52 protein-coding genes and 1 tRNA gene (1 of these 53 cut by a window edge) are annotated in these 56,146 nt (G+C 73.2%); 14 read left to right on the top strand and 39 right to left on the bottom strand.

Going from position 1 to position 56,146, the window contains the following annotated elements; genetic code table 11:
* The 18 genes from AC067J_RS16260 to arc form a co-directional block, all read right to left on the bottom strand.
* Window positions 1-456, bottom strand: the start of a protein-coding gene (locus AC067J_RS16260; RefSeq protein WP_478299645.1) for an FAD/NAD(P)-dependent oxidoreductase. Its footprint begins 1,071 nt before the window's first position; only the first 456 of its 1,527 coding nucleotides appear in the window; it begins with the start codon at window positions 454-456; its stop codon lies off the left edge, out of view.
* Window positions 437-751 carry a (2Fe-2S)-binding protein gene (locus AC067J_RS16255; protein ID WP_478299643.1) on the bottom strand — a complete coding sequence of 105 codons (315 nt, stop codon included), beginning with the start codon at window positions 749-751 and terminating at the stop codon, window positions 437-439. The genes AC067J_RS16260 and AC067J_RS16255 overlap by 20 nt, the downstream gene beginning before the upstream one ends.
* Before the next feature lie 143 nt (window positions 752-894).
* Complete coding sequence (locus tag AC067J_RS16250) at window positions 895-2,067, bottom strand: NAD(P)/FAD-dependent oxidoreductase (RefSeq protein WP_478299641.1); 1,173 nt, start codon at window positions 2,065-2,067, stop codon at window positions 895-897.
* Window positions 2,068-2,206: 139 nt separating this feature from the next.
* Entirely contained in the window at window positions 2,207-3,097 is an 891-nt protein-coding gene (tatC, locus tag AC067J_RS16245; RefSeq protein WP_478300079.1) for a twin-arginine translocase subunit TatC, read from the bottom strand.
* A 143-nt stretch (window positions 3,098-3,240) separates the two neighbouring features.
* Window positions 3,241-3,552, bottom strand: coding sequence for a Sec-independent protein translocase subunit TatA (gene tatA, locus AC067J_RS16240; protein WP_478299639.1), 312 nt, complete (start codon window positions 3,550-3,552; stop codon window positions 3,241-3,243).
* 294 nt (window positions 3,553-3,846) lie between these two features.
* Complete coding sequence (locus tag AC067J_RS16235) at window positions 3,847-4,026, bottom strand: hypothetical protein (RefSeq protein ID WP_478299637.1); 180 nt, start codon at window positions 4,024-4,026, stop codon at window positions 3,847-3,849.
* Between the two features lie 80 nt (window positions 4,027-4,106).
* Window positions 4,107-4,337: a hypothetical protein gene (locus tag AC067J_RS16230; protein ID WP_478299635.1), complete on the bottom strand. Its 231-nt coding sequence runs from the start codon at window positions 4,335-4,337 to the stop codon at window positions 4,107-4,109.
* Between the two features lie 3 nt (window positions 4,338-4,340).
* Window positions 4,341-5,297: a helix-turn-helix transcriptional regulator gene (locus AC067J_RS16225; protein ID WP_478299633.1), complete on the bottom strand. Its 957-nt coding sequence runs from the start codon at window positions 5,295-5,297 to the stop codon at window positions 4,341-4,343.
* Complete coding sequence (locus AC067J_RS16220) at window positions 5,294-6,274, bottom strand: helix-turn-helix transcriptional regulator (RefSeq protein ID WP_478299631.1); 981 nt, start codon at window positions 6,272-6,274, stop codon at window positions 5,294-5,296. The genes AC067J_RS16225 and AC067J_RS16220 overlap by 4 nt, the downstream gene beginning before the upstream one ends.
* Before the next feature lie 169 nt (window positions 6,275-6,443).
* Entirely contained in the window at window positions 6,444-6,824 is a 381-nt protein-coding gene (locus tag AC067J_RS16215) for an FKBP-type peptidyl-prolyl cis-trans isomerase (protein WP_478299629.1), read from the bottom strand.
* A 147-nt stretch (window positions 6,825-6,971) separates the two neighbouring features.
* A complete protein-coding gene (locus AC067J_RS16210) occupies window positions 6,972-8,282 on the bottom strand; it encodes an FKBP-type peptidyl-prolyl cis-trans isomerase (protein ID WP_478299627.1) in 1,311 nt (436 codons plus the stop codon).
* A 218-nt stretch (window positions 8,283-8,500) separates the two neighbouring features.
* The gene (locus AC067J_RS16205) at window positions 8,501-9,490 is read right to left on the bottom strand and encodes an FKBP-type peptidyl-prolyl cis-trans isomerase (protein ID WP_478299625.1); all 990 of its coding nucleotides are present in this window, start codon (window positions 9,488-9,490) and stop codon (window positions 8,501-8,503) included.
* Between the two features lie 135 nt (window positions 9,491-9,625).
* On the bottom strand, window positions 9,626-10,987 hold the full coding sequence (pafA, locus tag AC067J_RS16200; RefSeq protein ID WP_478299623.1) for a Pup--protein ligase: 1,362 nt from the start codon (window positions 10,985-10,987) through the stop codon (window positions 9,626-9,628).
* 125 nt (window positions 10,988-11,112) lie between these two features.
* A complete protein-coding gene (gene prcA, locus AC067J_RS16195) occupies window positions 11,113-11,880 on the bottom strand; it encodes a proteasome subunit alpha (protein ID WP_478299622.1) in 768 nt (255 codons plus the stop codon).
* Window positions 11,881-11,917: 37 nt separating this feature from the next.
* Entirely contained in the window at window positions 11,918-12,757 is an 840-nt protein-coding gene (gene prcB, locus AC067J_RS16190) for a proteasome subunit beta (RefSeq protein ID WP_478299620.1), read from the bottom strand.
* A gap of 173 nt (window positions 12,758-12,930) precedes the next feature.
* Complete coding sequence (locus AC067J_RS16185) at window positions 12,931-13,149, bottom strand: ubiquitin-like protein Pup (RefSeq protein ID WP_030299936.1); 219 nt, start codon at window positions 13,147-13,149, stop codon at window positions 12,931-12,933.
* Window positions 13,150-13,322: 173 nt separating this feature from the next.
* The gene (dop, locus tag AC067J_RS16180) at window positions 13,323-14,834 is read right to left on the bottom strand and encodes a depupylase/deamidase Dop (protein WP_478299617.1); all 1,512 of its coding nucleotides are present in this window, start codon (window positions 14,832-14,834) and stop codon (window positions 13,323-13,325) included.
* A gap of 228 nt (window positions 14,835-15,062) precedes the next feature.
* Entirely contained in the window at window positions 15,063-16,829 is a 1,767-nt protein-coding gene (gene arc, locus AC067J_RS16175; RefSeq protein WP_478299616.1) for a proteasome ATPase, read from the bottom strand.
* A gap of 283 nt (window positions 16,830-17,112) precedes the next feature.
* Here arc and AC067J_RS16170 point away from each other — a divergent pair, with 283 nt between their 5' ends.
* The gene (locus AC067J_RS16170; RefSeq protein ID WP_478299615.1) at window positions 17,113-17,415 is read left to right on the top strand and encodes a ferredoxin; all 303 of its coding nucleotides are present in this window, start codon (window positions 17,113-17,115) and stop codon (window positions 17,413-17,415) included.
* Window positions 17,416-17,600: 185 nt separating this feature from the next.
* Here AC067J_RS16170 and AC067J_RS16165 read toward each other — a convergent pair whose 3' ends face one another.
* From AC067J_RS16165 to AC067J_RS16155, 3 genes are all read right to left on the bottom strand, one after another.
* Entirely contained in the window at window positions 17,601-18,224 is a 624-nt protein-coding gene (locus tag AC067J_RS16165; protein ID WP_478299613.1) for a hypothetical protein, read from the bottom strand.
* A 133-nt stretch (window positions 18,225-18,357) separates the two neighbouring features.
* Entirely contained in the window at window positions 18,358-19,317 is a 960-nt protein-coding gene (locus AC067J_RS16160; protein WP_478299611.1) for a tRNA (adenine-N1)-methyltransferase, read from the bottom strand.
* A gap of 67 nt (window positions 19,318-19,384) precedes the next feature.
* Window positions 19,385-20,608, bottom strand: a complete 1,224-nt coding sequence (locus tag AC067J_RS16155; protein WP_478299609.1) for a site-2 protease family protein — start codon at window positions 20,606-20,608, stop codon at window positions 19,385-19,387.
* Between the two features lie 176 nt (window positions 20,609-20,784).
* Here AC067J_RS16155 and AC067J_RS16150 point away from each other — a divergent pair, with 176 nt between their 5' ends.
* Both AC067J_RS16150 and AC067J_RS16145 read left to right on the top strand, forming a co-directional pair.
* The gene (locus tag AC067J_RS16150) at window positions 20,785-21,693 is read left to right on the top strand and encodes a RecB family exonuclease (RefSeq protein WP_478299607.1); all 909 of its coding nucleotides are present in this window, start codon (window positions 20,785-20,787) and stop codon (window positions 21,691-21,693) included.
* Window positions 21,694-22,365: a response regulator gene (locus AC067J_RS16145; protein ID WP_030242805.1), complete on the top strand. Its 672-nt coding sequence runs from the start codon at window positions 21,694-21,696 to the stop codon at window positions 22,363-22,365.
* A gap of 69 nt (window positions 22,366-22,434) precedes the next feature.
* Here the strand turns inward: AC067J_RS16145 and AC067J_RS16140 are convergent, their stop codons facing one another.
* From AC067J_RS16140 to metH, 3 genes are all read right to left on the bottom strand, one after another.
* The gene (locus AC067J_RS16140; RefSeq protein WP_478299605.1) at window positions 22,435-24,039 is read right to left on the bottom strand and encodes an ABC transporter substrate-binding protein; all 1,605 of its coding nucleotides are present in this window, start codon (window positions 24,037-24,039) and stop codon (window positions 22,435-22,437) included.
* Window positions 24,040-24,395: 356 nt separating this feature from the next.
* A complete protein-coding gene (locus AC067J_RS16135) occupies window positions 24,396-25,100 on the bottom strand; it encodes an HAD family hydrolase (protein WP_478299603.1) in 705 nt (234 codons plus the stop codon).
* A 142-nt stretch (window positions 25,101-25,242) separates the two neighbouring features.
* Complete coding sequence (gene metH, locus AC067J_RS16130; protein ID WP_478299601.1) at window positions 25,243-28,752, bottom strand: methionine synthase; 3,510 nt, start codon at window positions 28,750-28,752, stop codon at window positions 25,243-25,245.
* A gap of 144 nt (window positions 28,753-28,896) precedes the next feature.
* On the opposite strand from metH, the gene AC067J_RS16125 reads away from it, so the two are divergent.
* Complete coding sequence (locus AC067J_RS16125; protein WP_478299599.1) at window positions 28,897-29,985, top strand: hypothetical protein; 1,089 nt, start codon at window positions 28,897-28,899, stop codon at window positions 29,983-29,985.
* Window positions 29,986-29,995: 10 nt separating this feature from the next.
* On the opposite strand, the gene AC067J_RS16120 is transcribed toward AC067J_RS16125, so the two are convergent.
* A complete protein-coding gene (locus AC067J_RS16120; RefSeq protein WP_478299597.1) occupies window positions 29,996-30,529 on the bottom strand; it encodes an SRPBCC family protein in 534 nt (177 codons plus the stop codon).
* 317 nt (window positions 30,530-30,846) lie between these two features.
* Here AC067J_RS16120 and AC067J_RS16115 point away from each other — a divergent pair, with 317 nt between their 5' ends.
* The gene (locus tag AC067J_RS16115) at window positions 30,847-31,797 is read left to right on the top strand and encodes a PAC2 family protein (protein ID WP_478299596.1); all 951 of its coding nucleotides are present in this window, start codon (window positions 30,847-30,849) and stop codon (window positions 31,795-31,797) included.
* 218 nt (window positions 31,798-32,015) lie between these two features.
* Here AC067J_RS16115 and mshC read toward each other — a convergent pair whose 3' ends face one another.
* The 6 genes from mshC to AC067J_RS16085 all read right to left on the bottom strand — a co-directional run bounded on the left by mshC (window position 32,016) and on the right by AC067J_RS16085 (window position 38,165).
* The gene (gene mshC / locus AC067J_RS16110) at window positions 32,016-33,245 is read right to left on the bottom strand and encodes a cysteine--1-D-myo-inosityl 2-amino-2-deoxy-alpha-D-glucopyranoside ligase (protein ID WP_478299594.1); all 1,230 of its coding nucleotides are present in this window, start codon (window positions 33,243-33,245) and stop codon (window positions 32,016-32,018) included.
* Between the two features lie 214 nt (window positions 33,246-33,459).
* Window positions 33,460-34,338 (bottom strand): dioxygenase family protein, encoded by an 879-nt coding sequence (locus AC067J_RS16105; RefSeq protein WP_478299592.1) that lies wholly within the window; start codon window positions 34,336-34,338, stop codon window positions 33,460-33,462.
* Between the two features lie 275 nt (window positions 34,339-34,613).
* The gene (locus AC067J_RS16100) at window positions 34,614-35,531 is read right to left on the bottom strand and encodes a helix-turn-helix domain-containing protein (protein ID WP_478299590.1); all 918 of its coding nucleotides are present in this window, start codon (window positions 35,529-35,531) and stop codon (window positions 34,614-34,616) included.
* A 144-nt stretch (window positions 35,532-35,675) separates the two neighbouring features.
* Window positions 35,676-36,473: an SCO1664 family protein gene (locus tag AC067J_RS16095; protein ID WP_478300077.1), complete on the bottom strand. Its 798-nt coding sequence runs from the start codon at window positions 36,471-36,473 to the stop codon at window positions 35,676-35,678.
* A 137-nt stretch (window positions 36,474-36,610) separates the two neighbouring features.
* Entirely contained in the window at window positions 36,611-37,174 is a 564-nt protein-coding gene (locus tag AC067J_RS16090; RefSeq protein WP_478299588.1) for a DUF3090 domain-containing protein, read from the bottom strand.
* A 211-nt stretch (window positions 37,175-37,385) separates the two neighbouring features.
* On the bottom strand, window positions 37,386-38,165 hold the full coding sequence (locus tag AC067J_RS16085) for a histidine phosphatase family protein (RefSeq protein ID WP_478299586.1): 780 nt from the start codon (window positions 38,163-38,165) through the stop codon (window positions 37,386-37,388).
* A 118-nt stretch (window positions 38,166-38,283) separates the two neighbouring features.
* Here AC067J_RS16085 and AC067J_RS16080 point away from each other — a divergent pair, with 118 nt between their 5' ends.
* Window positions 38,284-39,276 carry a magnesium and cobalt transport protein CorA gene (locus AC067J_RS16080; protein ID WP_478299584.1) on the top strand — a complete coding sequence of 331 codons (993 nt, stop codon included), beginning with the start codon at window positions 38,284-38,286 and terminating at the stop codon, window positions 39,274-39,276.
* A gap of 117 nt (window positions 39,277-39,393) precedes the next feature.
* Here the strand turns inward: AC067J_RS16080 and AC067J_RS16075 are convergent, their stop codons facing one another.
* A complete protein-coding gene (locus AC067J_RS16075; RefSeq protein WP_478299582.1) occupies window positions 39,394-40,440 on the bottom strand; it encodes an LLM class F420-dependent oxidoreductase in 1,047 nt (348 codons plus the stop codon).
* Between the two features lie 255 nt (window positions 40,441-40,695).
* Between AC067J_RS16075 and AC067J_RS16070 the strand changes: the two genes are divergently transcribed.
* The 4 genes from AC067J_RS16070 (at window position 40,696) to AC067J_RS16055 (ending at window position 46,063) form a co-directional block, all read left to right on the top strand.
* Window positions 40,696-41,676, top strand: coding sequence for an aldo/keto reductase (locus AC067J_RS16070; RefSeq protein ID WP_478299580.1), 981 nt, complete (start codon window positions 40,696-40,698; stop codon window positions 41,674-41,676).
* Between the two features lie 247 nt (window positions 41,677-41,923).
* Window positions 41,924-44,299, top strand: a complete 2,376-nt coding sequence (locus AC067J_RS16065) for a helix-hairpin-helix domain-containing protein (protein WP_478299578.1) — start codon at window positions 41,924-41,926, stop codon at window positions 44,297-44,299.
* A gap of 274 nt (window positions 44,300-44,573) precedes the next feature.
* Window positions 44,574-45,356: an SDR family NAD(P)-dependent oxidoreductase gene (locus tag AC067J_RS16060; RefSeq protein WP_478299576.1), complete on the top strand. Its 783-nt coding sequence runs from the start codon at window positions 44,574-44,576 to the stop codon at window positions 45,354-45,356.
* Window positions 45,357-45,412: 56 nt separating this feature from the next.
* On the top strand, window positions 45,413-46,063 hold the full coding sequence (locus AC067J_RS16055) for an ester cyclase (protein WP_478299574.1): 651 nt from the start codon (window positions 45,413-45,415) through the stop codon (window positions 46,061-46,063).
* 173 nt (window positions 46,064-46,236) lie between these two features.
* Here the strand turns inward: AC067J_RS16055 and AC067J_RS16050 are convergent, their stop codons facing one another.
* Window positions 46,237-46,845: a hypothetical protein gene (locus tag AC067J_RS16050; protein ID WP_478299572.1), complete on the bottom strand. Its 609-nt coding sequence runs from the start codon at window positions 46,843-46,845 to the stop codon at window positions 46,237-46,239.
* Between the two features lie 354 nt (window positions 46,846-47,199).
* On the opposite strand from AC067J_RS16050, the gene AC067J_RS16045 reads away from it, so the two are divergent.
* Window positions 47,200-47,409, top strand: coding sequence for a DUF5703 family protein (locus AC067J_RS16045; RefSeq protein ID WP_037846781.1), 210 nt, complete (start codon window positions 47,200-47,202; stop codon window positions 47,407-47,409).
* Between the two features lie 353 nt (window positions 47,410-47,762).
* On the opposite strand, the gene AC067J_RS16040 is transcribed toward AC067J_RS16045, so the two are convergent.
* From AC067J_RS16040 to AC067J_RS16030, 3 genes are all read right to left on the bottom strand, one after another.
* Window positions 47,763-48,635, bottom strand: coding sequence for a chaplin (locus AC067J_RS16040; protein WP_478299570.1), 873 nt, complete (start codon window positions 48,633-48,635; stop codon window positions 47,763-47,765).
* A gap of 243 nt (window positions 48,636-48,878) precedes the next feature.
* Window positions 48,879-49,121, bottom strand: a complete 243-nt coding sequence (locus AC067J_RS16035) for a chaplin (RefSeq protein ID WP_478300075.1) — start codon at window positions 49,119-49,121, stop codon at window positions 48,879-48,881.
* A gap of 329 nt (window positions 49,122-49,450) precedes the next feature.
* Window positions 49,451-50,836, bottom strand: a complete 1,386-nt coding sequence (locus AC067J_RS16030; RefSeq protein WP_478299569.1) for a M20/M25/M40 family metallo-hydrolase — start codon at window positions 50,834-50,836, stop codon at window positions 49,451-49,453.
* Between the two features lie 210 nt (window positions 50,837-51,046).
* Here AC067J_RS16030 and AC067J_RS16025 point away from each other — a divergent pair.
* From AC067J_RS16025 to AC067J_RS16015, 3 genes are all read left to right on the top strand, one after another.
* Window positions 51,047-51,131: transfer RNA gene (locus tag AC067J_RS16025), tRNA-Leu, on the top strand.
* Between the two features lie 183 nt (window positions 51,132-51,314).
* Window positions 51,315-51,674: a zinc ribbon domain-containing protein YjdM gene (locus tag AC067J_RS16020; RefSeq protein WP_478299567.1), complete on the top strand. Its 360-nt coding sequence runs from the start codon at window positions 51,315-51,317 to the stop codon at window positions 51,672-51,674.
* 580 nt (window positions 51,675-52,254) lie between these two features.
* Window positions 52,255-52,767 carry a MarR family winged helix-turn-helix transcriptional regulator gene (locus AC067J_RS16015; protein WP_478299565.1) on the top strand — a complete coding sequence of 171 codons (513 nt, stop codon included), beginning with the start codon at window positions 52,255-52,257 and terminating at the stop codon, window positions 52,765-52,767.
* Between the two features lie 60 nt (window positions 52,768-52,827).
* Here the strand turns inward: AC067J_RS16015 and AC067J_RS16010 are convergent, their stop codons facing one another.
* The 3 genes from AC067J_RS16010 to AC067J_RS16000 form a co-directional block, all read right to left on the bottom strand.
* Window positions 52,828-54,201: a chloride channel protein gene (locus AC067J_RS16010; protein ID WP_478299564.1), complete on the bottom strand. Its 1,374-nt coding sequence runs from the start codon at window positions 54,199-54,201 to the stop codon at window positions 52,828-52,830.
* 280 nt (window positions 54,202-54,481) lie between these two features.
* Window positions 54,482-55,243, bottom strand: coding sequence for a TetR family transcriptional regulator (locus AC067J_RS16005; protein WP_478300073.1), 762 nt, complete (start codon window positions 55,241-55,243; stop codon window positions 54,482-54,484).
* A 147-nt stretch (window positions 55,244-55,390) separates the two neighbouring features.
* Window positions 55,391-56,146 (bottom strand): acyl-CoA dehydrogenase family protein (locus AC067J_RS16000; RefSeq protein ID WP_478299562.1); only part of this gene is annotated, 756 nt, incomplete at its 5' end.

The raw sequence follows: 56,146 nt of genomic DNA, 5'->3' as shown, positions 1-56,146 counted from the left end.
GTAGGCGCCGGTGGCCAGCAGCACGGCCGCGGACCGGACGGTGGCCCGGTCGTCGGCGGCGGGGCCGGTGGTGGCGTGCAGCCGCCAGTCCCGCTCCCCCGCGCGCTCCAGCGCCCAGACCTGGTGGCCGGCCAGCAGCTCGACCCGCCCGGACGCCCGGTGGGCGTCGAGCCGCTGGGCGAGGCCGGTGTAGACGGACCAGCCGTGGTGCAGCCGGTCCGGCCGGGTGGCGCCGAGGCCGGGCGCGGGGTGGCGGTAGTACTGGCCTCCGGTGCGCTGTCCCGCGTCGAGCAGGGCGCAGCGCAGCCCGAGGTCGGCGGCGGTCACGGCGGCGGCCAGGCCGGCCGGGCCGGCCCCGATCACCGCGAGGTCGTACGGCGCCCCCGCGGCTTCGGCGGAACGCGCGCCCGCGGGGGATCCCGAGGCGTCGACGGGGTCAGACGGCGAGGTCGGCACGGCCGTGGCCCTCCTGGGTGGTGACGGTGGTGCCGGGCTCGGCCGGCAGCAGGCAGGTGCGCTGGTTGGGCTGCCCGTCGACGGTGGCCAGGCAGTCGAAGCAGGCGCCGATCCCGCAGAACGCCCCGCGCGGCTTCCCGCCGACCCGGGTGGTGCGCCAGGCGAGCACGCCGTCGGCCCAGAGTGCGGCGGCGATCGTCTGCCCGGGCAGCGCGGGCACGGGCCGCCCGTCGAACTCGATGGTGTGCGCGGGCCCGGGTTCGGCCCGGACCAGGTCGGCGGGGGTACGGCGCATGGGTGGGGTTCTCCGTTCAGCTCATCCTGGGGCGCGCGAGCGCCGTCGTCCCGGTGCGGGTGCGCGGTGTGCGGGGGCGCGCGGGCACCGCGGCCCCGGCGCGCACGGGCGCCGTGCGGAGCGCGGTCCGCGCTCCGCACGGGTCACGAGGGGCCATCGGCGACCGGGAAGCGGTCGGCGCGGAACGGCGTGAGGTCCAGTTCGGGGTCCTTGCCGGTGAGCTGCTGGGCGATCAGCAGCCCGGTGGCCGGGGCGAGCCCGATGCCCGCCCCCTCGTGGCCGCAGGCGTGGAAGAGCCCCGGCACCCGCGGGTCGGCGCCGATCGCCGGCAGGTGGTCCGGCAGGTACGGCCGGAACCCCCGGTAGGCGCGCATCACGTTCACCCCGGCCAGGACCGGGAAGAGCGCCGCCGCCTGCGCGGCCAGCCGGTGCAGCACCTCCACCGAGAGCGTGCGGTCGAAGCCGACCCGTTCGCGGCTGGCGCCGATCAGCACCGGCCCGCCCGGGGTCCCCTCGACCACCGCGGAGGTCTGCAGGGCGGCCGATCCGCTGGCCACGTCGGCGACGTAGTCGGCGGCGTACACCTTGCGCCGGACGATCCGCGGCAGCGGCTCGGTCACCAGCACGAAGCCCCGCCGCGGCAGCACCGGGAGGTGGACGCCGGCCAGCGCGGCCAGCTCACCGCCCCAGGTGCCGGCGGCGTTGATCACCGCGGGCGCGTCCAGCCGCCGCCGGTCGGTCTCGACGCCGAGCACCTCTCCGCCGGCCCCCAGCCGGACCGCCCGGACGGTCTCGCCGGTGTACAGCCGGGCGCCGGCCTCACGGGCGGCGCGCAGCAGGTGGGCGGCGGCCAGCGCGGGCTGGACCTGGGCGTCCTGCGGGTAGTGGAACCCGCCGGCCAGTCCGGGGGCGAGGTGCGGCTCCAGCTCGCGCAGCCGCTCGCCGGGGATCTCCTCGGAGTCGACGCCGACCGCGGTCTGCGCGGCGGCGAAGGCGCGCAGGGCGTCCTGCCGGGCCGGCGTGGCGGCGACCACGAGGCCGCCCTTGGGCTCGTACTCGACGGCGGTGCCGAGCTCGTCGGCGATCTCGCGCCAGAGCCGGGTGGAGTACAGCGCGAGGTCGAGCTCGGGGCCGGGCTCCTTGTCGGAGACCAGCAGGTTGCCCTCGCCGGCGCCGGTGGTTCCGCCCGCGACCGGGCCGCGGTCGACGACGGTGACGGCGAGGCCGGCCCGCGCGGCGTAGTACGCGCAGGCGGCGCCGACGACACCGGCACCGACCACCACGACGTCGGGGAGGAGTCTCTGGGAGTGGGACACGGCAGTAATATGTCACATGCCATGGACGGTGCCAAGACCGCCCCTCCCGCCGCGCCGAGGAAGGCGGTCCACCCGTGAAAAACCCCGACCCGCCGCGAAACGGCAGGTCGGGGCTTTCCGGAGCGATCCGCTCGACCGGTCAGGTGATGTCGTCCATCTGCTCGTGCCGGGCGGCCGGCACGGCGGCGGAGGCACTCGGCGCGCCGGACGCCTCGATCGCCTCGGCCCCGGCCACCGGCGCGACCGACAGGTCGAGGTTCGACGCCTCCTCGTCGTCCAGGGCGAGGTCCGGGTTGCGGCGCGCCTTGCGCCGGTCGTTCAGCATCGCGATGCCCACCGCGATGAAGTACAGCCCCCAGATCGGCGCGGCCAGCGCCAGCATGCTCAGCGGGTCGGCACTCGGGGTGGCGAAGGCGGCGAAGACGGTGATGCCCATCACCATGCCGCGCCACCAGCCGAGCAGCCGCTTGCCGGTGACGACGCCCACCATGTTGAGCATCACCAGCAGCAGCGGGAACTCGAAGGCCAGACCGAAGACCAGCACCAGCCTGGTGGCGATGTCGAAGTAGTCCCCGGGCGGGAGGATCGGCGTGGTGTCGTTCGGGGTGAACGAGATCAGCACCTCGACGGTCATCGGCAGCAGCAGCACCGCCAGGCCGACACCCGCCAGGAACAGCGGCGCGCCGCACGTCATGAAGATGACCGTGTACTTGCGCTCGTGCTTGTGCAGACCGGGCGCCACGAAGGCCCAGAGCTGGTACAGCCAGACCGGCACGGTGGCGACCACACCCGCCGTCAGCGCGACCTTGAGCATCCAGTTGAAGCCCGCGGTCAGACCGATGGTCGAGACCTGGGCGCAGCGGCCCTCGGTCTCCTTGATGACGTCGGGGGTGCACTGGGGCAGCGGCTTGAGCAGGAACGACTCGATCTGCTTGTGGAAGATCAGCGCGACGATCGTGAACACCACGATCGCCAGGACCGACTTGACCACGCGGTTCCGCAGTTCCCGCAGATGGTCGGCGAGGGCCATCCGCCCCTCGGGATCCTTGGGCGCCTTCTGCGCCTTGGTGAGCTTGCTCAACCCCGGTCCTCAACTCGTGCGTCGAGGCCCGCCGGTCGGCGGGCCTCCAGTGGTCGTGTGCGCTGCGTGCGGGACGTCACGGCCGGACGCGCTCAGTGCGCCCGGCCGCCGTCGGGCGCGGACGCGCCCGCGGACCGACCGGAGGTCTGCTCGCTCGCCGGCCGGGCGGTCGCGGACGCCCCCGGCGCGGCCTGGATGGTCTTCGCCGTGCCGCCGTCGACCACCGCCGGCTCGGGCTGGGCCGGGGCGTCGGCCGTGCCGTCCGAGCGCATCGCCTTGGTCTCGCTCTTCAGGATCCGCATCGACTGGCCGAGCGAGCGCGCCAGATCGGGCAGTCGCTTGGCGCCGAAGAGCAGAATGGCAATGACCACGACCACCAGAATCGCGATCGGCGAGATCCGCATGCTCGACCACCTTCAGTCATGGCGGCACCGGCGGGCCGCCGCTGCGGGGATGGTAACCGCTGCGGATGACACCGTGACGACGGCCGCCCGAACAGGACAGCGGCCCCCGTCGCACTCAAGGGCCTGCTGAGAGCGTAACGCGCCCCTACCCCCGCGCAGCAGCCCCCCGGCGTCCCCTTCCGACGGTCCCGGCAGGTCGGCCCCGCCGGGACGGGCACGGGAGGGCCGCGAAGCGGGACCGGACAGGAGCCGGACGGAGCGCGGACCGGACGGGGCCGCCCCGGTGGACCGGCGTCAGGAACGCCCCGGCGCCGAGGCCGCGAGCTCCCCGGCCGCCTCGGCCAGGGCCCGGGAGGCGGCGTCCACTCCCTTGGCCAGCGACCGCACGTCCAGCCAGAGCCGGACCGCGAGGACGCCGAGCACCAGCAGACCGGCGGTGGCGGCGAGGACGGCGGCGACGAGCATCCAGGACATGGCCCCACCCTATCGGCCGCCGGGAACCGCCCGCCCCGCCCGGGCCTCCCCCGCCGGCCGGGCCCGGCCGGCGGACGCGCTCAGCTCTCGGCCGGCACCAGCCGCATGGTGCGCACCCCGGCCACGGTCAGCGCCGCGACGATCTTCTCCCCGGCGGGCTTGCGCACGGCCGCCCCGCACAGCGGGCAGCCGAAGCTGTAGTGCGCCTGGGCCGGCGTCCGGCCGAACGTCAGGCGGAACTCCTCGGCCGGGAGCTCCACCTTCTCCCGGCACTCCGAGCAGTAGACCTTGAATCTGGTCCCGGGCTCCACGGCTCAGACCAGCCCCTCCCCGTAGTGGGCCAGCGCCTCCAGCGCCGCCGCGCGCGCCTGCCCGGCGAGCTCCGGCGGGGAGACGATCCGCCCGTCCCGGCCCAGCCGGAGCGCCAGCGGGCGCAGCTGCGAGGGGTCGGCGCTGCGCAGGGTGATCCGCAGCCCGCCGTCGGGCAGTTCCTCGGCCCGGTCGTGGGTGTAGTACTCGGCGACCCAGCGGCCGCCGGAGGAGACCTCGACCACCACCTCGGGGTCGTCGGCGGAGGGGTTGACCAGCCCGCCCGAGAGGTCGCGCGGCTCGCGCTTGGGCGGGTCGGCGGGGACGTCCAGCACCCGGATCTCGGCGACCCGGTCGAGCCGGAACATCCGGTGGTCCTCGGAGGTCCGGCACCAGGCCTCCAGGTAGGTGTGCCCCTCGGTGAGCAGCCGGATCGGGTCGACCTCGCGCTCGGTCATGCCGCCGCGCCCGTGCGAGTAGTAGCGCAGCCAGAGCCGCCTGCCCTCGCTGAGCGCGCGGTCGATGTCGGCGAAGACGTGGCTCTCGGCCTCGAAGGTGACGCCGACCCGGGCGCTGCCCTCGGCGCTCTCGCCGGCCGCGTTCTCGATCTTGGCGACGGCCCGGGTGAGCGCCTCCCGGTCACCGGCCCGGAGACCGGGCAGCCCGGCCACCGCGCGGGCGGCGACCAGCAGGGCGGTCGCCTCGTCGGCGGCCAGCCGCAGCGGCTGGGCGACGTCGTCGACGTTGTGCCACCAGATCCGCTCGCCGTCGGTGTCGATGTCGAGCAGGTCGCCGCCGCGGAAGCTGGTGCCGCACATCGGCAGCACGTTGAGGTCGCCGATCAGCTCGCGCTCGGTGATGCCGAACGCGCGGGCGACCTCGGCCACCTCGGCCCCGGGGCGCTCCCGCAGGTAGGTGACCAGCGAGAGCATCCGCCGGGTCTGGTCGATCGCGTTGCTCATGCCCGCACATCCTCCACCACAGTGCCGGCCACCGCGCGCAGCCGGTCGATCACGTCGGCCCGCAGCTCCTCCGGTCCGACCACCAGCACGTCCGGCCCGAACTCCGCCAGGTCGGCGCCGAGGCCGTTGCCGTACGGGATCTCCAGCTCGTCCCAGCCCTCGTCGGAGCGCCGGGTGGAGAGCGCCTTGGTGCGCAGCGGGAACCCCGCGCCGCGGCGGACCTTCACCACGGCCGTGGCGGTGGCCCCTTCGCCGGCGAACTTGGCGACGGTGGCCCGGACGTCCACGTGCTCCGGCACGGTGCCCAGGAAGGCGCCGGAGCGGGCCCGGACCTTGCCGGTGATCCGGCTGAGCCGGAACACCCGGGCGTCCTCGCGGTCGCGGTCCCAGCCCGCCAGGTACCAGTGGCCGCGCCAGCACTCCAGGGCCCACGGCTCCACGCTGCGCTGCTCGACGGCGGCGGCGCCGGCCTTGCGGTACTCGAAGGTGACCGGGCGGCGGTCGCGGGCGGCGGTGAGCAGCGGCTCGAACGCGGCCTCCCGGGCCGGGATCCGCGGCTCCAGGGCGGGCCGGCCCTCGGTCTCGGTGAACGGGACGCCGGCCGCGCGGAGCTTCTGCAGCGCGCCGCTGGCGGCGCCGGACATCTTGGCCTGCTGCCAGACCCGGGCGGCGAGGGTGAGCGCGGCGGCCTCCTCGGCGTCGAGGGCGATCTCCGGCAGCCGGTTGCGGTCGGCGCGGGCGAGGTAGCCGAGTTCGCCGTCGAGGGCGTTCTCGTCCACGTCGATGACCAGCCCGAGTTCGCGCAGGTCGTCCTTGTCCCGCTCGAACATCCGGTTGAAGGCCTCTTCGCTGCTGTTCTGCCAGGCCTCGCGATACGCCTCGATGGATTCCCGCAGCTCCTTCTTGGAGAGCGGACGTCTGGTGTTCATCAGGCACAGGGCGAGATTCATCAGCCGCTCTGCCTTGGCGATCGCCATCGCTGACCCTTCCGGTGTGCCGCGCCGCGCGCGGGGTGCGCCCGCCGGGCCGTCGTGGGACCCGGCGGGACCGACCGTACCGGTAGCGGTACGCAGTGCAAAAGCCGAGTCCGGAAACGCGTGGGGCCGCACCCCGTTCCCGGGGTGCGGCCCAGCGTCACGACCGGTTTCAGACGCCGATCAGGTCGACCACGAAGATCAGGGTCGAGCCGGCCGGGATGGCCGGGGTCGGCGACTGGTTGCCGTAGCCCAGGTGCGGCGGGATGACCAGCTCGCGGCGGCCGCCGACCTTCATGCCGGCGACGCCCTGGTCCCAGCCCTTGATGACGCGGCCGCCACCGAGCGGGAACTTGAACGTCGAGCCGCGGTTCCAGCTGGCGTCGAACTCCTCGCCGGTCGCGTAGGTCACGCCGACGTAGTGGACCTCGACGACCTGGCCGGGCTTGGCCTCCTCGCCGGTGCCGACGACGATGTCGCGGATCTTGAGCTCGGCCGGCGGGTCGCCGACCGGGAAGTCGATCTCAGGCTTGCTCACTGTGCCTCTTCTCACGGTTGGTTCGGTCCATGACCAAGCGGCGGGCGCCCGCACCCCCGGTCCGTTACCGGACCACGGTACGGGCGCCCGCCGCCCGTCCGGGCACGGGCCACGCGGCCCGGCCCGAAGGTCACACGCACACCATTGTCACCCGAAAGTGGATCAGCCCTGACCGGCGTCGAGGATGTCGACGACGAAGACCAGCGTGGAGTTGGCCGGGATGTCGCCCTGGGCCTGGTCCTTGTAGCCCAGCGAGGCCGGGATGACCAGCTCGACCCGGCTGCCGATGGTCTGGCCCTCCAGGCCCTGGTCCCAGCCGGCGATGACCTGGCCGCCGCCGAGCGGGAACGAGAACGCCTGGCCCTTGCTCAGCGAGGAGTCGAAGACCTTGCCGTCCTTGAACAGCGCGCCGGTGTACTGGACGAGGATCTTCTCGCCCTTCTCGACCTTGCGGCCCTCGCCCTTGATCAGGACGTGGGACTTCAGCTCGGTCGGGTCCGCGGCGCCGGGCACCGGGACGATCTCGGCCGGCTTCTTGCCGTTGTCCTTGACCTGCGGGAAGTCCGCGGGGGGCGGGGTCACGGTGCCGCCGACCACGGCGTCCGGGGCGTTGCTGTTCCGGATGTCGATCACGAAGATCAGGTTGTCGGCCGCCCCGATCGACATGCTCGGGTTGCCCTGGGCGCCGAAGGCGGCGGCCGGCGGGGCCACCACCAGCAGCCGGCTGCCGGCCTTCTTGCCGATCACGGCCTGGTCGAGCGCCGGGATCAGCGCGTCGGTGCCGGCCTGGAAGATCTGCGGCTTGCCCTTCTCGTCGTACGAGGAGGGGATGTCCTTGCCGGTGTTCCAGTCCTTGCCGGTGTAGTCGACCGAGGTCCAGGAGTTCTTCTCGACCTTGGGACCGGTGCCCTCGGTGAGGACCTTCACCACGAAGCTGCCGTCCGCCTGGTCCGCGGGGACCTCGATGGCGGCCTTCTTGCCGAACTCGCCGGTGACCGTCGGCAGCACCTTGGCGGTGTCCTTGATCGGCGGGACCGGCTCGGCGGTCGGCGTGGCCGGCGCGCTCTTGGCCGCGTCCGGCTTGGCGGCGGCGGTGTCCGACGAGTCGTCCTTGTTCACCAGGTACAGCGTCACGGCACTGCCGATCAGCAGCACGGACAGCACCGTGCCGAGGATCACACCCAGCTTGCCGACGTTCCCCGGGTTCTCGTCGTACCCGGCCTCGGAGGTGTCCTGGCGGCGCACGGTCGACGCGAAGATCTGCGGGGTGTCGTCGGTCTTCGTCCCGCCCGCCGGCCGCGGGGCGTCACCGGGCTGGGCCCAGCCCGCCTGCTGCTTCAGGATCGACGGCGGTACGACGATCGACTCGCCGTCACCCGGAAGCGGGCCACCGGGCCGCGAGTCTGCCGGGTCACCGGCGGAGCTTCCGTTCGCGGTGCCGGCTCCGCCCGGGCTCGACGCTTTCTCAGACATGACTCCCCATCCATCTCGCCACGAGGTCTTCGAGGTCTACGGCCGGCGTGGTGGGCGCCGGGTGCTGCCGCACTGCACGCCCGGACCCCGGACGCCGGCGGCGCCTACCACAGTGCGAGGGCAGTATGACAGGTCAGGATGAGGGCGGGCGCTTCCCTGTGCGAGCGCCCGCCCAAGCGTACGGAATCCCCACGGCCTTTCCCAGGCCGCGGAGAGGGCTACACGGCCTCCAGGATGTCGATCACGAAGACCAGCGTCGAGTTCGGCGGCACCGCGCCCTGCGCCTGGTCCTTGTAACCGAGCGCCGGCGGCACCACCAGCTCGACCCGGCTGCCGACGTTCTGGCCCACCAGGCCCTTGTCCCAGCCCTCGATCACGCTGCCGGTGCCGATCTGCAGCGCCTGCGCACCGCCGTGGCTCCACGAGGAGTCGAACTGCTGGCCGTTGCTCCACAGCACCCCGGTGTACTGCACCACCAGGGTCTGCCCCTCCTTGACCTGCTTGCCCTCGCCCTTGATCAGCACGGCCTGCTGGAGCTCGGTCGGCGGCGCCTGCCCGGGCGGAACGGTGATCGTCACCGCGGCCTTGCCGTTGTCCTTGACCTGCGGCATCGTCGCCGGCGGCTGCGTCATGGTGCCGGAGAGCGTGGAGTCCGGCGGCAGGCTCTCCATGATGTCCAGCACGAACACCACGGTGTCCCCCGGACCCACCCCGAGCTGGCTGCTGCCCTGGCTGCCGAACGCGGCGGCCGGCGGGGCCACCACCAGCAGCCGGCTGCCGACCTTCTTGCCGATCACGCTCTGGTCGAAGGCCGGCACCAGCTGCCCGCTGCCGGCCTGGTAGAGCTGCGGCTTCCCGCCCGCGTCGTACGAGCTGGGCAGGTCCTTGCCGGTGGTCCAGTCCTTCGCGGTGTAGTTGACCGTGACCCAGTCGCCCTTGTTGACCGTCGACCGGTCGCCCTCGCTGACGGTGTTCACCACGAACTGGCCGCTGGGCTGGCCCTCCGGGAGGGTGATGGTGGCCTTGCTCCCGAACCCGCCGCCGGACAGCGTCGGCATCGGGGAGGCCTCGTTCACCGGGGTCGGCACGGTGGGCGCGGCACTGGGCGACGCCGTCGGCGTGGCCGGGCTGGCGGGTTTGGTGGAGCTGCTGCAGGCCACCGCCAGCAACAGGGGCAGGGTGAGAAGCAACCCGGCGGTGCGGCGCACGGCGTTCCTAACTGTCGGTCAAAGTCGGCTCTCCGGACTCGACGGACAGCGTATTCCCCGACGGTGCCCGGCCCCGGTAGACACCACCGGGGCCGGGCACCGCAAAGATCACACCGGCGGGGACTCCGGCCCTGCTCACATCCCCGCGATGAGCTTCTCCACCCGCTCGTCGACCGACCGGAACGGGTCCTTGCACAGCACCGTCCGCTGCGCCTGGTCGTTCAGCTTGAGGTGCACCCAGTCGACGGTGAAGTCGCGGCGCTGCTCCTGCGCCCGGCGGATGAAGTCCCCGCGCAGCCGGGCCCGGGTGGTCTGCGGCGGGATCGACTTGGCCTCGAAGGTCTTCAGGTCGGTGGTCACCCGCTGCGCCTGGTTCTTCGCCTGGAGCAGGTAGAACAGCCCGCGGCGGCGGTGGATGTCGTGGTACGCGAGGTCGATCTGGGCGACCCGCGGGTTGCTCATGCTCATCTGGTGCTTCTCGCGGTAGCGCTCGATGAGCTTGTACTTCATGATCCAGTCGATCTCGGTGGCCACGTCGTCCAGCCGCTCGGTCTTCACCGCCTCCAGGGTGCGGCCCCACAGGTCGAGGACGCGCGCGATGGTCCCGGTGTTGATGCCCTTGCGGTCGGCGAACTCCAGCGCCTTGGTGTAGTACTCCTCCTGGATGTCCAGCGCGCTGGCCTCCCGGCCGTTGGCCAGCCTGACCTGGTGGGTCCCGGTGAGGTCGTGGCTGACCTCGCGGATCGCCCGGATCGGGTTCTCCAGGGTGAGGTCGCGCATCACCACGCCGGCCTCGATCAGCCGGAGCACCAGGTCGGTGGAGCCGACCTTGAGCAGGGTGGTGGTCTCGGACATGTTGGAGTCGCCGACGATCACGTGCAGCCGCCGGTACCGCTCGGCGTCGGCGTGCGGCTCGTCCCGGGTGTTGATGATCGGACGGGACCGGGTGGTCGCCGAGCTGACGCCCTCCCAGATGTGCTCGGCCCGCTGGCTGACGCAGTAGACCGCGCCGCGCGGGGTCTGCAGCACCTTGCCGGCGCCGCAGATCAGCTGGCGGGTCACCAGGAACGGGATCAGCACGTCGGCCAGCCGGGAGAACTCACCGTGCCGGGCCACCAGGTAGTTCTCGTGGCAGCCGTAGGAGTTGCCGGCCGAGTCGGTGTTGTTCTTGAAGAGGTAGACGTCCCCCGCGATGCCCTCCTCGTGCAGCCGCCGCTCGGCGTCGACCAGGAGTCCCTCAAGGATGCGCTCGCCCGCCTTGTCGTGCGTCACCAGCTCGATGACGTCGTCGCACTCGGGGGTGGCGTACTCGGGGTGGGAGCCGACGTCGAGGTAGAGGCGGGCACCGTTGCGCAGGAACACGTTGCTGCTGCGGCCCCAGGAGACTACGCGGCGGAAGAGGTACCGGGCCACCTCGTCCGGGGACAGCCTGCGCTGCCCGCGGAACGTACAGGTGACGCCGTACTCGTTCTCCAGCCCGAAAATTCGGCGGTCCATGGGCCATCATCCATTCTCTGATGGGAGCTGTCCGAAACCGCCTCCGCGACGCCGTCCCGGCCGCCGCAGGGGCACCGGGGTCCCCGCGGCGGTCGTCGCCGGCCGCCGCGGGGACCCCGCAGGCACTACTGGTCGGAGTCGTCCGGCGGGGTGGCCGCCGGCTTCTCCTCGTCGTCGGTCTCGGCGGACTCGTCGCCGTCGAGGAGCCGGGCGAGCTGGCCGCCCAGGATCCGCTTGAACTTGCGCTGCTGGAAGCGCTGGCGGTCCAGCACCGCCACCTCCAGCTGCTCGGGGGTGAGGGTGCGCGGGCTGCCGCCGTTGGGGTCGCGGGCGAGCGAGTCCACGGCGACCTTCACCGCGTCGGTCAGCGAGAGCCCGCCGCGGTGGCGCTGGCCCAGGTAGTTGCCGATGGAGTCGGCGTTGCCGCCGACCACCACGTAGTTCTTCTCGTCGACGACCGAGCCGTCCGGGGTGAGCCGGTAGATCTGGTCCTCTTCGGTGGTGCGGCCGACCTCGGCCACGATGAGCTCCACCTCGTAGGGCTTCTCGCCGACCGAGGAGAAGATGGTGCCGAGCGTCTGGGCGTAGACGTTGGCCAGGCCCCGGGCCGTGACGTCCGCCCGGTCGTAGGAGTAGCCGCGCAGGTCGGCGTAGCGGACGCCGCCGATGCGCAGGTTCTCGAACTCGTTGTAGCGGCCGACCGCCGCGAAGGCGATCTTGTCGTAGATCTCGGAGACCTTGTGGAGCGCCCGGGAGGTGTTCTCGGCGACGAAGACGATGCCGTCGGCGTAGGTGAGCACGACCACGCTGCGACCGCGCGCGATGCCCTTGCGGGCGTACTCAGCGCGGTCCGCCATGGCCTGCTGGGGCGAGACGTAGAACGGTGTCGACACCGGCGGTCGTCCCTTCCTTGGTAGGTGTGGCTGACGGCTAGAGCAGCGGGGCCTGCGGACCGTTGGGGTGGGTCAGGCGGTGGTCGGTGATGGAGACGGCGATCTCGGCGACCTCGTCGTCGGTGAGCCGGCGGAAGCCGTCCTCGGTGATCAGCGACACGATCGGGAAGATCTTGCGGGCGAGGTCCGGGCCGCCGGTGGCGGAGTCGTCGTCCGCCGCGTCGTACAGGGCCTGGACGACCGCGGTGGAGGCCTGCTGGGCCGTCAGGTCCTCGCGGTAGAGCTTCTTCAGCGAGCCGCGGGCGAAGACCGAGCCGGAACCGGTGGCGGCGAAGCCCCGCTCCTCGGAGCGGCCGCCGGTGACGTCGTAGGTGAAGATCCGGCCGCGCCCGAGGTCGAGGTCGTAGCCGGCGAAGATCGGGACGACGGCCAGGCCCTGCATCGCCATGCCCAGGTTGCCCCGGATCATGGTGGTGAGCCGGTTCGCCTTGCCCTCCAGGGAGAGCACCGTGCCCTCGATCTTCTCGTAGTGCTCCAGCTCCAGCTGGAACAGCCGGACCATCTCGATCGCGAGGCCGGCGGTGCCGGCGACGCCGACCGCGCTGTACTCGTCGGCCGGGAAGACCTTCTGCATGTCCCGCTGGGCGATCACGTTGCCCATGGTGGCGCGGCGGTCACCCGCGAGGACGACGCCGCCGTCGAAGACCACCGAGACGATGGTCGTGCCGTGCGGGGCCTGGACGACGCCCTCGGGCAGGCTGCGCCGGCCCGGGATGAGCTCCGGCTGGTGGTCGGCGAGGAAGTCGAGGAACGACGAGGACCCCGGGGTCAGGAAGGCAGCCGGTAGACGCCCGGTGCCACGGATGTTGGCTTCCACACGATTCCTTCCAGGTAGCTTGAAGCGCGCACTGCCCGCACCCTACCCGCCGGACGATCACTGTCCAGTAGGGCGGAGGGCCGGACCGGGGCGGACGGACGGCTCCCGCCGCCCGCCCGCCGTTCCCGGTCGCAACCGTGAATTCCCGGAATGCCCGGAGGGGGTTGCCGGGGTTACTGCCCGCCCTTTTGCACGAACTGCCGCACGAAATCCTCGGCGTTCGACTCCAGGACTTCGTCGATTTCGTCCAGAACCGCGTCGACGTCGTCGCTCAGCTTTTCCTGGCGCTCCTTGAGCTCGTCGGAATTCTGCGCTTCCGCGGCCTGCTCCTCGACCTCCTCGGAGGAGCGGTTCGCCCGCTGCTGGCCGCCGCCGGTGTCCTTGCTCGCCATTTCCCTCACCCCGCTCGATCGTCTGGCACGGTTTGGTCGCTGCTTGCTGCACCGACCCTATACACAAGGTGCGACTACCCGCTCCGGTTTGCCGGTGGCGCTTCCTGTCCAACACCCGCTGCCACCCCGGATGATTCCCATTCGCCGGGCGTTCACCCGTGGTGATCGGAAAACTACCCGCCGGAGAGCACGCGGAGCAGGTCCTCCGCGGTGCGGCAGCGGTCCAGCAGTTCCTTGACGTGGTTCCGGGTGCCGCGCAGCGGCTCCAGGGTGGGGACGCGCTGGAGCGAGTCCCGCCCCGGCAGGTCGAAGATCACCGAGTCCCAGGAGGCGGCCGCGACGTGCTCCGCGTACTGGTCGAGGCAGCGCCCGCGGAAGTACGCCCGGGTGTCCTCCGGGGGCTTCGTGACGGCCCGCTCGACCTCTTCCTCGGTGACCAGCCGGTCGAACCGCCCGCGGGCCACCAGGCGGTTGTAGAGGCCCTTCTCGGGGCGCACGTCGCTGTACTGGAGGTCGACCAGCTGGAGCCGCGGGCTGTCCCACTCCAGGGCGTCCCGGCTGCGGTAGCCCTCCAGGATCTCCCGCTTGGCGATCCAGTCCAGCTGCCGGGAGAGCGACATCGGGTCGCGCTCCAGCCGGCCCAGCACGTCCTCCCAGCGCGCCAGCACGTCCACGGTCTGCTCGTCGGCGTCGGTGCCGAAACGGTCCTCGACGTACTTGCGGGCCAGCTCGAAGTACTCGAGCTGGAGCTGGACGGCGGTGAGCCGCCGGCCGCTGCGCAGCGTGATCAGGTGTTTCAGCGTGGGGTCGTGGGAGACCCGGTGCAGGGTGCGGACCGGCTGGTCGACGGCCAGGTCGGAGGCGATGAAGGCGTCCTCGATCATCGCCAGGACCAGGGAGGTGGTGCCGAGCTTGAGGTAGGTGGAGATCTCGGAGAGGTTGGCGTCCCCGATGATCACGTGCAGCCGGCGGTACTTCTCGGCATCGGCGTGCGGCTCGTCCCGGGTGTTGATGATCGGGCGCTTGAGGGTGGTCTCCAGACCGACCTCGACCTCGAAGTAGTCGGCCCGCTGGCTGATCTGGAAGCCGTTGGCCGAACCGTCCTGCCCGATCCCGACCCGGCCCGCGCCGGTGACCACCTGGCGGGAGACGAAGAACGGGGTGAGGTGGCGGACGATGTCGGCGAACGGCGTCGCCCGCTTCATCAGGTAGTTCTCGTGGGTGCCGTAGGAGGCGCCCTTGTTGTCGGTGTTGTTCTTGTAGAGGTGGATGGTCTGCCCGTTGGGCAGCTCCAGCGCGCGCTGTGCGGCGGCCGCCATGATCCGTTCGCCGGCCTTGTCCCAGAGGACGGCGTCGCGCGGGTTGGTCACCTCGGGCGAGCTGTACTCGGGGTGCGCGTGGTCGACGTAGAACCGGGCGCCGTTGGTGAGGATGACGTTGGCGAGGCCGATGTCCTCGTCGGTCAGCTGGCTGGCGTCCGCGACGTCCCGTGCGAGGTCGAAGCCCCGGGCGTCGCGCAGCGGATTCTCCTCCTCGAAGTCCCAGCGGGCCCGCCGTGCCCGGTGCATCGCCGCCGCGTACGCGTTGACGATCTGGGACGAGGTGAGCATGGCGTTGGCGTTGGGGTGCCCCGGCACGGAGATCCCGTACTCGGTCTCGATGCCCATCACGCGCCGTACGGTCATGCGGCCCTCCTTGCCCGGTGTGCCGCCCCCGACGGGCGGAACACGCTGACGTACCGCTGAACAACACCGAAGCGGGCGGTCTGCCTGCGAACGGTGGGTCGAGCCTAGAACGCGGCACCGACCGGCGGGCCCCGAGACGCGCCGTCCGGCTGCGGGGCCGCGAGGCGCCACAGCCGGACGGGGCTAGGGTTCCGGGGACCGCGGGCGGCCCTGACCGGATCGGATCGGTTACAGGTACTGCCCGGTGTTGGCGACAGTGTCGATCGAGCGGCCGGACTCGGCGCCCTGCTTCCCGGTGACCAGGGTGCGGATGAAGACGATCCGCTCGCCCTTCTTGCCGGAGATCCGGGCCCAGTCGTCCGGGTTCGTGGTGTTCGGCAGGTCCTCGTTCTCCTTGAACTCGTCCACGCAGGCGTTGAGCAGGTGGGCGACGCGCAGACCCCGCTGACCGTGGTCGAGGAAGTCCTTGATGGCCATCTTCTTGGCCCGGTCGACGATGTTCTGGATCATCGCGCCGGAGTTGAAGTCCTTGAAGTACAGGACCTCCTTGTCACCGTTGGCGTAGGTGACCTCCAGGAAGCGGTTCTCCTCCGTCTCGGAGTACATCCGCTCCACCACCGACTGGATCATCGCCGCCACCGTGGCGTCCACGGAGCCGTCGTGCTCCTTGAGGTCGTCCGGGTGGAACGGCAGCGAGTCCTTGAGGTACTTGGAGAAGATGTCCTTCGCGGCCTCGGCGTCCGGGCGCTCGATCTTGATCTTGACGTCCAGGCGGCCGGGCCGCAGGATCGCCGGGTCGATCATGTCCTCGCGGTTCGAGGCGCCGATGACGATGACGTTCTCCAGGCCCTCCACGCCGTCGATCTCGGCGAGCAGCTGCGGGACGATGGTGTTCTCCACGTCCGAGCTGACACCGGAGCCGCGGGTGCGGAACAGCGACTCCATCTCGTCGAAGAAGACGATGACGGGCGTGCCCTCGCTGGCCTTCTCCCGGGCCCGCTGGAAGACCAGGCGGATCTGCCGCTCGGTCTCGCCGACGTACTTGTTGAGCAGCTCCGGGCCCTTGATGTTGAGGAAGTAGCTCTTCCCCTGGGGCCGGCCGGTGACCTCGGCGACCTTCTTGGCCAGCGAGTTCGCGACGGCCTTGGCGATCAGCGTCTTGCCGCAGCCGGGCGGGCCGTAGAGCAGCACGCCCTTGGGCGGGCGCAGCTCGTACTCCTTGAAGAGGTCCGCGTGCAGGTACGGCAGCTCGACCGCGTCCCGGATCAGCTCGATCTGGTTGGCCAGGCCGCCGATCTGGCGGTAGTCGATGTCCGGGACCTCTTCGAGGACCAGCTCCTCGACCTCGGACTTCGGCACGACCTCGTACACGTAGCCGGAGCGGGGCTCCAGCAGGAGGGCGTCCCCCGCCCGGAGGGTGATCTCGCGCAGCGGTTCGGCGAGGCGCACCACCCGCTCCTCGTCGGTGTGGCCGACGACCAGGGCCCGCTCGCCGTCCTCCAGGACCTCCTTGAGGGTGACGAGGTCGCCGATGCTCTCGAAGGCCATCGCGTCCACGATGTTGAGGGCCTCGTTGAGCATCACCTCCTGGCCACGCCGCAGCTCGTCCAGGTCGACGTTGGGGCTGACGTTCACGCGGAGCTTGCGCCCGCCGGTGAAGATGTCGGCGGTGCCGTCCTCGTTGGCGCTGAGGAAGACGCCGAATCCGGCCGGGGGCTGTGCCAGCCGGTCCACTTCCTCCTTGAGGGCCACGATCTGGTCGCGGGCCTCTCGCAGGGTGGAGGCGAGCCGTTCGTTCTGGGCGGTCACGCCGGCCAGGTTGGTCTGGAGCTCGACGATCCGCTCTTCGAGGATTCTCGAATTGCGCGGCGAGTCGGCGAGCTTGCGGCGCAGGACGGCGATTTCCTGCTCAAGGTACGAGACCTGAGCGGTCTCGTCGGAACCACGAGCGGGCCTGCCGGTGCTGCGGTTGTAGTCGTCATCGTGGGCTGCCACGGTCCTCACCTCCTCCGGGGAGCTGGACGCTTCCAGACCCTACCTGGGACCAGGGGTCCGTAAACCCCTAGATCAAGAAAGATGGAACGGGCGTGTCCGATCTTCGCCCTCGCGTGCTTCCCCTCTGCTAGGGGGATACCCACCGCGCACGGGCCAAAGCGGACCAGATGTATCGTCGATCGAGTCGATATCCGATCGCGACCGCTGCCTGAGGTCCGATCGTTGTACGAATGGCGGGAATGCCCCGAGAAGGGGCGTCCCGGGACAGAAACGGCGGAAAAGCATGTCGGTGAGCGAGTCGGCGGCGGCGTCAGAGCCGCTGGAGGTCTGGATCGACCAGGATCTGTGCACCGGCGACGGCATCTGCGCGCAGTACGCGCCGGAGGTCTTCGAACTGGACATCGACGGCCTCGCCTACGTGAAGGGGGCCGACGACGAGCTGCGCCAGCAGCCCGGCGAGACGGTGCCGGTGCCGCTGACGCTGCTTCAGGACGTGGTGGACTCGGTGAAGGACTGCCCGGGCGACTGCATCCACGTCCGCCGGGCCGCCGACCGGGTCGAGGTGTACGGCCCGGACGCGGAGTAGGCGCCGGCCCGCCCCGAAGGGGCGGAGCGCCCGGAGGCGAGCGGGCGAGTAACAGCGCAGGCCCGCCCCGAGCCGAAGGGCGCGCCGGTGTCGAGAGCGACGCGCGACAAGCGACGCAGGAGTGCCGGAGCAAGGAGCGTCGACACCGGGTCGGAGCGCCCGGAGGCGAGCGGGCGAGTGACAGCTCAAGCCCGGCTGAGCGGGGCGGCGGTCTGGGAGCGGTCCCAGCCGCCGCCCTTGCGCGTCCAGGTGAGGTCGAGTGAGATGTCCGGCTCGAAGCGCGGCACGTCGTCGCCGGAGTAGCCCTGGGCGTGCCCGGTGACGGTGCCGTCGGCGCGCAGCGCCAGCCGGCTGACGGTGAGGTTCTCGCGCTCGGAGAGCAGGGTGGCCAGCACCACGGGCCGGCCGCCGGCCGGGCCGGGCCCGAGCAGGTAGACGGCGTCCGGCGGGGTGCCGTTCTCCGCCGCGCAGTGGGCGGCGGCGACGGTGCCGGGCTTGCCGTCACCCAGGTCGGCGGCGAAGCTGACGGCGATTTTGACCGGGAACGGACCGCAGTCCAGCGGGAGTTCGGCCGCGGCCGGGTCGGGGGCGGCGGCGGCCGGAAGGGCCTTGGGGGCGGGCCGGGCCGGGTGGGGGGTGCCGCTCGCCGGGCTCGCGGCGAGCGCGGCCGCCACCACGGCGGCGCAGCCGGCGGCGGTGAGGACCCAGTGCCAGGGGGCGGTCCGGGCCCGGCCGGGCCCGGTGCGGGCTCCGGGGTCCTGCCGTCCGGGGGTGTGCTGTCCAGCCGTCGTCCCGACCGCGGTCTCCACCAGGCGTCCCCTCCAGTGGTCTGTGTGAGCGTGCATCGTCCCACACCGGGGCGGCCGTCCGGCGTCCCGGGTCTCCCCCGGGCAGCACGAAGGGGCGGTACGGCGACGCGTACCGCCCCTTCGACGGGGTTGCTCAGCCGAGGTCGGTCTGACCGGCGGTCTCGGTGCGGGACGCGGCCCGGGCCGCGGCGCGCTCCTGCAGGGACGGCTCGGGCGTCCCGTTGTCGTAGTCCTCGCCGTAGGCGCCCTTGGCGGGGCGGCGGCGGCGCAGCGGCGGCTCGACGCCGTCGGCCAGGCGGCGGGAGGTGAGCAGGAAGCCGGTGTGGCCGATCATCCGGTGGTCCGGGCGGACGGCCAGGCCCTCCAGGTGCCAGGTGCGGACCATGGTCTCCCAGGCCTGCGGCTCGGTGAAGGTGCCGTGCTCGCGCAGTGCCTCGACGGTCTTGGACATCTGCGTGGTGGTGGCCACGTAGCAGCAGATGAGGCCGCCGGGGACGAGCGCCTTGGAGGCGACGTCCAGGCACTCCCAGGGGGCCAGCATGTCCAGGATGACGCGGTCGACGTCGGACTCGACCAGGTTGTCCTGGAGGTCGCCGACGGTGAGCTTCCACGCCGGGTGCGGCCCGCCGAAGTAGCGCTCGACGTTGCCCTTCGCGATGTCGGCGAAGTCCTGCCGGCGCTCGTAGGAGGCGAGCATGCCGGTGTCGCCGACGGCGCGCAGCAGGTAGGTGGAGAGCGCGCCGGATCCGACGCCGGCCTCCACCACGCGGGCGCCCGCGAAGATGTCGGCCATCGCCAGGATCTGCCCCGCGTCCTTGGGGTAGATCACGGCGGCGCCGCGCGGCATGGACAGGACGTAGTCGGGGAGCAGGGGGCGCAGCGCGAGGTACGGGACGTTCCCCGTGGTGCGCACGACCGTGCCCTCGGGGGCGCCGATCAGCTCGTCGTGGGGGAACGCACCCTTGTGGGTGTGGAACTGGTTCCCGGCCTGGAGCGTGAACGTGTAGTGGCGGCCCTTCGGGTCGGTCAGCTGGACCTGGTCCCCGACCTGGAAGGGCCCGCGTCGGCGGGTGGCACCGGTCGGTTCGGACATGCGGACAATCCTAAGGGAAGCGGACGGCCCCGCCCGACCGGGGTGATCTTCCGCCCCGGCGGCGCGGTCAGGCCCGGCCGGTGACGGCGGCCGTCAGCCGCTGTTCGATGTCGCTGAGCGCGGCGACCCCGTACACCTGTCCGTCCTCCTCGACGACCAGGTACTCGCCGGCCGGGGTGGCCCGGACGGCGCGCAGCAGGTCCTCGCCGGCGAGGTCGGCGGAGAGCCGCAGGCCCGGTTCGAGGTCGCGGGCGAGCGGGCCGACGGCGACCCAGGGGCGGCGGTGCTCGGGGATGCCCCGGACGGCGGACTCCCGGACGATGGCGGCCGGGTCGCCGCGCCCGTCGACGACGACGACGGCGCCGGCCTCGGCCTCGCGGGCGCGGCGCATGGCCTCGCCGAGCGGGGTGTCGGCGGTGACCTCGACGGCCCGGCGGGCGAGGTCGCGCAGCCGCAGGCCGGGCAGGACCTCCTTGAGCCGGGCGTTGCGCAGGGAGCCGGTGGCGCCGTTCCAGATGACCGCCGCGAGGACGGCGGCGAGGACGGCGTCGATCAGGGTGTCGGTGCTGCTGCGTTCGATGTCGCGGGAGGCGCTGACGAGCGGCAGGCCGATGAGTACGGCGACGGCCAGCGCGCGGCCCGCCCAGGCGGCGGCGACGGTGCCGGCCATCGGACGGCCGGTGGCCGCCCAGACCACGGCGCGCAGCATCCGGCCGCCGTCCAGGGGCAGGCCGGGGAGGAGGTTGAAGGCGGCGACGACGAGGTTGGAGACCATCAGGCCGGTGAGCAGCACCCCGGGCACGGTGGCCATCTCGACGGCCTGCAGGGCGAGGTAGAACAGGCCGCCCAGGACGAGCGAGAGCAGCGGTCCGACGAAGGCGAGCCAGAACTCCCGCCAGGGGCGTTCGGCCTCCTTCTCGATCTCGGAGACGCCGCCGAAGAACTGGAGCTGGATGCGGCGGACGCCGAGCCGGTAGCGGAGCGCGACCACGGTGTGGGCGAGCTCGTGGACCAGCACGGAGCCGTAGAAGGCGACCGCGAAGGAGAACGCGACCAGGTAGCGGGCGCCGCCGAGCTCGGGCAGGACGCGGTCGAGCTGGCCGCCGAAGACCCAGGTGATCAGCGCGGCGATGATGAACCAGGACGGGGTGACGTACACCGGTACGCCGAAGGGGCGGCCCATCAGGATGCCGCCGCGGGGCTCCGGGTCCTCGGGTGGCGGGGGCCCGGGCCGGGTGCCGCCGCCGTGCGGTGGCTGGTCGGAGGTCTGGTGCCCCCTGCTGTCGCTCACCGTTTTCCCTTCGTCCGTCTCCCCGCGCCGCGCCTCGCGCCGGTGCGCCCACGCTACGTGATCGGGGCGGCCGGGCGCCGCGCGCCCCTCGCTTCTCCCTGCCTCATACCCCGTGGCGGCGGCTTCTGGCAGCACCGTGGCAGCGGGATGACGGCGCAGGGCAATAGGGTCGGGGTATGCAGCAGACCGACACCAGCGGTGCCGAGGTGGTCCCGCCCCGCCCGCCGGCGCCCCCGACCGGCCTGTCCCCGTCGCGCGCGGGGGATTTCCTGACCTGCCCGCTGCTCTACCGGCTGCGGGTGATCGACCGGCTGCCGGAGCCGCCGAGCGCCGCGGCGACCCGGGGCACCCTGGTGCACGCGGTGCTGGAGCGGCTGTTCGACAGCCCGGCGGTCGAGCGGACGCCGGAGCGGGCGCTGGGCCTGCTGCGCCCGCAGTGGGAGCGGCTGCTGGGCGAGCGCCCGGAGCTGTCCGGCCTCTTCCCCGAGGACCCGGACGGCGCGGCGCTGACCGGCTGGCTGGCCGACGCCGAGAAGCTGCTCACCCAGTGGTTCCGGCTGGAGGACCCGACCCGGCTGCACCCGGTCGAGCGCGAGCTCTACGTGGAGACGGCGCTGGACTCCGGGCTGCTGCTGCGCGGGTACATCGACCGGGTGGACGTCGCCCCCACCGGCGAGGTGCGGCTGGTGGACTACAAGACCGGCCGGGCGCCCTCGCGGGACTTCGAGGGCAAGGCGATGTTCCAGATGAAGTTCTACGCGCTGGTGGTCTGGCGGTGGAAGGGCGTGATCCCGCGGCGCCTGCAGCTGGTCTACCTGGGCGGCGGCGGGGACGTGGTCAGCTACGACCCGGACGAGGCCGACCTGCTCGCGGTGGAGCGCAAGCTGCTGGCACTGTGGGAGCGGATCGGACACGCGGTGGCGACCGGAGACTTCCCGGCAACCCGCAACCGGCTCTGCGGCTGGTGCGACCACCAGGCCAGCTGCCCGGAGTTCGGCGGCACTCCCCCGCCGTACCCGCTGCCGCTGGCGCGCACGTCTGACGAGGACGATCCCACGGGGGATCCGATGAGCAAGGAGTCCTAGGTGACGATCCGAGTGCTGCTGGTCGACGACCAGCCGCTGCTCCGCACGGGTTTCCGGATGATCCTGGAGGCCGAGTCCGACCTGGTGGTGGTCGGCGAGGCCGGCGACGGCCAGCAGGCCCTGGACCAGGTCCGGGCGCTGCAGCCCGACGTGGTGCTGATGGACATCCGGATGCCGCGGATGGACGGTGTGGAGGCGACCCGCCGGATCGCCGGTCCGGGGCGGGACGGCCCGGCCAAGGTGCTGGTGCTGACCACCTTCGACCTGGACGAGTACGTGGTGGAGGCGCTCCGCGCGGGGGCCAGCGGCTTCCTGCTGAAGGACGTGCCGGCCGAGGAGCTGGTGCAGGCGATCCGGGTGGTGGCGGACGGTGCGGCGATGCTGGCGCCGTCGATCACCCGTCGGCTGCTGGACATGTACGCCACCAAGCTGCCCTCCGGCGACGAGGCTCCGCCGCAGGCGCTGAACGCGCTGACCGAGCGGGAGCTGGAGGTGCTGAAGCTGGTGGCGCGCGGGCTGTCGAACGCGGAGATCGCGGCGGAGCTGTTCGTCAGCGAGACGACGGTGAAGACGCACGTGGGCCACGTGCTGACCAAGCTGCAGCTGCGCGACCGGGTGCAGGCGGCGGTGTACGCGTACGAGAGCGGGCTGGTCCGCCCCGGCGCGCTGTAACCGGTCCGGACACGACGGCGGCCCGTCCGCTCCCCCGGTGGGGAGCGGACGGGCCGCCTGCCGTTCGGCCTACTTGCCGACGCGGCCGATCTCCCAGAAGCGGAAGAAGCCGGTGGTGTCGACGGTCGACTCGACGCCGGTGATGTTGGAGCGGGAGGCGAAGAACGCCTTGTTCTGGAACAGCGGGATCAGCGGGGCGTTGGTGGCCACGATGTTCTGGATCTGGCCGTAGGCCGTCGTCGCGGCGGCCCGGTCGGCCTGCTTGAGGGTCTCCGGCACCAGCTTCTGGCTGATCTGCGGGTCGTCCCAGCCGTGGTGGTAGGAGCCGCCCTCGACGATCAGCGGGGCGACGTAGTTGTCCGGGTCCGGGTAGTCGGCGAACCAGCCGATCGTGTACATCTGGTACTTGCCCTCGGCCCAGCCCTTCTTGAAGGCGTCCCAGTCGGGCTCGTGCTGGACGGTGATCTGGAACAGGCCGCCGGCCTCCAGCTGCTTCTTCAGCGCCTCGGACTCGGCGCCCTCGGCGCGCGAGCGCGACCAGGTGAGGGTGAGCTTGACCGGGGTCTGGACCTTGGCGGCGGTGAGGATCGCCTTGGCCTTGTTGACGTCCTGGTCGCCGTAGCGGTCGAAGAAGGCCGTGTTGTGGCCGCTGACACCGGCCGGGACCATCGAGTACAGCGGCTGGACGGTGCGCGCGAAGACGTCGCGGGCCAGCGCCTTGCGGTCGACCAACTGGGCGGCGGCCTGCCGGACGGCGAGGTTGCCGCCGGTCGCGTCCTTGGTGTTGAAGACCAGGTAGCGGGTGTCGTTGCTGTCGCCCTCGACGACCCGCAGGTCGGTCTTGCCGCCCTGCTGCTCGGAGAGGATCTGCGCGGCGGTGTTGGGCTCCAGGCTGTTGTCGGCGAGGTCGACCTCGCCCTTGTCCAGCGAGGCCTTGAGGTCGGCGGGCTTGTCGAAGTACCGCAGGGTGAACTTCTTGTTCCGCAGCTTGGCGTCGCCGGTGTACTTGTCGTTGGGCGACAGCACGACCTTGCCCGGGCCGGTGCCGCCGGCGATCGGCTCGATCGAGTCGATCTTGTACGGGCCGGAGCCGACCAGCTTGTCGTTGCCGAGCAGCTTGTCGGCCGGGAAGACCTCCTGGTCGACGATGGCGCCGGCCGGGCCGGCCAGCTTCGCCGGGAGGGTGGCGTCGGGCTGGGAGAGCTGGAAGACCACCTCGGTGTCGCCCTTGGCCTCGACCGACTTGATCGAGGAGAGCAGGCCGGCCGGGCCGGCCTGGTCGTTGATCTTCAGCGTCCGCTGGATCGAGAAGACGACGTCGGCGGCGGTCAGCGCGTGCCCGTTGGAGAACTTCAGGCCGGACTTCAGCGTGCAGCGGTACTGGGTGGCCTCACCCGCGGTGAACTCGCAGGACTGGGCGGCGTCCGGGCTGGGCGCGCTGGAGGCGGCCGGGTAGCTGAGCAGCGACTGGAAGGTGTTGCGCAGCAGCAGCCAGGAGCCGGCGTCGTAGGCGCCGGCCGGGTCCAGGGCGTTGGTGACCGAGGTGGTCCCCATGGTGATCGCCTTGTCGCCGTCCCCCTTGACGGCGTCGGTCACCGAGCCGCAGCCGGCCACCGAGGCGGCCACGAGTCCGGCGCAGCCGAGCACGGCCAGTCGTTCAGCTGAAGTCTTCACGGGTCGCGTCCTTCTGGGTGCGGTCCGGCCGGGGGCCGGGGGCCCGCGAGCCGGTTGCCTCCGGGGTTGCGGAGGGCGCGCGCGAGCCGGGCGCCCGTGCGACCGCGGGCAGGACGGGGTTGCCCGTCAGCGGCGGTGCCTGGGCTCGGGGTGGGGAACGAACTGGAGTAGCGTGCCATATCGAACACACACCCCCGATACCCTCACAGGTGACAGTTGGGACACGGGGGACGGTGCCGGGCGGGGCCCTCCTACGAGTTGTCAGGCAATGCCCGTTTTCTCCCCGGACCTCCGGTGGGCCGGAGCGGCCCGGACCGCTTACCGGCCGGTAGCACCGGACCGCAATGAGACGACAATCACACTCGCGAGGCCACCAGCGAGCGGAGCAGCTCCAGATCGACCTGCTCCAGCGAGGACAGCACCAGTCGGCCGGGCGCCGGCTCGATCGCCGCCACCGAGGGCACCGCGATCACCGGGCAGCCGGCCGCCTCGGCCGCCCGCACCCCGGTCGGCGCGTCCTCCACCACCACGCAGCGGGCCGGCTCGGCACCCAGCCGGCGGGCCGCCTCCAGGTACGGGTCCGGGTGCGGCTTGGTGCGCGGCACCTCGTCCCCGGCGACCGTGAAGGCGAAGTGCTCGGCGCCCAGTGAGCGCAGCACGATGTCGATGATGTGCCGGTGCGAGGCGGAGACCAGCGCGGCCGGGACGCCGTGCGCGGCGAGCGTGTTGAGCAGCCGCTCGGCGCCCGGCATCAGCGGCACGCCGCCGGCCAGCAGGTCGACGAACCGCTGGTTGATCAGCACCGTCAGGTCGGCCGGCGCGATGTCCACGCCGGTGGCGGCGAGCAGGTAGTCGATCACCCGGCTCATCGGACCGCCGACCACCTGGGCGCGGTCCGCCTCGTCGAGCGCGTACCCGAGCTCGGCGAACAGCGAGGCCTCGGCCTGCCACCAGAAGTCCTCGGTGTCGACCAGCGTCCCGTCCATGTCCAGCAGCACCGCCTGCAGGCCCTGCCCGTCGCCGCGGCCGAGGGTCTGGGTGGCGGTGGAGATGGTGGTCATGGCGGGATCCTTCCGTCCGTGCCCCCGGATCGGCTCCGGGGATGGCACAGGCCGGCCCGCTGGTGAGCGGACCGGCCCGTTCAGGATCATCAAGGATACGCCCGGCCCGCCCGGATCGGGCGAACGCGGTGCAGCGACGGGGTTACCGCGCGTTGAAGTACTTGGCCTCGGGGTGGTGGATCACGATCGCGTCGGTGGACTGCTCCGGGTGCAGCTGGAACTCCTCGGAGAGCACCACGCCGATCCGCTCGGGCTTCAGCAGCTCGGCGATCTTGGCGCGGTCCTCCAGCTCCGGGCAGGCCCCGTAGCCGAGGGAGAACCGGGCGCCCCGGTACTTGAGCGCGAACATGTCCTTGACGTCCTGCGGGTCCTCGTCGCCGAAGCCCAGCTCGTAGCGGACCCGGGCGTGCCAGAACTCGGCCAGCGCCTCGGCCAGCTGGACGGACAGGCCGTGCAGCTCCAGGTAGTCGCGGTAGGAGTTGTTGGCGAACAGCTCGTTGGCCGCCTCGGAGATCCGGTTGCCCATGGTGACCACCTGGAGGCCGAGCACGTCGCGGACCCCGGACTCCTCCGGGCGGAAGAAGTCGGCCAGGCAGAGCCGGCGCCCGCGCCGCTGGCGCGGGAAGGTGAAGCGGGTCCGCTCGGTGCCGTCCTCGTGGAAGACGATCAGGTCGTCGCCCTTGGAGTTCGCCGGGTAGAAGCCGTAGACCACGGCCGCCTCCAGCCAGCCCTCGGTCTGCAGCCGGTCCAGCCACATCCGCAGCCGCGGCCGGCCCTCCGTCTCCACCAGCTCCTCGTACGACGGGCCGTCGCCGCTGCGGGCCGCCTTGAGGCCCCACTGGCCCTTGAACAGGGCGTCCTCGTCCAGCCAGGAGGCGTAGTCGGCGAACGGCACGCCCTTCACGATCCGGTCTCCCCAGAACGGCGGCTCGGGCACCCGGTTGTCGACGGCGACGTCGGAGCGGATCTGGCCGAGGTTGACCTCCTCCGGCTCCTCGACCTCCACCCGCGCGTGCCGGCGCTGCTTCAGCTCGGGCAGGGTCGCTCCCGGCACGCCGCGCTTGACCGCGATCAGCGCGTCCATCAGCCGCAGGCCCTCGAAGGCGTCCCGGGCGTAGCGGACCTCGCCCTCGTAGATCTCGTACAGGTCCTGCTCGACGTAGGCCCGGGTGAGCGCGGCACCGCCGAGGATCACCGGGAAGTCGGCCGCCAGCTTGCGCTGGTTCAGCTCCTCCAGGTTCTCCTTCATGATCACGGTGGACTTCACCAGCAGGCCGGACATCCCGATGACGTCCGCCCTGTGCTCCTGGGCGGCGTCCAGGATCGCCGAGACCGGCTGCTTGATGCCCAGGTTGACCACGGTGTAGCCGTTGTTGGACAGGATGATGTCGACCAGGTTCTTGCCGATGTCGTGGACGTCGCCCTTGACGGTGGCCAGCACGATGGTGCCCTTGCCCTCGTCGTCGGACTTCTCCATGTGCGGCTCCAGGTGGGCCACCGCGGTCTTCATGACCTCGGCGGACTGGAGCACGAACGGCAGCTGCATCTGGCCGGAGCCGAACAGCTCGCCGACCACCTTCATGCCGGCCAGCAGCGTGCTGTTAACGATCTCCAGCGCCGGGCGCTCCGTCAGCGCCTCGTCCAGGTCGGCCTCCAGGCCGTTGCGCTCGCCGTCGATGATCCGGCGCTGCAGGCGCTCCTCCAGCGGCAGCGCCGCCAGCTCCTCCGCCTTGGAGGCCTTCATCGAGGTCGAGGAGACGCCCTCGAAGAGCTGCAGCAGCTTCTGGAGCGGGTCGTAGCCCTCGCTGCGGCGGTCGTAGACCAGGTCGAGGGCGACGTCGCGCTGGTCCTCGGGGATCCGCGCCATCGGCAGGATCTTGGAGGCGTGCACGATCGCCGAGTCCAGGCCCGCCTCGACGCACTCGTTCAGGAAGACCGAGTTGATCACCATGCGGGCGGCCGGGCTGAGGCCGAAGGAGATGTTGGACAGGCCGAGGGTGGTCTGCACGTCCGGGTGGCGCCGCTTGAGCTCGCGGATCGCCTCGATGGTCTCGATGCCGTCCCGGCGGGACTCCTCCTGGCCGGTGCCCAGGGTGAAGGCCAGGCAGTCGACCAGGATCGAGCCCTCGTCGATGCCGTACTCGGTGGTGAGCTGGGCGATCAGCCGCTCGGCGATCTCGACCTTCTTGTCGGCGGTGCGGGCCTGCCCCTCCTCGTCGATGGTCAGCGCGATCAGGCCGGCGCCGTGCTCGCGGGCCAGCGAGGCGATCCGGCCGAAGCGGGTCTCCGGGCCGTCGCCGTCCTCGTAGTTCACCGAGTTCAGCAGGGCGCGCCCGCCGAGCGACTCCAGGCCGGCGCGCAGCACCTCCGGCTCGGTGGAGTCCAGCACGATCGGCAGGGTGGAGGCGGTCGCCAGCCGGCCGGCGATCTCCTTCATGTCGGCGACGCCGTCGCGGCCGACGTAGTCCACGCAGAGGTCCAGCAGGTGGGAGCCGTCCCGGATCTGCTCCCGGGCGATCTCCACGCAGGCCTGCCAGTCGCCGGCCAGCATCGACTCGCGGAACTTCTTCGAACCGTTGGCGTTGGTGCGCTCGCCGATCGCCAGGTACGAGGTGTCCTGGCGGAACGGCACCGACTGGTAGAGCGAGGCGGCCGAGGGCTCCGGCTGCGGGGTGCGGACGACGACCGGACGGCCCTGGACCCGCTCGACCACCTGGCGCAGGTGCTCGGGGGTGGTGCCGCAGCAGCCGCCGACCAGCGAGAGGCCGTACTCGCGGGTGAAGGTGTCGTGCGCGTCCGCCAGCTCCTCCGGGGACAGCGGGTAGTGCGCGCCGTCCTTGCCCAGCACCGGCAGGCCCGCGTTCGGCATGCAGGACAGGCCGATCCGCGCGTTCTTGGCCAGGTAGCGCAGGTGCTCGCTCATCTCGGCCGGGCCGGTGGCGCAGTTCAGGCCGATGTAGTCGACCCCCAGCGGCTCCAGCGCCGTCAGCGCCGCGCCGATCTCCGAACCGAGCAGCATGGTGCCGGTGGTCTCCACCGTCACCTGGACCAGCACCGGCAGGTCGAGGCCGGCCTCGGCGAGGGCCCGCTTGGAGCCCAGGATGGCGGCCTTGGTCTGCAGCAGGTCCTGGCTGGTCTCCACCAGCAGCGCGTCGGCGCCGCCGGCGATCAGGCCGGCCGCGTTCTGCCGGAAGCCCTCGCGGAGCAGCTCGTACGGGGCGTGGCCGAGCGTCGGCAGCTTGGTGCCGGGGCCGATCGAGCCGAGCACCCAGCGGGTCCGGCCGTCGGTGGCGGCGAACCGGTCGGCGGCCTCGCGGGCGATCCGGGCACCGGCCTCGGAGAGCTCGAAGACCCGCTCCGGGATGTCGTACTCGCCGAGCGCCGAGTGGTTGGCGCCGAAGGTGTTGGTCTCCACGCAGTCCACGCCCACCGCGAAGTACGCGTCGTGGACGGAGCGGACGATGTCGGGCCGGGTCAGGTTGAGGACCTCGTTGCAGCCCTCCAGGTTCTGGAAGTCCTCCAGCGTCGGGTCCTGTGCCTGGAGCATGGTGCCCATCGCCCCGTCGGCCACCACCACGCGGGTGGCGAGCGCCTCGCGCAGCGCGTTCGCGCGGCTCTGCTGGGTGACGGACGGGTCGGCTGCAGTGGCCATGGGGCTTCTCCCTGGGTGCGACGGCTGTCGGCTTTGCACACCCGCTGAATCGGGCGCGCACGTGGCCAGGGTATCCGGCCCCTGCCGGGAGCACGGCACCTGTTTCGTATCCTGAGCCCTCGGCCGCGAGGGGAGAGCGACTGCATGAGTGGATTCCGGACACGTGTGCGCCGGGCGGGAGCGGTTCCCGCCGCCTGGGCGCGGGCTCTGCGCGCCCGCTGGCGGAACTGGTCGAGATGGCGGAAGTCGCTGGCCGCGGCCCTGGTGGCGCTCGCCGTCGTGGTGGTGCCGATCGGCTCGGCGGCCCTCGCGCTGCGCCTCCAGTACGTCGGCGACCCGTCCCCCGAGGCGCGCACCCGCGGCCGTGACGCGGTCTGGCTGGGTCATGCCTGGGTCGACGGCCGGAAGGGTGACGCGGACGTCGCCGCGCTCGCCCAGCTGCTGGCCGGCACCGGCATCCGCGACCTCTACGTGCACACCGGCCCGCTGGAGCACGACGGCTCGCTCCCACCCGCCGTGCACCCCCGCGCCCGCTGGTTCACCGAGGCCGTGCACCGCACGATGCCCGGGATCCGGGTGCAGAGCTGGCTCGGCGACGAGGTCAAGCCCGAGAAGGACGCCCTGGACCTGGAGGACGCCCCCACCCGGGACCGCGTCACCGCCTCCGCCCGTCAGGTGCTGGACCTCGGCTTCGACGGCGTGCACTTCGACATGGAGCCGATCCGGCCCGGTTCGAAGGGCTGGCTCGCCCTGCTCGACCAGGTCCGCCCGGTCACGGCGGAGCGCGGCACCAAGCTCTCGGTGGCCGTCCCGCAGATCGACCCGCTGCCTTACCAGCACAACGTGGCCATCGCGCTCACCGACCACGGCAAGTGGTGGGATCAGGCCTATTTCGCCGAGACCGCCCGCCGGGTCGACCAGGTCGCGGTGATGACCTACGACTCCAGCATGCCCACCGAGTCGCTGTACGGCGGCTACAACGCCTACCAGACCGAGCTCGCCCTGGAGGCCACCCCCGAGGACGTCGACCTGCTGATGGGCCTGCCGTTCTACTGGGAGGACAAGTGGGGCCACTGGGGCCACGCCGAGACGGTGCCCGCCGGCATCCGCGGCATCCGGCTCGGCCTGGGCCGGTACGACCTCGGGCGGCAGAACTTCGGCGTCGGGCTGTACGTGGACTTCGCCGCGACCGAGCAGAACTGGGCCGACTACCGCCGCCACTGGGTGCGCTGAGGCCCCGCGGCTAGGGAGTGGGGAGCGGGCCCGCCATCCGGTGGGCGAGGTCGTCCAGGAAACGCCGGATGGCGGCCCCCTCGCCGGTCACGTAGTGCGAGACGGCCCGGTAGAGCGGCTGGTACACCTCGCCGTGCTCGGTGACGGTCAGCGTGCAGCCCTCCCCCGCCGGGGTCAGCCGGTACGTCCAGGTGCCGCCGTACGGGAGGTCGCGGTCCGCGATGCCGGTCACCAGGCGGTGCGGGGCCTCGCTCTCCACCACCTCGTACGTGGTGTGCCCGTGCCGGCCGTACTCGCGCCAGCGGGGCCGGCCCGCGGCGGTCGCGGGCAGCGGCTCGACGTGGGAAAGGCCCCGGCGCCAGGCCGGGTGGAGGCCGATGTCGGTCAGCACCTCCCAGACCGCACCGGGCGGCTGGGCGAGCTCCAGGCCGCCCTCGCTGACGTGCTCCACCGGCAGCCGCCGGCCCGCGGCCCGGGCGGCCAGCACCGCGCCCGCGCCGACGGCCAGCACCACTCCGGCACCGGTCCACAGCCGTCCGTTCATCCGCCGGCTCCTCACACCCGCCGTCCGGTCCCCGCCTCCATCATCGCGCCGGGCCGCCGACCGGGCGCGGCCGGCGGCCCGGCGGCCGCTCCGGCCGGGCCGGCGGGATAACCGCTGGATCGCGGCGCTCCCCTCCCCCAGACTGTCCCGGTGCCCGGCGGAACGGGGCTTCAAAGCCCGTAGGCTGGGCAGGTAGGGACCATGGAGCGAGGCGTTCCATGGGTGACGAGAGGTTCGACCGTCGGCATCCGGCCCGCCGGCATCCGGGCATTGCCCGCCGGGTGCGGCGGCGGCAGCCGACCGGAGGGAGACGCTGGGTGATCGAGCTGGAAGATGTTCCCGAGTTGATCGACCCGGTGATGGTCTGCGCCTTCGAGGGGTGGAACGATGCGGGCGACGCCGCCTCCGCGGCTCTGGCGCATCTGGACGAGACCTGGGGCGGCAAGGTGTTCGCCGCCCTCGACGCGGAGGACTACTACGACTTCCAGGTCAACCGGCCCACGGTCTGGCTGGACGGCGGCGTCCGCCGGATCACCTGGCCGACCACCCGGCTCTCGGTGGTCCGGGTGACCGAGCCGACGACCCGGGACGTCGTGCTGGTGCGCGGCATCGAGCCGAGCATGCGCTGGCGCTCGTTCTGCAACGAGCTGCTCGCGTTCGCGCACGAGCTGGGGATCGAGCTGGTGGTGATCCTGGGCGCCCTGCTCGGCGACACCCCGCACAGCCGCCCGGTCCCGGTCAGCGGAGTCACCTCCGACCCGGACCTGGCCCGCCGGCTGGAGCTGGAGGAGAGCCGGTACGAGGGCCCGACCGGGATCGTCGGGGTGCTCCAGGAGGCGTGCACGCACGCCGGGGTGCCGGCGGTGACGCTCTGGGCGGCGGTGCCGCACTACGTCGCGCAGCCGCCGAACCCCAAGGCCACCCTGGCGCTGGTCAACAAGCTGGAGGACCTGCTGGACCTCCGCATCCCGCCGGGCGAGCTCGGCGAGGACGCCCGGGCCTGGCAGCTGGGCGTGGACCAGCTGGCCGCCGAGGACAGCGAGGTGGCCGAGTACGTCCAGCAGCTGGAGGAGGCCCAGGACACCGCCGACCTGCCGGAGGCCTCGGGCGACGCGATCGCCCGCGAGTTCGAGCGGTACCTGCGGCGGCGGGAGAACGTCGGGCCGACCGGTGAGAAGCCGGTGGCCGGGCACGCCACGGCGGAGCGCCCGAGCGAGCCCGAGGCGCCCGGATCCCGGGAGAGCCAGGACGGCGCCGAGGAGGACTGACCTCCCGCGCGCGGAGCGGGCCGCGCGGGCTCCCGAGCGCGCACGAGGTCCGGGCCGCGTACGGCCGAGGGGGCGCCAGGACGATCGTCCTGGCGCCCCCTCGGCGTAAGTACCGGTGCCGGCGGTGCCACTGCTGCTGCCTGGGCCGCTGCTGCCGGGGCACCCGGGCGGGGTGTCCGCGGCGGGGTGTCCGCGGCGGAGCGGCGGGCGGGCGGCTGCTACAGCGCGATGCCGAGCAGCGCGTCCACGGTGCGGGTGACCAGGCCGGGGGCGCCGATGTCGGAGCCGCCCTCGGCCTGCTGGAGCTCGGCCCAGCGGTCCACCGCGGCCAGCGCGGCGGGCGCGTCCAGGTCCTCGGCGAGCGCCGCGCGGACCTCGGTGAGCAGCTGCTCGGCGGCCGGGCCGTCCGGGCGGGAGACCGCGGCGCGCCAGCGGGCGAGGCGCTCGACGGCCTCGTCCAGGGTGGCCTTGGTCCACTCCCAGTCCTCGCGGTAGTGGTGCGAGAGCAGGGCCAGGCGGATCGCCGCCGGGTCGACGCCCTCGCGGCGCAGCGCGGAGACGAAGACCAGGTTGCCGCGGGACTTGGACATCTTGTGCCCGTCCAGGCCGACCATCCCGGCGTGCACGTACGTCCTGGCGTACGGGTGGGTGCCGGTGGCCACCTGGGCGTGCGCGGCGCCCATCTCGTGGTGCGGGAAGGACAGGTCGCTGCCGCCGCCCTGGATGTCGAAGGACATCCCGAGGTACTGCAGGGCGATCGCGACGCACTCGATGTGCCAGCCGGGGCGGCCGTGGCCGAGCTCGGTGTCCCAGGCGGGCTCACCGGGGCGGGCGGCGAGCCAGAGCAGGGCGTCCAGCGGGTGGCGCTTGCCGGGGCGGTCGGGGTCGCCGCCGCGCTCGGCGAAGACCGGGTGCATGGCCTCGCGGGTGAGGCCGGAGACCTCGCCGAAGTGCGGGTCGGCCTCGACCGAGAAGTAGATGTCGCCGTCGAGCTCGTAGGCGGCACCGCTCGCCAGCAGCTTCTGGACCAGCGGGACGATCCACGGGATCGACTCGACGGCGCCGATGTAGTGGGCCGGCGGGAGCAGCCGCAGGGCGGTCATGTCCTCGCGGAAGAGCGCGGTCTCGCGCTCGGCCAGCGCCGTCCAGTCCTGCCCGGTGGCGACGGCGCGCTCCAGCAGCGGGTCGTCCACGTCGGTGACGTTCTGGACGTACAGGACGTCGTGACCGGCGTCCTTCCACACGCGCTGCACCAGGTCGAAGGCGTTGTAGGTGGCGGCGTGGCCCATGTGGGTCGCGTCGTACGGGGTGATGCCGCAGACGTAGATCCGGGCGGTGCCGTCCTGCGGCACGACCTCCCGGACGACTCCCGTCGCGGTGTCGTGGATACGAAGGGGGAGCCCCTGACCAGGCAGGGCGGGAACCTCGGAAGCGGGCCAGGCATGCATGGGAATGACTTTAACCGTGCGAACATTTGAAAGCCTAACCAGTCGGCAAGATCGACTGGATTCGCTTGCTTTCGTTGCCTGAGCGGTTCTGGACTGATAGTGCGCGGCGCTTGACGGACCTTGCCCGGTGGTGCGGGTGGTCCGGTCGAGACGCCCGGCCGGCCCTGCCGCCGACCGGGCGCTCGCGACCCACCGGGTGAGGCGGCCGGAGCCGCTACAGCCGCTGCCAGAGGGCCGGCACGTTCGGCGGCTCCCAGCCCGGGAAGGCGGTGTGCCCCTGGAGGCAGCGGTAGGAGGCGCCGGCATAGGTGACGCGGTCGCCCGCGTTGTAGAACGTGCCCGCGGTCCACGTCCCGCCCGGCGACGTCGGCGTCGAGGTCGGGGTCGGGGTCGGGGTGGACGTCTGGGTGGGTGTCGGGGTCGGGTTGGGGGTCTGCGGCACGTTGAGGACGAAGTCGTACGTCCCCTCCTTCGCCGAGCCGACCTGGCGGACGTTCATCAGCAGGCGCGCGTCGTAGATGGTGTCGGTGCTGTTGCGCGGCTCGTTCGGGAAGTAGAGCTGGGTGGTGAGCACCGGCCGGCCGGGGGCCTGGAGCTTGACGTGGATGTGGCGGGTGCGGCCCGGGTAGAGGCCGGGCACGATCGTGGTGAGGCTGAACGCGCCCTGGGCGTTGGTGAACTGGTGGCCGCGGAAGTTGAAGCCCGTGTTGTCGTAGGCGCCGTTGACGTCGGCCTGCCAGAAGTCCAGCAGCACGCCGGAGATCGGCAGGCAGGCCCGGCCGAAGACGAAGCCGCTGACGGTGAGCCGGGTGCCCGGCGTGCTGCTGGTGATCAGCGAGCTGCGCAGCGGGGAGTTGGGCTTGAAGTAGGGGCCCTCGGTCTGCTCGATGGTGGGAGCGTCGCCGTCGTGGCAGGCCGGGGTGAACTCGGGGGTCTCGCCGGTGCCGACCCGGTCACGGGCCAGTGCGACGCCGCCGCCGACCAGCAGCGGTGCGGTGCCGAGCACGGCGGCGGCCCTCAGGACGGTCTTGCGGCTGATCCGGCGGTCGGTCGGACCGTCCGTCCCGGTGGTGGGCTCTTCGGACGCGGGCATGCGCCGACTCCTTCGGTGTGAGTGTGGGGGATGACTGACCGGTACCGGTGCAGGGAGCTGCACTTGGGCCCGCAGGGGGTGGTGCCGGGCGGGGCGGTGCGAGGCGGTACGGAACGCGGTGCGGAACGTGGTGCGGAACGTGGTGCGAGGCGCGGCGGTCTGGGAGGTATGGGGGGCGGTATGGGGGTGGCCCTTGCCATGGTGGGGGCATGACAAGGACCCGGCCGGCGACAGCCCCGCTCACGCCGGGCGGCCGCCGGTGGCCAGCAGTCAACCTACGGGCCGTCAGGAGCCGCCGCGATGGACGTGATCCGGGGATCGTGGTGATTTCCTCCGACCCGCCCCCGGAACTCCCCCGGCGTCATCCCGGTCTCCCGGCGGAAGAACCGGCAGAAGTACGCCGGATCGCCGAACCCGGCCTCCCGGGACACCTGGCGGACCGTCAGCTCGGTGCAGGCCAGCAGCCGTTTCGCCTCCAGGGTCTGCTGCTGGCGGATCAGCCGGCCCGGCGTCCGGCCGGTCGCCTGCTTGACCACGGCCTGGAGGTGGCTCACCGAGACACCCAACTCGTGGGCGCAGGAGGCGACCGAGCGCTGCACCCCGCCCGGCGTCGCGATCAGCCTGGTGAAGGCGGTGGCCAGATCGCCGGCGCGGCCCGGGGACGCTCCCGGTCCGCCCGGTGAACAGGCCCGCAGCGCACGGACGATGAGGATGTGCAGACTGGCCCGCAGCACGCCCGGGTACCCGGCCGGCCTGGCCCGGAACTCGTCCTCCATGTCGGCCAGCAGCGTGGCGATCGGCCCGGCCTGGTCGCCCAGCCGGACGGCCGGACGGGCCGCCAGGGTGCGCAGCGCCGCGAGGTCCTGCGGGTGGGCGAGCAGGAAGTCCTCGTTGAAGAGGACCACCTGCCCGGTGAGGTCGTCCGCGTCCGCCCAGTAGTGCACCTGGCCGGGCGCGATCACGCACAACTGCGGTGGTTGCAGCGACCGGTGGGCCAGGTCGAGGACATGGGCGCCGCGTCCGCCGGTGACGTACACGATCTCGTAGAAGGAGTGCCGGTGGGGGAAGCCCGCGCGGGAGAGCGGGCCGATGGTGTCGAAACTGCCGATCGCGAAGGGGAGCAGATGCGGCAACGGGACCTGTAACCGGTGCAGCGGCAGGTCCAGGTGGGGGGTGGTCCGTCGCTCGTCCATCGTCGCAGTGTGGGGCCGGGCCGGCGTACCGGTCCAGACCACTTCCGGTTGTGCGGGGTGCGCCGGACGGCGCACCGGGCCCTCGGGCCGGGCTCGCGGGTCAGGTCCGCGGGGTCCGGCTGGTGCGGGTCCGGTGCGCGCGGGTCAGATCGGCGGCCAGGGGATGGACGGCCAGTCGTCGGACGGCAGCGGGTGGGTGCCGGTGGCGCGCAGCGCCGCCACCCGGGCCCGGGCCGCGTCCAGTTCGGCGGCGGTCAGGTGCGGGGCCAGCCGCTCCCCCAGCGCGCCGTCCAGCTGTTCGGCCAGCCCGGCCAGCACCTGCGCCGACTCCGCCGGCAGCGGTTCCCCGGCCCAGCCCCAGAGCAGGGTGCGGAGCTTGCCCTCGGTGTTGAAGGTGACACCGTGGTCGATGCCGTAGATCCGGCCGTCGGCGGCCGGGATCAGGTGGCCGCCCTTGCGGTCCGCGTTGTTGAGGACGGCGTCCAGCACGGCGAGCCGCCGCAGCCGTTCGTCGTCGGGGTGGACCAGCAGCGCGGTGCGCCCGCCGCCCACCTCCGCCCGGACGATCGGCAGCCAGCCCGCGTCCGGGCCGCGCGGGTCCTGGAGCGCGAGCAGCGGCTCGGCGTCCGGGTCCGGCTCCACCCAGAGCTGCACCATGCCGGGCCCGTGCGGGCCCTCGCGCAGCACGGTCGGCGGGATCAGCGCCCAGCCGGTCGCGGCCGACACCTCGTACGCGGCGACCTCGCGGCCGGCCAGGGTGCCGTCCGGGAAGTCCCAGAGCGGGCGCTCGCCGGCCACCGGCTTGTAGACCGCCTGCGCGGTGCGGCCGTCCAGGGCGACGGTGCAGTAGAGCGCGGCGTTGGAGGCGTCGGTGAGCCGCCCGTGGACGGTCAGCGCGCCCTCGCGCAGCAGGCGCAGCGCGGTGGGCGGATCGGCGGCCAGCGCGGCGGCCTCCGCCGGGTCGGCCCGGGGCGCCTCGACGGTGTCGGGTTCGGGGGTGCCCGGCCCGGGGGCGCCGGGTTCGGGGGCGCCGGGTTCGGGGGCGCCCGGGCCCTCGGCCTGGGGCGTGGTCTCGGTGTTCAGCGCCGGTAGCCGTTCGCGCGCGGGCACAGGTGGCCCTCCGGGTCGAGCGGCAGGTTGCAGAACGGGCAGGGCTTGCGGCCGGCCGCGACCAGGTCCAGCGCCCGCTTCGCGAACACCCGGGCCATCGCGCCGGAGAGCCGCACCCGCAGCATGTCCGGGCCGTTCTCGTCGTCCTCGAAGACGGCGGCGCCCTCGTCCTCCTCGTCCTCGACCAGGGCCTGCGCCTCGACCACCAGGCAGCTGTCCACGCTGTCCCACGCCAGCGCCATCGTGCCGACCCGGAACTCCTGCTCCAGCGGGAGGTCCAGCGGCGCGGTGTCGAGCAGGTCCTGCGGGGCGCTGGCCGGGATCGACGCCGAACCGCCGCTGCGGCGCAGCGCCTCGTCGAGGACCTCCTCGATCCGCTCGGCGAGCGCGGCGACCTGGGTCTTCTCCAGCAGCACGCTGGTGATCCGCCCCCGGGCGCTCGCCTGCAGGTAGAACGCCCTGGCGCCGGGCTGGCCGACGGTGCCGGCCACGAACCGTTCGGGCTGGTCGTAGAAGTAGACCTGACGGGGCACGCTCTCGCTCCGGATCGTCTCGATCGTCGTAGGGGTCGTACGGGGTGTGGGGGGACGGCCGGGGTGTGGGGGACTCATGGTCACCCTACGACCTCCCGGGCCGGGCCGGGGAGCCGAGCCCCGGGCGGGCCGCCCCGCGGAGGGGGCGCCGCGGCGGACGCGGCACCGCGGCGGACGGGCGGCCGCGGCGCCCCGGTGGTGCCGGTGGTGCTCAGGCCGTGCCGGTGGAGCCGCCGATCACGGCGTCCCCGTCCCCGCTCCGGTCCGGTCCGCCGTCGCGGCCCCCCGGGCCGCCCGAGCCGCCCGGGCCCGCCGGACCGGCCTGCCTCGGGGCGAGCGAGGCGAGGTCGCCGGTGTCGCCCATCCTCAGCACGAAGGGGCGCCGCGCGGTGTAGCGGATCGCGGTCACCGAGCAGGGGTCGACGTTGATCCGCTGGAAGTGGTCGAGGTGCAGGCCGAGCGCGTCGGCCACCACCGCCTTGATCACGTCGCCGTGGGAGCAGGCGATCCAGACCGCGTCCTCGCCGTGCTCGGCCGCGACCTTCTCGTTCCACTCGCGGACCGCGCCGACCGTGCGGTGGCTCAGCTCGCGCAGCGACTCCCCGCCGGGGAACGCCGCCGCCGCCGCGTGGTCCTGGACGGTGCGCCAGAGCGGCTCCTTGGCCAGCTCGGCGAGCGGCCGTCCGGTCCACTCGCCGTAGTGGCACTCGCCGAGCCGCTCGTCCAGGGCGGGCTCGCCCGGCGCGGACCCGCCCCGCTCGGGGCCGGCCAGCCCGGGCCGGGCCGCGAGCAGCGGCTCCAGGGTCTGCCGGCACCGCTCCAGCGGGCTGCTGACCGCCTGGACCAGCGGGATCCCGGCGAGCCTGTCGGCCAGTGCGGCGGCCTGCGCGCGCCCGGTGTCGTCGAGGTCCACCCCCGGGGTCCAACCGGCCAGGATTCCGGCGGTGTTCGCGGTGGAGCGGCCGTGGCGGACGAGCAACAGGGTGGGCATGGGGCCTACCCTACGGCCTCCCGTCACCCCACGGGCCGAAATGATCATGCCGGGCCGGGGCGTGGTGGCACGGGAACGGCGTCGCGGCGGGTGCCCCCGAGGCGCCCCAGGGGCGACAATGGCCCGCATGATCGTCCACTGCGCCATCTACCGCGACGGCCGCCCGGTCGCGACCCCCGCGGACCCCGCCGGCGCCCTCGCCGCCGCGCGGGCGGCGGGCCGGGGCGGCTTCGTCTGGATAGGCCTGTTCGAGCCCACCGCCGAGGAACTCGACGAGGTCAGCACCGAGTTCGGGCTGCACCCGCTCGCCGTGGAGGACGCGGTCAGCGCCCACCAGCGCCCCAAGGTGGAGGCCTACCAGGGCTCGCTCTTCGTGGCGCTCAAGACGCTCGGCTACCACCCCGGCGGCCACGCCGTCACCAGCGGCGAGGTGATGCTCTTCGTCGGCGAGGACTTCGTGATGACGGTCCGGCACGGTGCCGACAGCCCGCTCGGCGAGCTGCGCGCGGAGCTGGAGCGGCAGCCCGAGCTGCTCAGGTACGGCCCGAGCGCCGTGCTGCACTCGGTCTGCGACATGGTGGTGGACGGGTACGTGGACGTGGTCGTCGGGCTCCAGGCGGACCTCGACGAGCTGGAGGCCGACGTGTTCGCCCCCGGCCGGGTGGGCCGCGACATCGCGAGCCGGATCTACGGCTACAAGCGGCAGCTGGTGACCGTCCGCCGGGCCACCGGCCCGTTGCTCGACCCGATGCTGCGGCTGGAGCGCGGCGGCGTCCCGTTCGTCCGCCCCGAGGCGCTGCCGTACCTGCGGGACGTCGCCGACCACCTCGCCCGGGCCAACGACCAGGTGGAGGGCATGGACCGGCTGCTCTCCGACATCCTCGCCGCGAACCTGGCGCAGGTCAGCGTGCAGCAGAACAACGACATGCGGAAGATCTCGGCCTGGGCGGCGCTGGCCGCCGTGCCGACGATGATCGCGGGCGTGTACGGCATGAACTTCGACGACATGCCGGAGCTGCGCCAGCCCTGGGGGTATCCGGCGGCGGTCGGGCTGATGGTGCTGGTCTGCCTGGTGCTGCACCGGGTGTTCAAGCGGCACGACTGGCTGTGAGGTGGGCGGGGACGACGGGCTGCCGGGCGGGCGGGGACGACTGGCTGTGAGGCGGGCGGGGGCGACGGGCTGCGGGGCGGGCGCCGGGCCGGTGCCCGCCCCGTCGGCCTCGCCGGCTCAGGCCAGCCCGGCACGCTCCAGCGCCTCGACACCGGTCCGCAGCGCCTGGATCCGCTCGTCGAGGGTGAAGCCGGCCGGGGCCAGGGTCAGCGTGGTGACCCCCGCGTCCGCGTAGGCCTGCATCCGGTCGGCGATCCGCGCGGTGTCGCCGACCAGCGAGGTGGCGTCGATCAGGTCGTGCGGCACGGCGGCCGCCGCACCCGCGTAGTCCTTGGCCAGGTACCGCTCCTGGATCTCGTCGGCCGCCTGCTCGTAGCCCATGCGGCGGGTGAGCTGGTTGTAGAAGTTCTTCTCCTTGCTGCCCATGCCGCCGATGTAGAGCGCGGCGTAGGAGCGCTGGGAGTCGACGCCCGCCTTGATGTCCTCGCCGACCGCGATCGTGACGGTCGGGCAGAGGTCGAAGCCCCCCAGGTCCTTGCCCGCCTTGGCGCGGCCGGCCTTCAGCGGGTCGAGCGAGAGCGCGGCGTGCTCGGGGGCGAAGAAGATGCCCAGCCAGCCGTCGGCGATCTCGCCGGTCTGCTCCAGGTTCTTCGGGCCGATCGCGGCGATGTACAGCGGGATGTGCTCGCGCACCGGGTGCACGGTGAGCTTGATCGGCTTGCCGGGCCCGCCGGGCAGCGGCAGCGTCCAGTGCTCGCCCTCGTGGACCAGCCGCTCGCGGGACATCGCCTTGCGGATGATCTCGACGTACTCGCGGGTGCGGGCCAGCGGCTTGTCGAACTTCACGCCGTACCAGCCCTCGGAGACCTGCGGGCCCGAGACGCCCAGGCCGAGCCGGAACCGGCCGCCGGAGAGGGTGTCCAGGGTGGCCGCGGTCATCGCGGTCATCGCCGGGGTGCGGGCCGGGATCTGGAAGATGGCCGAGCCGACGTCGATCCGCTCGGTCCGGGCGGCGACGAACGACAGCACGGTGGCCGCGTCCGAGCCGTACGCCTCGGCCGCCCAGCAGACCGAGTAGCCGAGCCGGTCGGCCTCCTGGGCGACGGCGATGTTGTCGGCGTCCATGCCGAGTCCCCAGTAGCCGAGGTTGATGCCGAGTCGCATGGGCACTGCCTTCCAGTTCGGGTGTTCCGTGAGGGTAACCGCGCGTCCGGCGGCCATGCTACTGGCCGGTAGCGGTGGCCTGGGTCACATTCGCGCCGCGGTCCGCGCGGCCGCGCGGGCCGTGATCGTTCTGCGGGTCTGCACACCTGCCCGGGCACCGGCCGCTACGCTCAGCCGACGTGGGGGCGCCACGCCCCACCTGCGCGTTTGTCCCCCGATGTCCTCCCGACATCGGCCAGTGAGAGGGTCCGTCCGATGGAAATGCGTCACCTCGGCCGCACCGGGCTGCAGGTCTCCCGGCTCGGCCTCGGCACGATGACCTGGGGCCGCGACACCGACGAGCAGGAAGCCGCCGAGCAGCTCAAGGAGTTCGTCGACGCCGGCGGCAACCTGGTGGACACCGCCGACGTCTACGCCGACGGCGACGCCGAGTACCTGCTCTCCCGGCTCACCGACAGCCTGATCCCCCGCTCCGACCTGGTCATCGCCACCAAGGCGGGCAGCGTCCCGGCCTCCGGCCGGCGTTTCGACGGTTCGCGCGGCCACCTGCTCGCCGCCCTGGACGCCTCGCTGCGGCGGCTCGGCACCGACTACGTCGACCTCTGGCAGGTGCACGCCTTCGACCCGGCCACGCCGGTCGAGGAGACGCTCAGCGCCCTGGACATCGCCGTCGCCTCCGGGCGCGCCCGGTACGTGGGGGTCTGCGACTACAGCGGCTGGCAGCTCGCCAAGGCCTCCACCTGGCAGAACGCCCACCACGGCCGGGTCCCGCTGGCCGGCGCGCAGCTGGAGTACTCGCTGCTCCAGCGCGGCATCGAACGGGAGGCGGTGCCGGCCGCGCAGGACGGCGGCGTCGGCCTGCTCGCCTCCTCCCCGCTCGGGCGCGGCGTGCTCACCGGCAAGTACCGGCACGGCGTCCCCCAGGACTCGCGGGGCGCCTCGCCGTACCTCTCGGGCTTCGTCCAGCCCTACCTCGGGGAGCGCTCGCGGCGGATCGTGGACGCCGTCGCCACCGCCGCCGACGGACTCGCCAGCAGCCCGCTGGCGGTGGCGCTGGCCTGGGTCCGGGACCGCACCGGGGTGGCGAGCGCGCTGGTCGGGGCACGGACGGTGGCGCAGCTGCAGGCGGCGTTGTCGGTGGAGGCCCTTACGCTTCCGAGTGAGATCCGCGGTGCGCTCGACGACATCTCGGCGCCGGTCCACCGCTACCCCGACCAGGGGTGGAGCGAGCTGTAGCACGGCGCGCCCCGCCCCGTGAACCGAAGAGCCCGACCCGACCGCGCGTCCGCCGACGTGATGTAGTGCCCGTGCCGCCGGTGCCGCCCGCGCAGCTCGTACCGCGCGTGCCGCCCCTGCCGCACGAACCGACCGACCGTCGGCCCGGCCGCCCCGCGCGACCGGTGGCCGGCCCGATCCTGCCGACCGCCCGCACGACGGGGCGGCCGGTGCCCAGCAGTGGAGTTGAGCTTTTGTGGAGCGAACGATGAGTGACACGGAGAACGGCGCTCCGGAGGAGACCTCGACGACCGCCGGCACCGACGGCGGCGCCGCTGTCCCGGCACCGGCGCCCGTTCCTGCTCCCGCTCCCGCTCCTTCGTCCGAGGCGGGGGCGGGCGCGGGGGCCGCCGGTGCGTCCGCGTCTGCGTCCGTGCCTGGTGACAAGGCGGACAAGGCGGCGGCGGTCGCGGCGCTGGCCGAGGCGGTCCGGGCCGTCGAACGGTCCACCGGGACGGGCGGCGTCCGGCTCCGGCCGGGCGGCACCGCTCCGGCGGGTGGTTCCGCCACCGCTCCTCCCTCCGCCCCGTCCTCCCCGTCCTCCCCCGACGAGGCTCCGCCGGTTCGGCCCGCCACGGCTGCGGGCGTGGGCGCCGCGACCGGCGGCGGTGCCGCGACCGGCGGTGCCACGCCCAGGAGTGGCCTGCCCGTCACCGACGACCAGCGGGCTCAGGCCCTGCAGGCCACCGCCGAGGTGCTCGCCGCCGGCGGCGCCCCGACCGACCTGGCCCCCGCCGCCGTGGCCGCGTTCGGGGACAGCGCCGCCGAGCAGCTGCGCGACGACCCGTGGACGGTACTGAGCCTGTCCGGTGTCCGGCCCGAGCACGCCGACGGCTTCGCGCGCGGCCTGCTCGGCTCCGAGGCCGGCCCCGACGACCCGCGCCGTGCCGTCGCCCTGGTCGCCTGGGTGCTGGAGCAGGGAGCCCTGCGCGGCCACTCGGCCCTGGAGATCGGCGAGGTCACCGCCGGCCTCGACCGGCTGCGCGTGCCGGACGTCTCCGCGGCCGTCCAGTCCGCCGTGCTCCAGGGCCGGGCGATGCCGTTCCAGGAGGCGCTCACCGGTGCCGAGGCGCACGCCGCCGGCGGCGACGACGAGGACGAGCCGCCGACCCGCACCCTGCTCGCCCCGGCACGGCTGGCGCTCGCGGAGGAGAGCCTGGCGGACGGGCTGGTCCGGCTGATGTCGACCTTCGTCCCCGGCGAGGACCCGGCGGACGACGACACCGGTGACGAGCCCGCCACCGACGGCCCGTCGACCGGGGAGGACACGGACCCGGAGGGCGTCCCGGAAGGCGTCCCGGCGGACGAGGCCGGCGAGACCGAGGGCCCGGACGGTGCCGGGAGCGACGCGGAGGCCCTCACCGAGGAGTCCCCGGCAGCGCCCGCCGCGCCCGGACCGGCGGCCTGGGAGGCCGCGGCCGCCGCGGCGCCGTCCTCCTCCGCGAGCGCCCTGATCCGGGCCGTCGCCGAGAGCCCGCTCGTCCTGCACACCGGCGGCGAGGCCGCCCGCGCCGAACCGGCCGCCCTGCTGGCCGCCGCCTCCGGCCTCGGGCTGCGCGCCTGGGCCACCACCTGGACCGACCAGGGCCGGGCCGCCTTCGCCGCACCCGCCGAGGCACCCGGCGCCGTCCCCGTGACCACCCTGGCCGAACTGCTGGCCGGTGCGGCCGGCCCCGGCCGGGACTCCGACGACATGCTCGCGCTCGACGTCCTGATCGTCCTGGACGCCCCGCTGCTGGACGTCGAACTGGCCGCCGCCCTGCTGGAATCGCTGGCCGACGGCGCCCGGCTGGTGCTCAGCGGCGACCCGGGCCAGCTCTGGTCGGCCGGCCCCGGCCGGTTCTTCGCCGACCTGCTCGCCGCCAAGGCCTGCCCGGCGGTCGCCTCCCGCACACCGGACTTCGGCCCGATCGGCGAGCTGGTCTCCGGCGTCGGCGTCGGCGAGCTCCAGCCGGTCGACGCCCCCGACAAGGAGGTGGTCATCCTCACCGCCAAGGACGGCGGCGAGGCCGTCCACCGCGCCGTCCAGCTGCTCACCGACTCCATCCCGCGTGCCCTCGGCATCCCGGCCGAGCAGGTGGTGCTCCTCACGCCCGGCCACGGCGGCAGCGCCGGCACCCGGGCGCTGAACGCCGCCGCCAAGGCCCGGCTGAACCCGGGCCCGGGCCGGTTCGGCGGCTTCGATCCGGGCGACCGGGTGGCCGACTCCCCCGCCCCCGGCCACACCCGGCTGGCCCGGGTCGTCGACGGCGACGCCACCGGCCTGCACCTGGAGTACACGGACGGCACCCGCCGGACGGTCCCGCCGGCCGAGGCCGGCCGGCTGCGGCACGGCTGGGCCCTGACCGTCCACCAGGCCGTCGGCCGCCGCTGGCCGGGCGCGGTGGTCGTGCTGCCCGACGACGCGGCCGCGGGGCTCACCCGCCAGTGGGTCTACACCGCCTTCGGCCGCGGCGAACGCCACCTCTCGGTGGTCCACGCCGCCGGTCCGGCGCTCGCCCAGGCCGTCGCCGAGCGCCCGGCCTCCCCCCGCACCACCCGGCTCCGCGCGATCCTGGCCGAGAACGCCGCCCAGACGTACTGACCCCGGTCGCCGCCCGGCCCCACCACGTCCACACCGCGGTCCGCACCACGTCCGCACCACGGGAGGGTCCCTCACCCACGAGGGGCCCTCCCGCGGCGTTCTCCCGCCCCGGACCCGGTCGGCGCCCCGCGCACCGTCAGCCATGAACACAGCTCATCGATCCGGTAGAAATCAAGCCTTGGACGCATGACCCCAGGTCGGCGGAGGGTGGAGGCAGTTCGCCCCCAGCTCCCCAGCTCCCCCGCGAACCCGGACCGACCGAGGAGTGCCGTTCATGGATCTTCAGCTCACCGACAAGGTGGTCGTCGTCACCGGCGCCTCCGCCGGGATCGGCGAGGCCGCCGTACGACTGCTCGCCGCCGAGGGCGCGGTCGTGGTCGGCGTGGCCCGCTCGCCGGAGGGCGTCACGGCGCTCGGCGAACGGGTGGAGGCGGTGGCGGCCGACGTGACCGATCCCGGCGCGGCCGGCCGCGTCGTCGACCGGGTGCTCGCCCGGCACGGACGGCTGGACGCCCTGGTCAACAACGTCGGGGGCCTGGACGCCCGCCCCGGCTTCCTCGATGTCACCGACGAGCAGTGGCTCGCCACCTTCGACCTCAACTTCCACTCCGCGGTGCGGATGAGCCGTGCCGCACTGCCCGCGCTGCTGCGCCGGGGCGGCGCGCTGGTGCACGTCGCCAGCGAGGCCGCCCGGCTGCCCGACAGCCCGCTGGTGGACTACGCGGCCGCCAAGACCGCGCTGCTCTCGCTCTCCAAGTCCCTCGCCGTCGAGTTCGGCCCGCGCGGCGTCCGTTCCAACGTGGTCTCGCCGGGGCCGACCCGGACCCGGCTCTGGGACGCGCCCGGCGGCTTCGCCGAGCAGCTCGCCGCGGGCTTCGGGCTGCCCGTCGAGGAGGCGGTCGACCACTTCGTCCGCGAGGTCCGGCGCCTGCCGAGCGCCCGGCTGGGCACGCCCGAGGACGTCGCCCGGGTGATCGCCTACCTGGCCTCGCCACTGGCCGGGCAGGTCACCGGCGCCGAGTGGGCGGTCGACGGCGGCGCACTGCGCCAGCTCTGAACCGGCCCGGACCCCTGCGCGCCACCCACCGCTCCGAGAGAGGAACGTCCGAAATCATGCGCTCGCCGAAGCGTCCCCGCACCACTGCCGTCGCCACCGTCGCCGCCCTCGCCGGCCTGCTCGCCACCACCGTCGCGCTGGGCACCGCGACCACCGCCACCGCGCGCGGTTCCGCCGACTCCCACCGCCCCGGCACCGGCACGGCCGCCGACCGGGCCTGGCGCCTGGTGGACCGTTCGCCGGGGCTCGTCCAGCCGCGCGCCCTGACCGTCGACGGGTCGCTCGGCAAGCGCCGGGCCGCCCAGGAGGTCCGGCTCGCCCAGCAGCTCTACACCTTCTGGAACACCGGCGAACAGCGCTACCTGGACGCCGCCGTCGACCGGAGCTTCCGGGACAACACCCTCCCGGCCGGCCGCCCGCAGGGCCCGGCCGGTCCGGCCTTCGCCTCGCGCGCCTTCCGCGCGGCCGTACCGGACCTGAGCTGCGAGCTCGCCGACCTGCTGGTCACCGGCGACCGGATCACCGCCCGGCTGGTCTTCCGCGGCCACTTCACCGGCGTGTTCGACGGCGTGACGGGGCAGGGCCAGCGGGTCGAGTTCAACGCGATCGACATCCAGCACGTCGGGACCGACCGGATCACCGAGGACTGGCACATCGAGGACAACCGGACGCTGCTCGCCCAACTCGGCGTCGCCGCCGCCCGCTGAGTGCCCCCGGCCGCTCCTCGCACGGGACCCGGAACGCGGGACACGGGCACGGGAAGCGGGGCGGCACCGGGGGAGGTGCCCCGGTGCCGCCCCCGCTCCAGCGGTCGGGGACGGCGCGGACGAGCGTCCGGCGGGCCGGCGGGTCCGCGGGCAGCGGGCAGCGGGACCGCGGGTCAGTCGTCGAGGTCCTCGTCGTCGTAGACCTCGCTGACGTCGAAGCGGCAGATCAGCAGCTGCGGGTCCGCGTGCTCGAAGGGCTCCGGCAGCCACTCCCCGGGCTCGGTCGGCTCGGCGGCGGCCACCCAGAGCGTCGAGTCGGCCTCCTCCAGCCCGAACTCCTCGCTGCGGGCGGCGATCTCGTCGGGCTCGAACTCGCCGAACAGCACACCGATCGCGGCGTTCACCCCGCCACTGTCCGCGCCCCCGCCCGGGACCAGCGAATCGTCCAGCCGTTCCGCCTGGGCACGCAGCCGCTTGGGGTCGACGATGTGGTAGTCGCGGCGGATCAGCACGCTGATCGCCTCGGGCTGTTCGGGGCCGTGGTACCCGCCCGGGCCCTCGTCACCGGGGACCTCGAAGGGGGTGACCTCGTCGTAGACCTCGTAGAGGAGTTGGTCGTACGCGATCGCCGCCGTCGCGAGCTGCTCGTAGGCGGTGGACACAGCGGAATCGTCCGCTGCGGTGGGGCTTGACACCGCTTCCAGATGACGGTCGATGGCGGCCTTGACCGCCTCGGCGGCGGCGCGTACCTCGGCAATGGTGGGCTGCGCGGCATCAGACATGGTGCAGACGCTATCTCCCCTCGGTGCCGGTACGCACAGCGGTTGTCACCTACACCCGCGATTTCACCGCAACTTCCCCCTCGATGTCCGTTCCGCGTGGTTCTGTCCCCACCCCCGGACCGGCCTCCGGGGGCGCGGGGCGGGCGGGCTGAGCCGTACGGGTGCCGCTTCACGAGCCGCGTTCGGGGTATGCCGGCCACAGGAGCAACGGAACTGATGCATTGTCAGCACCGGACCGGGGCCCGTCGGGCGGTCCCGGCGGGAGGGCGGCGGGGATCGCGACCGAAAATACCCGGGCCGGTTGTCGGAAGCAGGCCGTAGGCTTGCCTCCAGGTGTCCCTCAGGAGGAGCGTTTTGACCCCACCGAAGCCGGTCCGGCAGCCGGAGTACGAGTACCAGTCGCTGCGCATGCCCCGCGGGACTTCCCGCAACGCGGCACGCCAACTACTCACCGATCACGCCGAGTACGGGCACTGGGAACTGGACAGGCTCCGCCTGTTCCCGGACGGCAGTCGGACCGTGCTGCTGCGCCGGCGGATCATCCGGCAGGTCCGGAGCTGGTGACGGCCTCCACCTGCTGAGACGGCGTGTCGCCTTCGCCGCCGACCGGCCTCCTCGACGGCTTCCCCGGGTCGACGCGCTTCGGCCGGTTCACCCGGTCCGCTTCAGCCGGTCGCTTCACCCGGTCCGCTTCGGTCCGCCTCTACTCCCGGCTCTCTCCCGACAGGCCCGCTCCCTGCTTTGACGCGACGTCGCCGACGCGACGCTCCGCCGCGCGCCCGTGGCCGCCGTTCCTCTGACGGTCACGGGCGCGCGGCGTCCGACCGACCCGGGCGCGCAGTGGACGTGCGCCCCCGGACGGAAGCACCGCACCGGCCCGGGGCCGGTGCGGTGCTCAGTGGTTCCCGGTGCCGTGCTCAGCGGGCGCCGGCGCGGGCGCGGCGGTAGAGGACACCGCCGCCGATCAGCAGCGCCAGTCCGGCCGCGCCGAGCAGTTCGGTCGAGCCGGCGCCGGTCGAGGCCAGCTGGCTGCCGACCGCGGTGGAATCGGCCGAAGGCGACGCGGACGGGCTGCCGGTCCGCGCGGAGGCCGGCACCGCATGGCCGCTCGGGCTCGCCTGACCCGCCCCACCGGTGGCGGCACCGTTCGGGGTGCTGCTCGGGGTGCCGGCCGGGGCGGCGGGGGTCGGGCTGCCGGTGCGCGGGATGCCGGGCGTGGTCTCGCTGCTGCTCGGGCTCGGGGTGGACGGCGTGCTGGTGGCGGGCGGCGGCGGGTTGTGGGGGTTGTGGCCCTCCGGGCAGTCCTCGTCCGGGGTGGGGGGCGGGGTGTGCACCGGCGCGGGCGCGTTGGCGCAGTCGTTGCCGAAGGCGGGGTTGGCGGCGCCCACCACGTCGACCGAGTTGCCGCAGGCGTTCACCGGGATGTGCACGGGGGCCTGGACGCTGTTGCCGGAGACCACGCCGGGCGAGTTGGCCGCCACACCGGAGGCACCGGCCCCCGAGGCCGCGGCACCCGAACCGGCGTGCCCGCCCGCGCCCGAACGCCCGGAGGCGTTGGCGCAGTTGTTGCCGTACGCCGGGTTCAGCACCCCGATCACGTCGACCGTGTTGCCACAGGCGTTGATCGGCACGTGCACCGGCACCTGCACCGAGTTGCCGGAGGCCACACCCGGTGACCCCACCGCGTCCCCCTCCGCCCCGGCGCTCGCATAGGCGTAGCCGGCGGTCGAGGCCAGCACACTGCCGGTGGCCACGGCCGTGAGGAGCCCCTTCTTGGCTGCATTCCTCATATTTTCCCCTGACGTATCGAGACGACGTGATGACCTACCGAAAGTCGGAATTTCCGAATAAGCGGAGAGGTCTTCGGCTGCATGGGAGAGAACGAAGAAACCCGAGCGGAGGTTGACCCGAACCAGTCCTATTCACCCGTTCGAGGGATGTGACTCGGAAGGCACGGGGCGGACTCGGGCAGACAAGCGCCCCCGGCGCGGCGAATCCGCCACCGGGGGCCCGTCTCAACGACTGGCGTGGGCTCAGACGTTGGCGCAGTGGTTGCCGAACGCCGGGTTCAGCACGCCGATCACGCTGATGGTGTTGCCGCACAGGTTGACCGGGATGTGCACCGGGATCTGGATCTGGTTGCCCGACACGACACCCGGGGAGCCGGCGGCCACACCCTGGGCACCCGCCCCGCCGTGGGCGGAGGCGACACCGGCGGCGGCGAGCAGCAGACCGCCGGTGGCGGCGGTAACGGCGGCGATCTTCTTGACCTTCATCATTCCTCCTGTATGAACACCCGGATATCGGTTCCGGGCCGTCATAGGAGTGAACGAGGTTGCGGCAAACGGGGTACGGAACAGGCGTCCCATTCACTCGGAGCGGTGATACGACGAACAGGTAATCGACCTAAGTCAGGCTGCATCAGGGCTCGTACCGACCGGGGACACCCGCCCCGACCACGACGGACGGCCCGCCCCCGGAACTCCGGGAACGGACCGTCCGCCGCCCCGGGGCCGGGTCGGAACGGCCCCGGGCGAGCCCTCGCACGGCGGGTGTCGACCCCGCAGGCGTCGACTCAGCAGGCGTCGACTCGGCAGACGTCGACTCAGCAGGCGTCGATGAACCGGTCCAGCACCCGCACGCCGAACTTCAGCCCGTCCACCGGCACCCGCTCGTCCACGCCGTGGAACATCCCGGCGAAGTCCAGCTCCGGCGGCAGCTGCAGCGGGGCGAACCCGAAGCAGCGGATCCCCAGGTCCTGGAACGACTTGGCGTCCGTCCCGCCGGACAGGCAGTACGGCACCGCCCGGGCGATCGGGTCCTCGGCCCGCAGCGCGGTCTGCATCGCCTCGACCAGGGCGCCGTCGAAGCTCGTCTCGATCGCCTTGTCCGAGTGCAGGCTCTCCCGCTTCACGCGCGGGCCGAGCACGCTGTCCAGCTCGGCCAGGAACTCCTCCTCGTAGCCGGGCAGGAAGCGCCCGTCCACGTGCGCCGTGGCCTGCCCGGGGATCACGTTCACCTTGTAGCCGGCGCCGAGCATGGTCGGCTGGGCGGTGTTGCGCAGCGTGGTGCCGATCATCTTGGCGATGCCGCCGAGCACCCGGAGCGTCTCGTCCATGTTCTCCGGGTCGAGCTCGACGCCCAGCGCGTCCGACAGCTCGTCCAGGAAGGCCCGGACGGTCTTGGTGATCCGCAGCGGGAACTGGTGCCGCCCGAGCCGGGCCACCGCCTCGCAGAGCTCGGTGATCGCGTTGTCGTCGTTCTCCATCGACCCGTGCCCGGCCCGGCCCTCGACGGTGAGCCGCATCCAGTGCATGCCCTTCTCCGCCGTCTCGATCAGGTAGAGGCGGGCCTGGTCGTTGACCGTGAACGAGAAGCCGCCTACCTCGCCGATCGCCTCCGTCACGCCCTCGAACAGCCCCGGGTGCTTGTCCACGAGGTACCGCGCGCCGTAGGTGCCGCCCGCCTCCTCGTCGGCGAGGAAGGCCAGCACCAGGTCGCGCGGGGGCTTGCGCCCGGTACGCAGCCGGTCCCGGACGACCGCCAGGGTCATCGCGTCCATGTCCTTCATGTCGACCGCGCCGCGACCCCAGACGCAGCCGTCCGCGACCTCCCCGCCGAACGGGTCGTACGTCCAGTCCGCGGCGTTGGCCGGCACCACGTCGGTGTGCCCGTGGATCAGCAGGCCGGGCCGCGACCGGTCCTCGCCCTCGATCCGGACGACGGTGGAGGCCCGACCCTTCGCCGACTCGAAGATCTGCGGTTCGAGACCGAACTCGGCGAGCTGCTCGGCCACGTATTCGGCGGCCTTCCGCTCACCCGGACCGGAACCGTCGCCGTAGTTGCTGGTGTCGATCCGGATCAGATCGCGGCAGATCTCGGCGACCTCGGACTCGCCCGTCACCTTCGCCGCCGCCCGCCCCGCCGACTCGCTCCGTTCGCTCACGGTCACTCCTCGTCTCTGGCCCGCACCGGCGCCCCAGCGCGCCATCCCCGGGACCTGCACCCGGGCCGTACGAGCACGTCCGCCCATCCTCTCCCAGCCCCCGACCCGGATCCACCCCCACGAAACACGCCGACACACCCCCGCAACCCCCACTCCCCCACCCGGAGCCGTTTTGGGACCCAAAGCCGATCACTGCTACAGTTACATCTGTCAGCGCGGCCGACGAACAGAAGGAAGCCGCAAAGACAACACCCCGTCCGGGTGGCGGAATGGCAGACGCGCTAGCTTGAGGTGCTAGTGCCCTTTATCGGGCGTGGGGGTTCAAGTCCCCCCTCGGACACAACGTGCGGGCCAGGAGAAATCCTGGCCCGCATTTTGCGTTCCGGCACGGCCGCACACCGCCTGCAGCCGCCCCGGCCGCGGCAGGCCCTCCGGCGGACGGCCCCGGCTGGGAGCGCTCGGCCCCGCGAGGCGGGCTCCACGGTTCCGCGGGGCGCCCGAGGGGCTCGGATAGCCTGGCGGGATGAGTGAGAATCTGCCTCCCTGCCCCAAGTGTTCGAGCGAGTACACGTATGAGATGGATGCCTTGATCGTCTGCCCGGAGTGCGGGCACGAGTGGGCGGCGGCCGGGGAGGGCGCCGGGGAGGCGGGGGACTCCGGGGAGCGGGTCGTGCGGGACTCGGTCGGGAACGTGCTGAGCGACGGCGACACCGTGACGGTCGTCAAGGCGCTCAAGGTGAAGGGGAGCGCCTCGGGGATCAAGGCGGGGACCAAGGTGCGGAACATCCGGCTGGTCGACGGGGTGGACGGCCACGACATCGACTGCCGGATCGAGGGGTTCGGCGCGATGCAGCTGAAGTCGAGTGTCGTGAAGAAGGCCTGAGGCCCGGCCGGTCCGGAGACGGCGGGCGGGCCGCGGGGGGCGGCACCCGGTTCAGCGGGCGGTCCAGACCGGACAGGCCGGCTGGTGACGGTGGGTGCGGATGACGGTGCCGCCGAGGGAGCGGTGCTCGGTCGTCGAGATGGCACAGCAGGGCCGGGGGGACGACGCCGGTGCGCGCACGGACGTGCGCACCGGCGGGTGGGCGGGTACCGCCCGGGGCCTGGGACCGGCGGTCGGGGACGCGGTCGGGGACGCGGGCACCGTCGCGGACGCGGTCGCGGTCGCGGATGAGCACGGGTGCGGGTGCGGCCGACGGGCGGCGGTGCGGTGGACGGCGGGACGGCGGCCGCGTCGGCGGCGGGGTGAAGAGGTGGTCACGGTGGCGAGGTTGCCCCGACCGGGGCCGACCAACCCGGGACCCACTCGAACGAGCGTGAGCCGGAAATCCGTTGACGCCGAGTCAGGCAAAGTAGAGAATTCATTCATTATGAAGGACGTACATACTTCTTCCGAGCCGGCCGCCGGTCCACTGGACCGCGATGCCGAAGGGCGGCTGTACGACCCCCGGGTCCGGACCGCCATGACCACGTTCACCCACGACGGAGACACCCTCGCCCTGGAAGCCGCCGCCGCGGCCCGCTCGGCGTTCCACGCGGTGGAGCGGCTGCGCGCGCACGGTTCCGAGGGGCGCGGACTGAGCTCGGGCGCGCTGGACGTCCTGGTCCGGCTGGGCGCCGCCGGCCGGGCCGCCGAGGGCCCGTCCGGCCTCACCGTCGGCGAGCTCGCACGGGCCGGGGGCGTCAGCTCGCGCAACGTGACCGGGCTGGTCGACACCCTGGAGCGGGAGGGCCTGGCCCGGCGGTCGGCCGACCCGCGCGACCGCCGGGCGGTGCTGGTCACCGCCACCCCGGAAGGGCTGGCGTGGCTGGAGGCGTTCCGGGCCCCGACCGAGCGGGCGATGAGCGCGGTCTTCCGCGGGTTCTCGGCGGACGAGCTCGCCCAGCTGCGCCACCTCTGCCTGCGGTTGGTGGAGAACCAGCGGCAGGTCGAGGCGTACCTGAGCGCGGGGGCACCGCAGCCCACCGGGGAGTAGCTGCGGAGAAGGGGAAGGAGAAGGGGAGAGGGGAGCCCGGGGAGGACGAGCGGGAAGCGCTCAGGCGGGCCGGGCTTCCGTGCGGGCCCCGGTGCGGCGGTCGCGCAGGCTGCGGAGCAGTTCGCCGGTGATGAAGGCCGTCACGGAGGCCACGATCAGCAGCGGCATCGCGTCCGTCGCGGTCGATCCCAGCAGCGCCGTCGCCAGTACGGTGCTGGTCACCGGCAGCCGGGTCACCGCCGCGCCGGAGGCGGCGAGCCCGGCCGCCAGGCCCGGCCCGACGCCGAGGCCGGGCAGCGGGCCGCAGGCCACCCCGATGGCGCCGCCGATCAGCACCGCCGGGAAGATCGGACCGCCGCGCAGGCTGCCCAGCGCGATGCCCCAGCCGACCGTCTTGCAGAGGACCAGCGCCAGCAGCGCGCCTTCCGACCAGGAGCCGGGGTCGGCGGCGAGGGCGCCGAGGGTCGCCTGCCCGGAGAGCGCGTCCTGCTCCGGTGAGCGGCCGGTGATCAGCGCGTACACGGTGATGGTGACACCGACCGCGACCGCGCAGAGCACCGTCCGGACCGCCGTCTGCCGGGCGGTCGGCACCGCCGCGGGGCCACCGGGGCCCTCCGGGTCGCCGGTGGTGAACGCCTTGACCCGGTGGCCGAGCATCTGGCCGGCCACGCAGATGGCGGCGACGCCGACGGCGACCGGCACGCCCCAGAGGAAGTCGCCCGGGTCGGGGATGCTGCTGGGCGGCACGGAGGGCAGCGAGAGCGCCCCGATCGACAGCCCGGTCCAGTGCCCGAAGCCGGTGAACACCAGCGCGCCGATACCGCTGGCCAGCAGGCAGGGCAGGATAAGCGCGATCAGTCGCGGACCGCCGAGCCCGGCCGCCTCGATCATCATCACGGCGGCGACCAGCGGGCTGCCGAAGATGGTGGAGATCGCCGCCGTCGAGCCGGCCGCTCCGAGTACGGGTGCCAGCTGGGGCTGGGCGGTGCGCCGGGCGGAGCTCACGGCGAGCAGCGCCAGTCCGCTGCCCATCGCCATCAGCGGCGCCTCCGGGCCGAGCACCACACCGAGCGGCAGGCAGACGAGCGCCGCCAGCACGACGCCGGGCACGGTGTTCGGCAGGAACGGCGGCCCGCCGAGCCCGTCGACCGGGACGTGCCCGCCTCGACCGGGCATCCGGGTGATGATCGGGGCCAGCAGCAGTCCGGCGACCAGCAGCAGGGGCAGCGGCCACCACCAGGGCGACTGGTCGTAGCCGAGGGCCTCCGGCAGGCTCTCCCAGATCCAGTGCTGGAGTTCGTGCTCCAGGCTGACGAAGCCGAAGGCGGCCAGCGACACCGGGGCACCGACCAGCGCCGCGATCAGCAGGAGGCCGATGTAGCCCTTGGTCAGCAGCAGACGGCGCAGGGTGGGATCACCGCTCTGCTCGGGCATGCCGGCTCCTTCGCGCTCCCCGGCCGGTCCACCCCCGGCCGCGTCCTGCGACCGAGTCTCGCCCGCGCCCCCGGGCCCCGCACGGCAGGCGGCGCCCCCGGCACGGCGCGCCCCGCCGGGGTTGCGCCGTACGGGTGAGCGGGTGGCGCGGATGAGCGGGTGGCACGGATGAGTGGGCGAGGCGGGCAGCCTGACGGCCGGGCAGGCGGGCGGGCAGGCAGGCAGGCAGGCACCGAAGGGTGGGCCCGTACCGGAGGTGCGGGGCGCTGACCGGGCCGGGTCAGTCCTGTCGGACCCGGTGGGACTCCCCCAGGGCGCTCTCGATGCCCTGGACCATCCGCCAGAGCGGCGCGCGGCGGCTGGCGACCAGCACCACGACGTCGTCGTCCGCCCCGTCCTCGTGCCCGCCGTCCCGGCCGCCGGGACCGGTTGCGGAAGCGGAGAGCGGACCGGCGCCCGCGGAGCCGTCCGGCGTCGTGTCACCGGACCGGTCGCCCAGGGTGCCGGTGACGAAGGCCATCGCCTGGTCCACCTCGGCCACCCAGTCGCTCTCGCCGCCCGAGCGCAGCCAGGTGCGCAGCGCGTGGTTGTGCGCGGCGACCACGGCGGCGGCGATCACGTCGGCCCGCAGCGGCCCGTCCGGCCGGTCGGCGAAGCGGCCGCGCAGGTAGTGCGCGAGGGTGTGCTCGTACCGCCAGACCACGGAGAGCTCGTACGCGCGCAGGCCGGGCACCTTGCGGGTGAGCCGGTAGCGCTGGACGGAGAAGGAGGGCTGCTCGGCGTACATCCGCAGGACCAGGCGGGCGGCGTCGCTGGCCCGCCGGACCGGGTCCTCGTCGCCGGTGCCGGACTCCAGGAACTCCGTCATCTCGGCGAGGCTGCGCTCGTGGTCGGGGAATACCACGTCCTCCTTGGCCGGGAAGTAGCGGAAGAAGGAGCGCCGGCCGACGCCCGCGAGCGAGACGATGTCGTCGATCGTGGTCTGTTCGAATCCGCGCTCCAGGAAGAGCTCGAAGGCGGCGGCGACCAGCGCCTCGCGCATCGCGGGCTTCGGCGGCCCGTCGTTCATGGGCTGGTCCTGCGCTTCCTTCTCGCTCATTCCCGGAACATAGCATCGGCTTCGAACACCCGGACCGGCGCGCCGACGTCGTAGCGCGGACCGGCCCGGGCACCCGGGGGTGACGACGGGTTACGGCAGGTTGCGGGCCATGACGATGCGCTGGATCTGGTTGGTGCCCTCGTAGATCTGCGTGATCTTCGCGTCCCGCATCATCCGCTCCAACGGGTAGTCCCGGGTGTACCCGTACCCGCCCAGCAACTGCACCGCGTCCGTCGTGATCTCCATCGCCGCGTCCGACGCGAAGCACTTCGCCGCCGCCCCGAAGAACGTCAGGTCCCCGTCCCCGCGCTGCGACTTCGCCGCCGCCGCGTACGTCAACTGCCGCGCCGCCTCCAGCTTCATCGCCATGTCCGCCAGCATGAACTGGACCCCCTGGAAGTCACCGATCGGCTTCCCGAACTGCTTGCGCTCCCGCACGTACCCCTTCGCGTAGTCCAACGCACCCTGCGCGATCCCCAGCGCCTGCGCCGCGATCGTCACCCGCGTGTGGTCCAGCGTCCGCATCGCCGTCGCGAAACCCGTCCCCTCCGCACCGATCATCCGATCGGCCGGGATCCGCACCTCGTCGAAGTACACCTCACGCGTCGGCGAACCCTTGATACCGAGCTTGCGCTCCGGCGCACCGAACGACACCCCCGCGTCGCCCTTCTCCACCACGAACGCCGAGATCCCCTTCGACCGGGCCTCCGGATCCGTCACCGCCATCACGGTGTAGAACTCCGACACCCCCGCATTGGTGATCCAGCGCTTCACACCGTTCAGCACCCAGAAGTCGCCGTCCCGCACCGCCCGGGTCTTCATCCCCGCCGCGTCCGAACCCGCCTC

This window comes from Kitasatospora sp. NPDC042419, assembly GCF_056437345.1.
This window is presented reverse-complemented; position numbering and strand designations above follow the sequence as displayed.

Coding starts and splice junctions, on each gene's coding strand:
- AC067J_RS16255 (WP_478299643.1), bottom strand. CDS start 751: ATGCGCCGTACCCCCGCCGACCTGGTCCGGGCCGAACCCGGGCCCGCG.
- tatC (WP_478300079.1), bottom strand. CDS start 3,097: ATGGCCCTCGCCGACCATCTGCGGGAACTGCGGAACCGCGTGGTCAAG.
- tatA (WP_478299639.1), bottom strand. CDS start 3,552: ATGCGGATCTCGCCGATCGCGATTCTGGTGGTCGTGGTCATTGCCATT.
- AC067J_RS16235 (WP_478299637.1), bottom strand. CDS start 4,026: ATGTCCTGGATGCTCGTCGCCGCCGTCCTCGCCGCCACCGCCGGTCTG.
- AC067J_RS16225 (WP_478299633.1), bottom strand. CDS start 5,297: ATGAGCAACGCGATCGACCAGACCCGGCGGATGCTCTCGCTGGTCACC.
- AC067J_RS16220 (WP_478299631.1), bottom strand. CDS start 6,274: ATGGCGATCGCCAAGGCAGAGCGGCTGATGAATCTCGCCCTGTGCCTG.
- AC067J_RS16210 (WP_478299627.1), bottom strand. CDS start 8,282: ATGTCTGAGAAAGCGTCGAGCCCGGGCGGAGCCGGCACCGCGAACGGA.
- pafA (WP_478299623.1), bottom strand. CDS start 10,987: ATGGACCGCCGAATTTTCGGGCTGGAGAACGAGTACGGCGTCACCTGT.
- AC067J_RS16185 (WP_030299936.1), bottom strand. CDS start 13,149: ATGGCGAGCAAGGACACCGGCGGCGGCCAGCAGCGGGCGAACCGCTCC.
- dop (WP_478299617.1), bottom strand. CDS start 14,834: ATGACCGTACGGCGCGTGATGGGCATCGAGACCGAGTACGGGATCTCC.
- AC067J_RS16170 (WP_478299615.1), top strand. CDS start 17,113: ATGTCGGTGAGCGAGTCGGCGGCGGCGTCAGAGCCGCTGGAGGTCTGG.
- AC067J_RS16160 (WP_478299611.1), bottom strand. CDS start 19,317: ATGTCCGAACCGACCGGTGCCACCCGCCGACGCGGGCCCTTCCAGGTC.
- AC067J_RS16150 (WP_478299607.1), top strand. CDS start 20,785: ATGCAGCAGACCGACACCAGCGGTGCCGAGGTGGTCCCGCCCCGCCCG.
- AC067J_RS16135 (WP_478299603.1), bottom strand. CDS start 25,100: ATGACCACCATCTCCACCGCCACCCAGACCCTCGGCCGCGGCGACGGG.
- metH (WP_478299601.1), bottom strand. CDS start 28,752: ATGGCCACTGCAGCCGACCCGTCCGTCACCCAGCAGAGCCGCGCGAAC.
- AC067J_RS16125 (WP_478299599.1), top strand. CDS start 28,897: ATGAGTGGATTCCGGACACGTGTGCGCCGGGCGGGAGCGGTTCCCGCC.
- AC067J_RS16120 (WP_478299597.1), bottom strand. CDS start 30,529: ATGAACGGACGGCTGTGGACCGGTGCCGGAGTGGTGCTGGCCGTCGGC.
- mshC (WP_478299594.1), bottom strand. CDS start 33,245: ATGCATGCCTGGCCCGCTTCCGAGGTTCCCGCCCTGCCTGGTCAGGGG.
- AC067J_RS16105 (WP_478299592.1), bottom strand. CDS start 34,338: ATGCCCGCGTCCGAAGAGCCCACCACCGGGACGGACGGTCCGACCGAC.
- AC067J_RS16100 (WP_478299590.1), bottom strand. CDS start 35,531: ATGGACGAGCGACGGACCACCCCCCACCTGGACCTGCCGCTGCACCGG.
- AC067J_RS16085 (WP_478299586.1), bottom strand. CDS start 38,165: ATGCCCACCCTGTTGCTCGTCCGCCACGGCCGCTCCACCGCGAACACC.
- AC067J_RS16080 (WP_478299584.1), top strand. CDS start 38,284: ATGGCCCGCATGATCGTCCACTGCGCCATCTACCGCGACGGCCGCCCG.
- AC067J_RS16075 (WP_478299582.1), bottom strand. CDS start 40,440: ATGCGACTCGGCATCAACCTCGGCTACTGGGGACTCGGCATGGACGCC.
- AC067J_RS16070 (WP_478299580.1), top strand. CDS start 40,696: ATGGAAATGCGTCACCTCGGCCGCACCGGGCTGCAGGTCTCCCGGCTC.
- AC067J_RS16065 (WP_478299578.1), top strand. CDS start 41,924: ATGAGTGACACGGAGAACGGCGCTCCGGAGGAGACCTCGACGACCGCC.
- AC067J_RS16060 (WP_478299576.1), top strand. CDS start 44,574: ATGGATCTTCAGCTCACCGACAAGGTGGTCGTCGTCACCGGCGCCTCC.
- AC067J_RS16055 (WP_478299574.1), top strand. CDS start 45,413: ATGCGCTCGCCGAAGCGTCCCCGCACCACTGCCGTCGCCACCGTCGCC.
- AC067J_RS16050 (WP_478299572.1), bottom strand. CDS start 46,845: ATGTCTGATGCCGCGCAGCCCACCATTGCCGAGGTACGCGCCGCCGCC.
- AC067J_RS16040 (WP_478299570.1), bottom strand. CDS start 48,635: ATGAGGAATGCAGCCAAGAAGGGGCTCCTCACGGCCGTGGCCACCGGC.
- AC067J_RS16035 (WP_478300075.1), bottom strand. CDS start 49,121: ATGAAGGTCAAGAAGATCGCCGCCGTTACCGCCGCCACCGGCGGTCTG.
- AC067J_RS16030 (WP_478299569.1), bottom strand. CDS start 50,836: ATGGCGCGCTGGGGCGCCGGTGCGGGCCAGAGACGAGGAGTGACCGTG.
- AC067J_RS16020 (WP_478299567.1), top strand. CDS start 51,315: ATGAGTGAGAATCTGCCTCCCTGCCCCAAGTGTTCGAGCGAGTACACG.
- AC067J_RS16015 (WP_478299565.1), top strand. CDS start 52,255: ATGACCACGTTCACCCACGACGGAGACACCCTCGCCCTGGAAGCCGCC.
- AC067J_RS16010 (WP_478299564.1), bottom strand. CDS start 54,201: ATGCCCGAGCAGAGCGGTGATCCCACCCTGCGCCGTCTGCTGCTGACC.
- AC067J_RS16005 (WP_478300073.1), bottom strand. CDS start 55,243: ATGCGCGAGGCGCTGGTCGCCGCCGCCTTCGAGCTCTTCCTGGAGCGC.